Genomic DNA, 57,382 nt, shown 5'->3' with positions numbered 1-57,382 from the left:
TACGGCCCATGCCATTGATACCGACTTTCATTCAAACCTCCAATCATTCAAGTTATATCGCAGCATTTGCCGCACGCAGTCGCTGTCATACAGTGCCCAGCCTGGTCGACCAGCAACGATAAGGCGCTTACCGTCGGCCGTTACTCAAGCACACTGCCGCAAGCCTCTACGCCTGCCCGCCCCCGTCCGGTGCGGCGTCAGTCAGCTTGCCGATCTCATCCATTCTTGCCTTCAAGCTGAGCCGGTCGAGACTCTTGATCGGCAGGTTGATGAAAATGTTGATCCGGTTTCTCAGCATCCTGTAGCTGTCGGCAAACGCCAGATAGCGCTCACTCTCGGATCCCTCAACCACCACCGGGTCCGGCACCCCCCAGTGCGCCGTCATCGGCTGACCAGGCCAGGCGGGACACACCTCACCCGCTGCGGTGTCACAGACGGTGATGACGAAGTCCAGCACTGGCGCCCCCTCTGCGGCGAACTCGTCCCAACTCTTGGAGCGCAGACCATCGACCGGGTAGTTCATCTTGCCAAGCATATCGAGCGTGATCGGATGCACCTGCCCACGCGGCATGCTGCCCGCCGACCAGGCACGAAAGCGCCCCAGCCCATCCTGATTGAGAATGGCCTCGGCAAAGATGGAACGTGCGGAGTTTCCCGAGCACAAGAACAACACGTTGTAGACCTTTTCTGAAATCATGCTGACCGCTCCTCATTCCGTGGATACTGCCACAAAATAATTTAACAATTCAAATAATATTGAAATATTGACTAAATACGAGGAGGGTAAACCCCTCCTCCCAGGCTCAACCAAACCGGCCGGTAATGTAGTCTTCTGTCCGTTTGTCCTTGGGGCTGGTAAAGATGTGTGTGGTGTCATCCACTTCCACCAAATCCCCGAGATGGAAGAAGGCAGTCCGGTTCGACACCCGTGCGGCCTGCTGCATGTTGTGGGTGACGATGACGATGGTGAAGTTCTCCGCGAGCTCGGTGATCAACTGCTCCACCTTTGCCGTTGCGATCGGATCGAGGGCCGAACACGGCTCGTCCATCAGGATGACCTCGGGACTCACCGCCACCGCGCGGGCAATACAAAGACGCTGCTGCTGACCACCCGACAGTCCGGTACCCGGCTGATCGAGACGATCCTTGACTTCGTCCCACAGACCGGCGCGAATCAGACTGCGCTCGACCACCTCGTCAAGCTCGGCGCGAGTCGATGCCAGACCATGCAACTTCGGTCCATAGGCAATGTTGTCGTAGATCGATTTTGGAAACGGGTTCGGCTTCTGAAACACCATACCCACCCGGGCGCGCAGCAACACGACGTCAAGCGAACGGTCATAGATGTCTTCGCCATCGAGTTCGATCTTGCCGGTGACCCGGCAGCCGTCGATCGTGTCGTTCATCCGGTTCAGACAGCGCAGGAAAGTGGACTTTCCGCAGCCTGACGGGCCAATGAACGCCAGCACTTCATTCTCGCGAATATCCAGATTCACCCCATGCAGCGCCTCCTTCTCGCCGTAGAACACACGTGCATCACGGGCGGTCATCTTGATCTTTGCTGCGGCGCTCACGCCCACCGTACCTTCAGCAGCGGCCAGGCTTCGTTGCAGGTTGTTTTCCATTTTCATCCTTACCACCTTTTCTCGAATCGCTTGCGCAGCCAGATGGCAAACGCGTTGAGCGTAATCATGACCGACAGCAGCACGATGATGGCTGCAGATGTTCGGGCCTCGAAGAAGTTGCGCAACTCATTGCCTTGCCAGAGATAGATCTGTACCGGCAAGGCGGTCGATTGATCGAAGGGCGTCGCCGGTACCGCAGCGACGAAAGCACTCATGCCAATCAGCAGCAGTGGCGCTGTCTCGCCAATGGCCTGCGCCACGCCAATGATGGCCCCGGTGAGGATGCCAGGCAAAGCCAGCGGCAGCACATGATGGAAGATGGTCTGCATCTTCGATGCGCCGATGCCCAGTGCCGCCTGACGAATGGACGGCGGAATCGCCTGGAGTGCCGAGCGTGTAGCAATGATCACCGTGGGCAGCGTCATCAGCGACAACACCAGACCCCCGACGATCGGCGCCGACAGCGGCATCTTGAACCAGTTGATGAATACCGCAGCACCGAGCAAACCAAAGATGATCGACGGCACCGCGGCCAGGTTGTTGATGTTCACCTCAATCAGATCGGTGAATTTGTTACGCGGCGCGAACTCCTGCAGATAGATCGCACTCGCCACACCAACCGGGACAGCCAGCAGGATGACGATCAGCATCATGTACAGCGAGCCCGCCAACGCCCCTGCAAGCCCGGCCGAAGCCAACGAAGAACGCGAGTCCGTATTGGCAAAAAGTGCCGTGCTGAAACTCATGCGGATGACGTCACGGGCATACAGGTCGTCAGCCCATTGGCGCAACTTGGCCGACAACTGCTGCTGATTGTCAGGCAGATCACGATCAATATTGCCCTTGAGCCAGACATCGATATTGGCGTCGGCCAGCAAGTCCAGCCTGACCCGCTTGCCGATCAGTGATGGGTCGGCCACAACCATGTCACGCAGCCTGAACCGCTCACCGCTGGTCACCAGACGACGCAACTCGGCGCGCGAGTCTGCCGCCTCAGGCACGAACTCGAGCAGCGCGTTCTCGATCAGACGGTTCCAGTTCGACATCGTCAGCTGCGTCTGCCAAGCCATCTCCCGCTCGCGCAGTTGTGCTGCCGACTCACCGGGCAACAAACCTGGACGCTGCTCGACTTCGATGATCTGCGGATCAAAGTAGATTTCGACGGGAATCGTCGCCTGCCAGAAGGCGGGCAAGCCCTTGGCGAGAATGGTCACGAACAACAGTGCAACCATCGCCAGGCCAAAGATCACCCCCGACAATCCCAGTCCGCGAAAGCGCCGCTCAGCTGCGTGGCGTCGTGCAAGCGACTGCTCGACGACCCGGCGCTGCTTGGCCCAGGCCGCCTCTCTATCCTGCAAATTGGTTTGATTCGTCGTATTCACGGCTTACTCGTATTGTTCGCGATACTTACGGACGATGTACAGCGCAACCACGTTCAGACCGAGCGTGATCACGAACAGCGTCAAGCCCAGGGCAAATGCGACCAAGGACTGCGGACTGGCAAAGTCCGTATCACCGGTCAGCTGATTGACGATGGTGACGGTCACCGTCGACACTGCCTCGAAGGGGTTGGCGTGCAAGACCGGACTGTTGCCAGCGGCCAGCACTACGATCATCGTCTCGCCAATAGCGCGGCTGGCAGCAAGCAGAAAGGCGCCCACAATGCCCGGCAGGGCTGCTGGCAGCACCACGTTGCGGATCGTTTCAGACTTGGTCGCACCCAGACCCAGAGAGCCGTCACGCATGGCCTTCGGCACCTGCGTGATGATGTCGTCCGAAAGCGAGGACACGAAGGGGATGATCATGATGCCCATCACCACCCCTGCAGTCAGCGCACTGGTCGCCCGGATGTCGATTCCGATCATCTGACCCAGACCGTGGAAGAACGGCCCGACTGTCACCAGCGCGAAAAAGCCATAAACAATGGTTGGAATCCCCGCCAGCACCTCGATCACCGGCTTGGCCATCGAGCGCAACCAGCCCGGGGCGTACTCGGCCATGTAGATGGCGGTCATCAACCCCACCGGCACCGCAATCAGCATCGCGACGATACTGACCATGATCGTGCCCCACAGCAGCGGAATCAGGCCAAACTGGCCTTGATCACCGGTACCGACGGTGGAGAATCGCGGGTTCCATACGGTCCCGAAAAAGAAATCAAGCGGACTGACAAAGCTGAAGAACTTGGTTGCTTCACCGATCATCGACAACACGATGCCTACGGTGGTGAACACTGCGATGGCAGAGCATGCCACCAAAAGCGCCTTTACAACGCTTTCCACCTGATTGCGCGCCCTCAGGTTGGGCGTGATCCGGCGCAAGGTCAGCACCAGACCTGCCACGCCCAACACCGCCATCAAACCGTACATCGACAGCCGGCCGGTCTGCTGCACGGCGCTCATACGCTCTGCCGCACGCAACTCATACTCAGCTGGTTGATCCGAAACGCCAAAACCGGACGCGATATTCTCGATACGACGGAGCGCCACATTGAGCTGTGATCCATCAGCCGACACCACCTCCGCCGGCAAGTACTCCATCACCGAAGCACGGATGATATTCGGCTCAAATGCAGACCACAGCATGAAGACAGCCAAGGCCGGCACCCCACACCACAGGGCGACGAGCAAACCGTAGTAGCCCGGTCGGGAGTGCATCCGGCCAGGCCCACCCGCGGCGACCGATTTGCTGCGGGCAAGGCCGAACTGATAGGCAAAGCCCATCGTGATCAGCAGCACGCACACCAATAACCAGTTGTTCATTTCAACTCCGAAAGCAGCGCTCGCAAGAAACCCCGGGGAATGCGGGGCACCCCCGGGGCGTGTGCCTAGACACTCGGCGCCAGACGAGGCCCGATCCGGGCCTCAGCAGGACACAAGCCGCTTACTGGACAGCCTTGCCCGCGCGAACGTCAGCCACAACCTGCTTGCGCTCGGCATCCGGCAGCGGAATCAGACCGGCCTTTTCCAGCGGGCTGGCACTACCCGAAACCTGTGCGTTCAGGAAGAACTCGGCATATTCCTTGATACCGGGAATCACACCGATATGCTCGCCCTTCAGATAGAAGTACAGCGGGCGGGAGACCGGATACTCGCCCGTCGCAATGGTCTGCAGGCTGGGCGTGACGCCATTGACAGTCGCCACTTTCAGGCGATCGCGGTTCTGGTCATAGAAGCTCAGACCGAACACACCAACCGCATCCGCCTGCGCGGTCAGGCGAGCCAGGGTCTCGGTGTAATCACCCGCAATCTCGATCACCCGACCGTCGCCGCGGAAGCTGTTGCACACCTTCTTCTGCGCATCCTTCTCCAGCGCCTTCACCTCAGCCAGGGACTCGCAGCCCGGATGCACCACCTTCTCTTCAAACACTTCACGCGTGCCGTGATTGGAAGCCGGGATCACCAGCACGATTTCCTGGTCGGGCAGCGACTTGTCAATCTGCGACCAACGGGTATAGGGGTTCGCAACCATCTTGCCGCCCTGCGGCACCTCCGCGGCACCTGCCAGGAAGACGTGCTGCGGCTTGAGCGCGAAAGCCCCCTTGTCCGAGCGGGAGGCAAACACAATGCCGTCATAGCCAAACTTGACCTCGACGATCTTGTTCACACCGGCCTTCTTGCAGCTTTCGACTTCAGCCGGGCGAATCGGACGCGAAGAGTTGGCGATGTCGATGGTGTTGGCACCCACACCCTGGCAAAACTGACGCAGACCACCCGAGGAACCACCCGAACCGACCACCGGAGTCTTGAACTGGGGAAAGGCGTTGCCGAACTCTTCAGCGACGATACTGGCGAACGGCAGCACGGTCGAGGACCCTGCGATCTGGATGTTGTCACGCGCCAGCGCAGGCGCAGACATCGTGGCAACAAAGGCAGTAGCGAGCGTCACACCGAGTACATGCTTCTTGAGCTTCATTTCGGACTTCCTTTTGATGATGATCGTTTGAAACTTCCCGCATCTCATCACGGCAAAGCCGTGCTGCGAATCGTCAGCACGGAGTCTGAAGCCCCAACATTGCAGGCATGTGACAAGTCAAAATATCGACATGTAGCAACCCGGATTCCCGCCCACTCGTCCAAAGGGCATAAATGAAAAAACGGCAGGATGCGCATTCCGCACATCCTGCCGTCCTGGATGCACGTAGCACCGTAGGCCTATTCCAGCGCACGCTCCACAGCCGTAGCGATGTCCTTGGCCAGGCGATCGACCAGGCCGCCATCCTGGCCTTCGACCATGACCCGCAACAGGGGCTCGGTACCGGAGGGCCGCAGCAACACCCTGCCGCTGTTGGCCAGCGTTTCTTCCGCCGCAGCCTTGGCGCGTGCAATGCCGTCATCGCCCTGCCAGTCGAAACCCAATGGCAGACGTACATTGATCAGGCGCTGCGGATAGAACACCAGGTCTGCGCAGGCCTCGGCCAGGGTCAGGTCACCCTGCTTCAGCGCAGCCAACACTTGCAGCGCCGACACGATGCCATCGCCGGTGCTATGGCAATCCAGGCAGATAATGTGACCAGAGTTCTCCCCCCCGACTTTCCAGCCTTTCTCGTGCAGCAACTCGAGCACGTAACGGTCGCCCACCTTGGCACGGGCAAACGGCACGCCCAGACGCGCCACCGCATGCTCGAAGCCGAGGTTGCTCATCAGGGTACCGACGACTCCGTCCAGGCGCCCCGCGGCCTTACGCGCAGCAGCGATCACATACAACAACTTGTCGCCATCGTAGATCTCACCCTGACGGTCGACCATGATCAGGCGATCACCATCACCGTCCAGCGCAATGCCCAGGTCCGCACTGTTGGTCAACACACATTGACGCAGACTTTCAGGGCGAGTCGCGCCGACGCCGTCGTTGATGTTCAGCCCGTTGGGCTCGACGCCGACCGAGACAACCTCGGCCCCCAGCTCGTGAAACACGCTGGGGGCAATGTGATAGGCGGCACCATGCGCACAGTCGAGGGCAATGCGCATGCCGCGCAGGTCCAGTTCCGACGGAAAGGTGCTTTTGCAAAACTCGATGTAACGACCGGCCGCGTCATTGATGCGGCGGGCCCGACCAAGACGGGCCGAATCAACACACCCCATGGGCTCGTCGAGATGTGTTTCGATCTCGGCCTCCATCGCATCGGGCAGCTTGGTGCCGCCGGCCGAGAAGAACTTGATGCCGTTATCGTAGAACGGATTATGGGACGCAGAGATCACAACCCCTGCCTGCAAGCGGAGCGCACGGGTCAGGTAGGCCACGGCTGGCGTAGGGATCGGCCCGGCCAGCATCACATCAACGCCCGCCGCAGCAAAACCGGCCTCAAGCGCCGCCTCAAGCATATAACCGGACACTCGGGTGTCCTTGCCAATCAGGATGGTCGGGCGCTCACCTGCCGGAAGATGCTCACGCGCGACCAGGGACACCCCTGCCGCATAGCCAAGCCGCATGACGAACTCGGGCGTGATCGGCGCCTCACCCACACACCCCCGAACCCCGTCGGTACCGAAATACTTGCGTCCCATGCGTGCCCCACAGCGTGAAAGCCGCGATTATGACACCGCCTGCCACACCATGAGTGCGTCACGAGTCACGGCAACGTCATGCACACGCACGATGGCCACACCACGCTGCACGGCAACCAGCGCTGCAGCGATACTCGCACTGAGACGCTGATCCACCGGACGGCCCGTGATCGCCCCCAGCATCGACTTGCGCGACAGCCCGGCCAGCACCGGCAGACCGCTCCGGGTAAAGCGCTCAAGATGTCGCAACAGGGCACAGTTGTGCTCCAGGGTTTTGCCAAACCCGAACCCCGGATCCAGCACGATGCGCTCCCGTGCCACCCCTGCCGCCTGCAATTCACTCACCCGCTGGTCGAGAAAGGCGGCAACCTCATCCACAACGTCGTGATAGCTGGGCGCCTGCTGCATGGTGCGTGGCTCGCCCTGCATGTGCATCACGCATAGCCCGGCTCGCCCGTCAGCGACAGCCTCCACCGCACCGGGCGCACGAAAGCCGTTCACATCGTTGATCATGTCTGCCCCCGCCGCCAACGCCGCACGCATCACCCCCGGCTTCAGCGTGTCGATCGATAACGGCACCTTCCACCCGACAAGAGCCTCAAGAACTGGCATCAGCAGATCAAGCTCCTGCTGCTCCGGAACCGCGGCCGCCCCAGGGCGGGTGGATTCCGCACCGAGGTCAAGTATCTCGGCCCCCTCAGCCAAGGCCGCCTCGGCACGGCGCAGGGCCGCATCGCGGTCACCCAGCACGCCATCACCCGAAAACGAGGCATCAGTCAGGTTGATGATGGCCATGATGCGCGGACGGGACAGGTCGAGCTCAAAACGCCCGCAAACAAGTGTCGACATGGGGGAGCTTCCTTCATGAGAACGAACCCTCAAAGGCCCGCCAGAATGGGAAAGGGCCGGCTTGGCCGACCCTTCGGGTTTACTGCTGATGCGTCGAACGGATGTTCAGGCGGCAGGCGCAGCTGCCGTCGGCGCAGCCCCCGGACTGTCGTCACCCGAGCGCGAGGCCGGCGCCTGTGCAGGCTTGGGCGGACGCGGGCTACGGCCATCCATGATGTCATTGATCTGCTCGGCATCAATGGTTTCCCACTCGAGCAGCGCAGCGGTCATGGCCTCGACCTTGTCGCGGTTCTCTTCGAGAAGGCGACGAGCCAACGCATATTGCTGATCAACGATACGACGGATCTCGGCATCCACCTTCTGCATCGTGGCTTCAGACACATTGCGGTGGGTGGTCACCTGACGTCCCAGGAAGATCTCACCTTCTTCCTCGCCATAGACCATCGGCCCCAGCGTATCCGACATACCCCACTGCGTCACCATGCGACGCGCCAGGTCGGTGGCGCGCTGGAAGTCGTTCGAGGCTCCGGTGGTCATCTGCTTCATGAACACTTCTTCTGCAATCCGCCCACCAAACAGCACGGTAATGGTCTGCAGCAGACGCTCACGATCCTGACTGTAGCGGTCTTCGGTCGGCAGCTGCATGGTCACACCCAGCGCACGACCGCGTGGAATGATGGTGACCTTGTGCACCGGATCGGTCTTGTCGAGCAGCTTCGCAACCACTGCATGACCGGACTCGTGGTAAGCGGTGTTGCGACGCTCTTCTTCAGGCATGACCACCGAGCGGCGCTCGGCCCCCATCATGATCTTGTCCTTGGCCCGTTCGAAGTCGTCCATATCGACCAGACGCTTGTTGGCTCTGGCAGCGAACAGTGCGGCCTCATTGACCAGGTTGGCCAGATCGGCGCCAGCAAAACCAGGGCAGCCGCGGGCCAGCACCTGAGGATCGACATCGGGCGCGATCGGCACCTTGCGCATGTGCACCTTGAGGATCTGTTCGCGACCGCGAATATCCGGCAGCGACACGACCACCTGACGGTCGAAACGGCCCGGACGCAGCAGCGCGGGGTCGAGCACATCGGGTCGGTTGGTCGCCGCAATCACGATGACGCCGGTCTGCCCCTCGAAACCGTCCATCTCAACCAGCAACTGGTTGAGCGTCTGCTCACGTTCGTCGTTACCGCCGCCCATACCGGCGCCACGCTGGCGACCGACAGCGTCGATTTCGTCGATGAAGATGATGCAGGGCGCGTGCTTCTTGGCCTGCTCGAACATGTCGCGGACACGTGCTGCCCCAACACCAACGAACATCTCGACGAAATCCGACCCGGAGATCGAGAAGAAGGGAACCTTGGCCTCGCCCGCAATCGCCTTGGCCAGCAAGGTCTTGCCGGTACCGGGCGAACCCACCATCAGCACCCCCTTGGGAATCCGGCCACCCAGTTTCTGGAACTTGGACGGATCGCGCAGGAACTCGACCAGTTCGAACACTTCTTCCTTGGCTTCGTCACACCCCGCAACGTCGGCGAAGGTCACCGAGTTGGCGGATTCGTCGAGCATGCGTGCCTTGCTCTTGCCGAACGAGAACGCGCCCCCCTTTCCGCCGCCCTGCATCTGCCGCATGAAGAAGATCCACACGCCGATCAGCAGCAACATCGGGAACCACGATACGAAGATGCTCGCGAGGAAGGACTGCTCCTCCTCAGGCTTGGTGGCGTTCACCGAGACACCGTAGCGCATCAGGTCAGACACCATCCAGATATCCTGCACGCCAGGCGTGTAGACCGTAATGGTGCGACCTTCCTGGGTGACCGCACGCAACATGCGACCATCGACAGTAGCCTTGGCAATACGCCCCGCCCTGGCCTCCTCCAGAAACTGGGAGTACTCCATGGTGTTTGGCGCTGCCTGACGCGTATTGAACTGGTTGAACACGGTCATCAGCACCACACCGATGACCATCCAGATCGCGAGATTCTTGAAGAGATTGTTCAACGTCTTACCTCGAAAGCCCGGCATGGGCGTGCGTTCTTATTGACTCATTCTAGTGGTGATCGTTCCGGCCGGCAAACCAATGAGCCTGATTAACGCGAACTATCGCGCGAAAACCACGCTCAGGGAGTCCTTGTCACCGCTTGAAACAATATCACCTGTCATCGTAACCGGCTCGCAAGCAAATACACCTCGGCGCTGCGGTCACGCGATGCCTTGGGCTTGCGCACCTGCACCGAAGCGAAGTGGCGCTCCATCTCCTTGCGGAACGCCATGAAACCCTCGCCCTGGAATACCTTGACCAGAAAATGGCCGTGCGAATTCAGGTGTCTGACGGCAAAATCGAGCGCCAGTTCGCACAACATGATCGAACGAGCCTGGTCCACGGTGGCAACGCCCGACAGATTGGGTGCAATGTCCGACAACACGACGTCGACATGGGCGCCGCCAAGACGGTTTTCAAGCGCTTCGAGCACCGAATCTTCAGTAAAGTCTCCCTGCAGGAAGTCCACGCCATGGACTGCCTCCATCGGCAGGATGTCGAGCGCAAACACTTTTCCGGTCGGGCCGCAACGCTGCACTGCGACCTGGCACCATGAACCCGGTGCAGCGCCGAGGTCAACCACCACGCCACCGCGCCTGAGCAGATGTTCGCGATCATCGATCTCCATCAGCTTATATGCCGCGCGTGCGCGATAGCCCTCGGCATTGGCGCGTTGCACATAGGGATCGTTCAGGTGATCGTGCAGCCACGCCTTACTGGTCTTGTTTCGCTTCATCAGAGTAAAATCCGGGTCCTACTGAGGTAATCAAATGTCCATGATCGAGCTGACCCCGGCCCAACGCCGAGAACTCCGCGCCCGCGCGCACCACCTGAGCCCCGTCGTCACCATTGCGGGCAACGGCCTTGCGCCCAACGTCGTCGCCGAGATCGAGCGCTCGCTGCAGGCCCATGAGCTGATCAAGGTGCGCATCCAGGGCACCGAGCGCGACCAGCGCGACGCGCTGATGCTTGAGCTGTGCAACACCCTTGGGGCCGCGCCGGTACAACATATCGGCAACATCCTCGTGGTCTGGCGCGAACGCAAGACCGAAGAAAAGAAGGTTGCCCAGGCCGCACCGGCCAAACGCGCAGCCGGCGCAGCCACCGCAAAGTCCGCGGCGGCCTTTGCTGCAGCAGCCCGCCGTGCGGCACTGATGAAGGCCAGCGCCGAGAAGCGCCGCGCTGCAACGCCCCGCCCTGGCGGCCGTGGCAAACCCGCAGTCGGTCGCGGGCGCTGAGCGTACGCCAGATCGTGCCCCATGCGCTGCGGAGCACTCCGCACGCAGCGCAAATCAGCGTAATACCCGCCTGACACTGAGCACCAGCAACACCCCCAACATGCTTTGGATCAGGTACAGCACGCTGGAAACACCGTGCCAGGTTGCGAAACGGTCCCGGGTTACACTGTCCATCACCTCACGCGGCCAGGCAAGGGCCTTGAGTTCGGCCATCAATGGCTGAATACCGAAATGCCCCACGGCGGTGCACACCAGCAGCACCAGGACCAGCCAGAACACCCCGCTACGAAACGCTTGCCACCCCATCCGCACGCTCAGAAACAGCAACAAGTATGCGGATACTCCCAGGCCGATCCAGGCCACAAAAGTAAACAGACGCCCCGCCACTGCACCCGCCAGCGTTCGATCAGCCAGCATGGAAAACAATGTCGGGGCAACCAGATAACCGACCGCCCACATGGCTCCGACCCATAAGGTCAGCAGCAACAAGGTCAGATGGTCCGCGAGCCGGCTCATCGCGGGATCAGATGTAGGCGACCTCGATGATCTCGTACTCGCGCACGCCCCCCGGGGCCTGCACTTCAGCGATATCGCCAGCGTACTTGCCGATCAGCGCCCGGGCTATCGGCGAACTGACCGAGATCTTGTTGGCCTTGATGTCGGCCTCGTCCTCGCCGACGATCTGGTAGGTCACGGTATTACCGGAGTCCATGTCTTCGAGCGTCACTGTCGCACCAAACACGCAACGACCATCGGCGTCGAGCAACTTGGGGTCGATGATCTGGGCGTGTGACAGCTTGCCCTCGACTTCCATGATTCGACCTTCGATAAAGCCCTGCCGCTCTTTTGCTGCATCGTACTCGGCATTTTCCGACAGATCGCCATGCGAACGTGCTTCGGCAATCGCAGCAATCACATTGGGACGGTCGACGGTCTTCAACCGATGCAGTTCAGCGCGGAGGGCTTCCGCCCCCGCAATGGTCAAGGGAGTCTTGTTCATGCCTGCTTGCTCAACTCTTGGTGCAGTGCCTGCACGGAATAAACCTCGAGACCGGACAGGTGGCTCAAGCCCATGCACGCAGCACGCGCACCTTCAATGGTCGTGAATACGGTGACCTTGGCAGCCAGCGCACTCGTACGGATCGAACGCGAGTCGGTAATGGCCTGACGCTTCTCTTCGACCGTATTGATCACCAGCGCAATCTCCTGGTTCTTGATCATGTCGACGATATGCGGACGACCTTCATTGACCTTATTGACGATGCTGACCGGAATACCGGCGGCTTCGAGCACGCTGGCCGTGCCACGTGTGGCCACCAGCGAGAAACCCAGCGCGTGCAACTGCTTGGCCACCTCGAGCGCCGCTGCACGATCCGTCGGCTTGACGCTGATGAAGGCCGCACCCGAGGTCGGCAGCCAAACACCCGCACCAAGCTGACTCTTGATGAAGGCTTCGGCAAAACTGCGGCCCACGCCCATGACCTCGCCGGTGGACTTCATCTCCGGACCAAGAATGGTATCGACGCCCGGGAACTTGACGAAGGGGAACACCGCCTCCTTCACCGAGTAGTAAGGCGGCACAATCTCGCCCGTCACGCCCTGGCTGGCGAGACTCTGCCCCGCCATGCAGCGTGCTGCAATCTTGGCGAGCGGCAGCGAGCAGGCCTTGGACACGAAAGGCACGGTACGCGAGGCGCGCGGATTGACTTCAAGCACGTACACCACTGCATTGTCGCCCTCGCCCTGGATCGCGAACTGCACGTTCATCAGGCCAACCACATTGAGCGCACGAGCCATGGCTTCGGTCTGACGACGCAACTCATCCTGTAGCTTGGCAGACAAGGTGTACGGCGGCAGCGAGCAGGCGGAGTCGCCCGAATGCACACCAGCCTGCTCAATGTGCTCCATGATGCCACCGATGATGACCTGCTTGCCGTCGGAGAGCGCATCGACATCGACTTCGGTGGCGTCATTGAGGAAGCGGTCAAGCAATACCGGCGACTCGTTGGACACCTTGACCGCTTCCCGCATGTAGCGCTCAAGGTCTTTCTGCTCGTGCACGATTTCCATCGCGCGGCCACCCAGCACGTAGGAGGGGCGCACCACCAGCGGGTAGCCGATCTCTGCAGCCAGACGCACCGCCTCTTCCGGCGTACGTGCAGTACGGTTGGGCGGCTGCTTCAGACCGAGGTCAACCAGCAGCTTCTGGAAGCGCTCACGGTCTTCGGCTGCATCGATCATGTCCGGGCTGGTGCCGATGATGGGCACACCGTTGGCCTCCAGGGCACGGGCACGCTTGAGCGGCGTCTGGCCACCGAACTGGACGATGACGCCGACCGGTTTCTCGATGTGGACGATCTCGAGGATATCCTCGAGGGTGATCGGCTCGAAATACAGACGGTCGGAGGTATCGTAGTCGGTCGACACGGTCTCCGGGTTGCAGTTGACCATGATGGTCTCGTAGCCATCTTCGCGCAGCGCCAGTGCAGCATGCACGCAACAATAGTCGAACTCGATACCCTGACCGATACGGTTCGGCCCCCCCCCCAGCACCATGATCTTTTTCTTGTCGGTGGGACGGGCTTCGCACTCATCCTCGTAAGAGGAGTACATATAAGCCGTGGACGTGGCGAACTCGGCCGCGCAAGTGTCAACACGCTTGTACACCGGGCGCACCCCGAGGGTGTGGCGATGCAGACGTACTGCAGTTTCATCCACACCCAGCAGCTTGGCGATGCGGCGATCGGAGAATCCTTTCTTCTTCAGCTCGCGCATCTCGGGCGCCAGCAGCGCCTTCAAGGAACGGCCAACCAATGCCTTCTCGGTCAGCACGATGTCTTCGATCTGGGCCAGGAACCAGGGGTCGATCTTGGTCAGATTGAACACCTGCTCCTGCGTCATGCCTTCGCGGAAAGCCTGACCGACATACCAGATGCGCTGCGCACCCGGGCTGGCGAGCTCATGCTCGAGATCTTCACGATCAGCCTCGACCTCATCCAGGCCATAGACCCCGACTTCCAGGCCACGCAGGGCCTTCTGGAAGGACTCCTGGAAGGTACGCCCCATTGCCATCACCTCGCCCACCGACTTCATCTGGGTGGTCAGGCGATCATTGGCCTGAGGGAATTTCTCGAAGGCAAAGCGCGGGATCTTGGTGACGACATAGTCGATCGACGGCTCGAAGGACGCCGGCGTCGCCCCGCCGGTGATGTCGTTCTTGAGTTCGTCCAGCGTGTAGCCAACGGCCAGCTTGGCCGCAACCTTGGCAATCGGGAAACCGGTGGCCTTGGACGCCAGTGCCGACGAGCGCGACACCCGCGGATTCATCTCGATGACGATCATGCGACCGTCTTTCGGGTTGATCGCGAACTGCACGTTCGAACCGCCGGTATCAACGCCGATCTCGCGCAGCACCGCGATCGAGGCGTTACGCAGGATCTGGTATTCCTTGTCGGTCAGCGTCTGTGCCGGCGCGACGGTGATGGAATCACCGGTATGCACGCCCATCGGATCGAGGTTTTCAATGGAACACACGATGATGCAGTTGTCCGCCTTGTCGCGAACCACCTCCATCTCGTATTCCTTCCAGCCCAGCAAGGACTCTTCGATCAGCAATTCGTTGGTCGGGCTGGCCTCGAGACCGCGCTTGCAGATCTCATGGAACTCTTCCATGTTGTAGGCAATGCCGCCGCCGGTGCCGCCGAGCGTGAAGCTGGGACGGATGATCACCGGGAAGCCGATACCGCCCTGCACCTGAAGGGCCTCTTCCATGCTGTGAGCGATGCCGGAGCGCGCAGACCCCAGGCCGATCTTGGTCATCGCATCCTTGAACTTGAGGCGATCCTCAGCTTTGTCGATCGCCTCTTCGGATGCACCAATGAGTTCGACGCCGTACTTGGCCAGCACGCCATGACGGCCAAGGTCGAGCGCACAGTTGAGCGCGGTCTGCCCGCCCATGGTCGGCAGAATGGCGTCGGGACGCTCCTTCTCGATGATGCGCTCGACCACCTGCCAGGTGATGGGCTCGATATAGGTGACGTCGGCGGTACCGGGGTCGGTCATGATCGTCGCCGGATTGGAGTTCACCAGCACGACCTTGTAACCTTCCTCGCGCAGGGCCTTGCAGGCCTGTGCGCCGGAGTAGTCGAACTCACACGCCTGGCCGATGATGATCGGGCCTGCGCCGATGATCAGGATGGTCTGGATATCTGTACGCTTGGGCATTGCCTTGCCTCGGAAATTCTGGGACGGCGGGCCGGAGAGCCCGCCGGGGATGCTGGATTACTTGCCGGCTTCGATCAGCTTGATGAAACGATCGAACAGGTAGGACACGTCATGCGGCCCAGGACTGGCTTCGGGATGCCCCTGGAAAGAGAAAGCCGGCACATCGGTGCGGGCAATCCCCTGGTTGGTCCCGTCAAACAGCGACACATGGGTTGCGCGCAGATTGCCGGGCATGCTTGCCGGATCAACGGCAAAGCCGTGATTCTGGCTGGTGATCAGCACGTTACCCGTATCCAGATCCTTGACCGGGTGATTGGCACCGTGGTGACCAGTTGCCATCTTCATGGTCTTCGCACCCGAGGCCAGCGCCAGCAACTGATGCCCGAGGCAAATACCGAAAGTCGGCACACCAGCTGCAAGGATCTCGCGAATGGCGGCAATTGCATAGTCGCAAGGTTCGGGATCACCAGGGCCGTTGGACAGGAACACCCCGTCGGGCTTGAGCGCCAGCACCTCTTTGGCGGGCGTTTGCGCCGGAACTACCGTCAGGCGACAGCCGCGCGTGGCCAACATGCGAAGGATGTTGCGCTTGACACCAAAATCGTAGGCCACCACGTGGAAACGCGGCGCCGACTGATGAACATAGCCTTCGCCCAGCACCCATTCACCCTCGGTCCATTCGAAGGTTTCAGTGGCACTGACCACCTTGGCCAGATCCATGCCTGCGAGACCCGGAAACGCGCGTGCCTGGGCAATGGCATCTTCTGCATTCAAAACCTTACCCACCTCACCGGTCACGATGCAACCAGCCTGGGCGCCTTTTTCCCGCAGGATGCGGGTAAGCTTGCGGGTGTCAAGCCCGGCGATTGCCACCACATTCTCGTCGCGCAGATACGCATCCAGACGCTGACTCATGCGGAAATTGGACGGGAGGATGGGAAGATCCTTGATCACGAGGCCAGCGGCGTGCACGCGGCCCGCCTCCACATCCTCGCGATTGACACCGGTATTACCGATGTGCGGATAGGTCAGCGTCACGATCTGGCGGCAGTAGCTCGGATCCGTCAGGATTTCCTGATAGCCCGACATCGAGGTATTGAACACCACCTCGCCGACCGTACTGCCAACCGCACCGATACCCTTGCCATGAAACACCGTTCCGTCGGCAAGCGCTAGAAGGGCGGGCGGGAAAGCAGTCACGAAAAACTCCTGGATTCAGCCGAAAAGACAGAAGAGAACCGATTACGGCCTCTCTATATGCGAAAAAACGGGACGAGCCAAAAGGCCAATCCCGCTATCAGATCCATTGAATTCTATCGTTTTTCAGCGCACAAGGCAACGCACCATGTTTGTGCACAGCCCGATCATGTTCACTAGAACGCCACGCTAGCTCGCTGGGCGCTGCTGCTTGCGCAACTCGCTCGCAAGCATGTTCAACTCCCGTATCAGCGCTTCGAGCAGGCCCCCCGCAGCGGCGGGCTCACCCGCCTTCGCAGCAGCATCAAGCACGCGCGCGGCCTCGGTCGCTCGCTGAGCACCAAACAGCCCCACCGACCCTTTTACCGAATGCGCAATCTCGTGCAGTCGCGCGAGATCATTGCGCGCGCCCGCTCCGCGCAGATCCGCCAGCGTCGAGCCGAGATCGCGAAAGAATACCGCAAGCAATTGCTGAACCACTGCCTCATCACCATCAAACAGGGCCCGCGCTTCATCCAGATTGGCAATACCACCGTCCACACCTGCAGCCTGTGCATCGAGCAAACTGCTGTCCTCTGCGTCTTCGTCAGCGTCCGCCGGCGCACTCACTCTCCGAATGGCGGCAAGCAGGTCCGCAGGCCGGATGGGTTTGCTCACATAGTCATCCATGCCCGCCTCAAGGCAGCGCTCACGATCGCCCGCCATGGCATGCGCGGTCATCGCCACAATCGGGATCGGATGCCACCCCCCCTGCATTGCCCAGCTTCGCCTCGCTTCGCGGGCGCGGATGGCCTGGGTAGCCTCCAGTCCGCCCATCACCGGCATCTGCACGTCCATCAGGATGAGGTCGAAGTTGCCGGCATCGAAAGCCTCGACCGCCTCCTCACCGTTGTTGGCCACCGTGACACGATGCCCGACCTTTTCAAGCATGCGGGTTGCCACCGTCTGATTGACCGGATTATCTTCCGCCAACAGGATCGCAAGCGCCCGGACCGGCGCCTGCTGCTCACGCAACATCTCAGTCAGAGAGCGCTCCGGCTCAAATGCCACCATTGCATGCTCGTCGGCAGATTCACCGCTCAAAGCCACCTGCAAGGCATCGATGAGGTCAGCCGCAGAGAAGGGCTTGGACAAGCGCGAACGCAGGCCGAGCTGGTTACACCGAGCGATGTCGTTACGCTGGGAATGACTATCCAGCATCATCACGATGCGATCCAGCCAAGGAGCCGCCTCCTGGAAACGCATCGCCAGATCGAAACCACCTGGCGCGGCCATCGACGCATCCATCAGCACGAACGCAAAGGGATCATTACGCCGCTGCGCATCGGCAAACGCGAGAAGCGCTTCCTGCCCACCGGAGACACCGGATGCAGCCACACCGACACGCGCCAGCATGACACAGACGGCAGCAGCAAAGGCGGGATTGACTGCAGCCACCAACACCCGCTGCCCGGAAAGTGCGGGCGCCTTGAGCGGACGGGCTTCCGCCACGACAGGGAAGCGCCCGTCAAAGCGAAAACAACTCCCCACCCCGGGCTGACTATCGAGAGCAATGCGCCCACCCATCAGATCGACGAGATGCTGACAGATCGTCAGCCCCAGTCCAGTGCCACCGTACTTGCGGGTCGTTGACGTATCTGCCTGCGAGAAAGCACCAAAGATGGCCTTTTGCTTGTCGGCAGGTATGCCGATACCCGTATCACGAACAGACAACTCCACCCGGACATGTCCGCTGCGGCGCTCAAGCACCCGCACGGCCACCTCGATCTCGCCCCTTTCGGTAAATTTGATCGCATTGCCGACAAGATTCACCAAAACCTGGCGCAAGCGGGCAGGATCCCCCCGCATCACTGCAGGCACATCCGGTGCAATGGTGAAATAAGGTTCAATTCCCTTCTGATGGGCGCGCAAGGCAAGACTGCGCAAGGTTTCTGCAACGACGGCCCCCATCGAGAAGTCGATGCTCTCGAGCTCCATCCGGCCCGCTTCGATACGGGAAAAATCCAGGATGTCGTTGATGATGGTCAGCAGGGACTCGGCAGAGGACTTCACCGTCTGCAGGTAATCGCGCTGCTCAGGCGCCAACGCCGAATCGAGCAGCAACTCGGTCATGCCGAGAATGCCATTCATCGGCGTGCGGATCTCGTGGCTCATGTTGGCGAGAAAATCGCCTTTCGCCCGACTTGCCGCCTCAGCTTGCTCCTTGGCCTGAAGCAGCTCGAGTTCGCGCGCACGCTCCCGGCTGATGTCCGAATACACCCCGACCACCCGCCGCCAGCGACCATCCGCCAGACGCTCCCGGGCCTGACCGCGAACACTCAGCCAGCGACGCCCACCATCAGCCGCCTCAAGACTGAACTCGACCTGAAAGATCTCCGCAACGCCACGTAGATGATCCACCAGCCGATCGCGCAATAGCCGACGATCGTCTGCTGACACCAGAGACAACCAGTCATCCGGTCCCGCACCACCGGCCGGATAACCAAGCCAGTCGCGCCACTGCACGTCTACCTCAAGACGGTCATCCTGCAGGTCCAGATCCCAGAATCCGGCGTACACCCCAAGCTTGATCAACTCGAGACGGTCGCGCAGCGTCGCAAGTTCGCCTTGCGCCTCATCCCGCTGCGCGCGCACCTGCGCCAGAGACGGGACCTCTGGCTGCGGCACATCAGAAGATGAAGCCGGAGTCATGGCGCGCCCTCAGCGCAAACCGAGCACGTCCTGCATGTCGAACAAACCCGATCGACGTCCCGCGAGGAAACGCGCAGCACGCAGTGACCCCAGCGCGTAAGGCATGCGACTGCCGGACTTGTGAGTGATCTCGATGCGCTCGCCGATACCAGCGAACAGAACCGTATGATCGCCCACCACGTCCCCACCACGAATGGTTGAGAAGCCAATGGTTTCAGCCGCACGCTCCCCGGTAACCCCTTCGCGCCCGTAGATCGCGCAGGCCTCCAGATCACGTCCAAGCGCCTCGGCAACGACTTCACCCATGCGCAAGGCCGTACCGGACGGCGCATCGACCTTGAAGCGGTGATGCGCTTCGATCACTTCAACATCATAGCCTTGGTCGAGAATGCGGGCAGCCACCTCAAGCAAGCGAAACACGGCATTGACGCCAACCGCCATGTTTGGCGCAAAGACGACCGGAATGTCGGCAGCAGCGGCTGCAACGGCCGCCTTGCCTGCTGCATCGAAACCCGTTGTCCCGATGACGGCAGCCTTGCCCAACTCGCGAGCCAGTGCAAGATGATGCAAGGTGCCCTCCGGCCGGGTAAAGTCGATCAGACAATCCGCCGCAGCCAGTGCGGTTGCAGCATCATCAACAATCGATACACCACTGGCCACGCCAGCCATCTCGCCGGCGTCACGCCCAATGAAGGCCGACCCCGGTCGGTCGAATGCCGCCGCCAGCACGATTCCCTCATCCTTGAGCGCAGCCTCGATCAGCATGCGGCCCATACGGCCGGACGCACCGGCAATCGCAACGCGAACAGGCGTCATGATCCAGATCCTTGAAATTCGAAAAGACTCATTCAACAACAACGGCCAGCATACCTGCCGATCAGCACATCCACGGCTTTGATGGCTTGGCAATGCACTGGACACACACCACCAGCGACACCTGCCAAACGCAATCCTGCTCAGTTCGCGCCGGCAGGCGGCACCTCAATGACCCGCACACGATTCGACTGCTGCGCATCGAGGGCCGCCGCTGCATCCCCACCCGCCACGTCGCCCTCCAGGCGATCCAGCTTGTCCGCAACAAAAAACACCGAGATCACGCGTTGCTGAGCCTCTCCCTGCCCCGGCTTGAACCGGTAGACGTAGTCCCAGCGATCAGTGCGGAAAGCATCTGCAATCAGCGGCGACCCCAACAAGAAGCGGACCTGATCACGACTCATGCCGCGTTTGAGTTGCGCAACCATCTCCTGATCGACGTAATTGCCCTGCCTCACGTCAATGCGATAAGGATTGAGACGATCGGTGATCGTCCCGAAGGAACACCCTGCAAGCAGGCCGGCGGCGGCGAGTGCCGTAATGAGCGAAAGACGCATGGATGGATTCGCAGTGAGGCGCAAGACGCGCACATGGTTCTCAGTAAAGGGCAAAAAATATAACATAGCGGAACAGCACATCGCTGCCCTGCTCCTCAGCCACACCTTAGGCGATCATGTCCGAGAACTCACAGAACCTAAAAAGCATCGGCCTGAAGGCGACCTACCCCCGCCTCAAGATCCTCGACCTGTTCCAGCACTCCGACCTTCGGCACCTGACCGCCGAGGACGTCTACCGCCTGCTGATGAACGAAGGTATGGACATCGGACTGGCCACAGTCTACCGCGTACTGACGCAGTTCGAGCAGGCGGGTCTGCTCGAACGCCATTATTTCGAGTCAGGCAAAGCCGTTTTCGAACTCAACCAGGGCAACCACCACGACCATCTGGTCTGCCTGCAATGCGGCAAGGTGGAAGAGTTCTACGACCCGGAGATCGAGCGCCGGCAAAACAATATCGCGGAAGAGCGCGGGTTTGCCGTCAAGGAGCATGCGCTCTACCTGTACGCCGACTGCCTGCGCAAGGACTGCCCCAACCGGGACTGACCCCTGCACTGGCCTCGGGGCAGCACATTCCACGCTGGCGAATCAGCGCTGTCCACTTGCAGCACCGCCACCACCGGGCGGACGTCTCTTCCGCCATCCCCAACGGCAGCAGAGGCGTTCAACCCAACCCAAGCATTTCAGCCGCGTGACGCCGGGTGGTGTCGGTAATGCTGACACCACCGAGCATGCGTGCAATCTCTTCGATGCGGTCACGCGCAGCCAGCGCAGTGACCGCACTCAGGGTTTCACCACCACGATCGGTCTTCGCAATCTGCCACTGCCAGTCCGCGCAAGCGGCCACCTGAGGAAGATGAGTGACGCACAGGACCTGGCGATCGCTCCCCAGCTTCTTCAACAACTGCCCCACGATCTCGGCAACCCGACCACCAATTCCCACATCCACCTCATCAAAAATGAGTGTTGGCGTGGCCGAATCCCGGCTCGTCATGACCTGGACGGCCAGACCGATGCGCGACAGCTCCCCGCCCGACGCCACTTTTGCCAAGCCGCGTAGCGACTGCCCCTGATTGGCAGCCACCTGAAACTCCACGACTTCCAAGCCATGCACCGAGGGCTCGCTGGGCTGGAGGGCCACTTCGAAGCGCCCGCCAGCCATCGCAAGGGTCTGCATGGCTTCCGTAATCTCGGCCGACAAGCCGCGGGCGGCCGGCCGACGCAAGTCGGACAACCGTGCGGCAGCCGACATGTAAGCCTGCCGTGCAGCGACTTCGGCAGCCTCGAGGCGAGCCGGATCCGCACTGGCCTCGAGCGCGTCGAAACGCTGCGCCCACTCTGTCTCGAGTGCAGGCAGACCTTCTGGCGGCACACGGTATTTTCTGGACAGCTCCATCACGGCCGCGATGCGGCGCTCGATCTCGGCCAGACGACCGGGATCCAGATCCAGGCGATCACGATAGCGGCGTAAGGCATGCAGCGCCTCATCCGACTGGATCGCCGCCGACATCAGCAAATCCCGAACTTCGCCAAGTGCTGCATCGATTCCCGCCATTTCCTCAAGCCGTGCGCTCAGACGACGAAGCACCGCATTTACCGCGTAATCGCCTTCACCAAGTGCATCGACCGCTTCATCCGCACCTTCGATCAAGCCCGCCGCGTGCGCCAGCCGGCCATGCTCTGCATTGAGTTCCACCCAATCATCTGGCACGAATCCAAGATCGCGCAGTTCCTTCAGCTGCCAACTGAGCAACTCACGCTCACGCGCCGAAGCAGCAGAATCCTGCTCTGCGCTACGACGCAGCGACGCAATACGCTGCCATTCACGCCAGGCGTCAGCCACCTCGATAGCGATTCCGCCGGCACCGGCATGCGTGTCGAGCAAGGTGCGCTGCGCGTCAGACCGCAGCAGGGCATGATGTGCATGCTGACCATGAATGTCCGCCAGGCTATCTCCAGCGACACGCAACTGCGCCTGAGTCACCGGCGTGCCATTGATCCAGGCCTTGCTGCGCCCATTGGCGTCCACCACCCTGCGCAGGATCACCACCTCTTCGTCAACTGGCAACTCCTGATCCTCAAGCCACGCCAGCAAACCACCCGCCGACGGCAAGTCGAACTCCGCCACGATGTCGGCCTTGTCACGCCCCGCCCGGACGGCGGCACTGTCAGCGCGCCCTCCCAATGCCAATCCGAGCGCATCGAGGAGGATGGACTTGCCCGCACCGGTTTCACCGGTCAAAGCACCAAAACCGCCCTCGAACTCCAGTTCAAGACGATCGACGATGACGAAATCACGAATGGTCAGACGGCGCAGCATGGTCTCGGAATCAAAAATGGCGGCGTTCGGAGGTGGAGGCAACAAGCATCGCCATCAGCTTAGTTGTGTCGCGGCACGGCACTCCAGTGGAGCTTCTCTCGCAACATGGCGAAATAACTGTAGGCGAGCGGGTGAAGCAGACGAACCGCGAGCGGCGAACGGACGATGCGCACCCGGTCGCCAGCTCGCGCATCAAAATGCACCTGCCCATCGAAATGCACCCGCGCGTCGTGCGGCGGCAACAACTCGATCTCGATGCAACAACTGTCCGGCAAGGTCACAGGCCGGGCCGTCAAGGCATGCGGGCACAGCGGCACCAGGGCGATCCCGCCGACCGATGGATGCAGAATGGGGCCATTGGAAGACAGCGCATAGGCTGTCGATCCTGTCGGGGTGGACACGATCATGCCGTCCGAACGTTGGGTATAGACGAACTCGCCATCGATCATCAGATCGAACTCGATCATCCGGCCCAGATCGCCCTTATTGACCACGACATCGTTAAGCGCGAGGGTATGGAACACCCGCTGCCCACCACGCAAGACTTCAGCATCAAGCATGAAGCGGGATTCTTCGGTGTAGCGTCCATCCAGAATTTCAGCCAGACGCTCCAGCGCATCCTTGCGGGCAATATCGGTCAGAAAACCCAACCGCCCCAGATTGACGCCCGCCAGGGGCACCGCATGATCAGCGAGCCGCCGGGCGGTGGTCAGCATGGTGCCATCGCCGCCTACCACCACCGCGAGATCCGCCTTTTCGCCGATCTCTTCATACGTGGCAACGGGAAAACCATCCGCCTTGCCGATGGAACTCGCCGTGCCCTGCTCCATCCATACGTGCACGCCCCGCTCACGCAGGAAACGGGCAATCAGCAGCACCGATTCAGCGACATCAGGACTCTGGTATTTGCCGACGAGGGCAATGTGGGTAAAGCGCTTGGTCATGGCTGAGGATTAAACCACAATCGGATTGGCTCATGCTTGCAGCCGCGTGACGCTTTGCAGCAGGGCGCGCTTTCCCTAGAATCAGGCTTATAGTTCAGGCAGACCATGAAACCGCTCGACACCCGCTCCCAGATCCTGCTGAAGACCCTGATCGAACGCTACATTGCCGAGGGGCAACCTGTCGGCTCTAGAGCGCTGTCGCGTTATTCCGGCCTCGAGCTCTCACCTGCAACCGTACGCAACGTGATGAGCGATCTCGAGGAAATGGGCTTCATCTCGAGCCCCCACACCTCGGCCGGCCGCATTCCCACATCGCTTGGCTATCGCTTCTTTGTCGACGCCTTGCTGACAGTTCAACCCATGGACAGCAACCGGCTCCAAGCCTTGCAAGGCCAGTTGCAGCCTGACCAACCGCAACGATTGATCAGTTCCGCCTCGCACCTGTTGTCGGATCTGACCCAGTTTGCCGGCGTGGTGGTCGCCCCGCGCAAGGAGGCCGTACGCATCCGCCAGATCGAGTTCATCAGCTTGTCCGAGAACCGCATCCTGCTGATCATCGTCACCACTGCCGGCGACGTGCAGAACCGTATTCTCATGACCCGGCGCGCCTACTCCAGCAACGAACTGAGCAGCGCCGCCAGCTACCTCAACGAGCATTTTGCCGGACTCTCGTTCGACGACATCCGCAAGCGTGTCCAGGCCGAGTTGCAACAACTACGCAGCGATATGACCGAGCTGATGACAGCCACTGTTGAGGCGGGTTCGGAAGCCGCAGAGGAGACCGCGACGAACTACGTCATCTCGGGCGAGACCAACCTCCTTGAGGTCGAAGAACTCTCTTCCAACATGTCGCGCCTGCGCGAACTGTTCAAACTGTTCGATCAGCGCACAGGCCTGATGCAGCTGCTCGACCTGTCCAACCGCGCCCAGGGTGTACAGATCTTCATCGGCGACGAGTCAGGCCTGGCTCAACTGGACGGCTGCAGCGTGGTCACCGCCCCTTACGAGGTTGACGGCCGTATTGTCGGCTCTGTCGGCGTAATTGGCCCCACCCGCATGGCCTACGACCGAGTGATTCCCATTGTGGACATCACCGCCCGCCTGCTCTCGAACGCACTGTCGTCCAATCACTGAACGCCCGCACTGCTGTGTGGCCCAGCCCGCAGTTGCAACACCTTCAAAAGGATCGATATGGCCCGCTACCGGCCCGAACCCGCTCACGTCCACGGCACGGCGTCCCGCACCGCTGTCCTGCTGGTCAATCTCGGCACACCTGCTGCGCCAACCGCGGCTGCCTTGCGCCCCTACCTGAAGCAGTTTCTGTCCGACCCTCGAGTCGTGGAGATTCCCCGTCTGCTGTGGTGGCCGATCCTCAATGGCATCATCCTCAACACCCGACCCGCCAAGTCCGCAGCGAAATACGCGAGCGTCTGGATGGACGAAGGCTCGCCACTTAAAGTGCATACCGAACGCCAGGCCAAACTGGTCAAGGGTTATCTGCACGACGCCCTGAGTGCCGATCTTGAGATTGCCTGGGCGATGCGTTATGGCGCCCCATCGATACCCGATCAACTCGACGCCTTGCGGGCCAAAGGCTGTACCCGCATCCTGATCGTCCCGCTGTACCCGCAATTTGCCGGCAGCACGACAGCCAGCGTCATGGATGAAGTTACACGCAGCATGCAGTGCTGGCGCAATCTGCCGGAGATTCGCTACGTTCGCAGCTTTCAGGATCATCCGGGCTACATCGATGCGCTGGCACAGAGTGTCCGCGAACACTGGATGCGCGAAGGCCAGCCCGACCGTCTGGTGATGAGTTTTCACGGTGTTCCGCGACGCACACTGGAACTGGGCGACCCCTACCACTGCGAGTGCCACAAGACCGCGCGCCTGGTCGCCGAGCGCCTGGACTTTCCCGCCGAACGCATCCTGGTCACTTTTCAGTCGCGTTTTGGCAAAGCGGAATGGCTGCAGCCCTATACCCAACCCACGCTGGAGGCACTGGCACGCGAAGGTGTCGGACGGGTCGATGTGATGTGCCCTGGCTTCGTCAGCGACTGCCTGGAAACACTGGAAGAGATCGCCATGGAGTGCCGTGAGGCCTTCATTCACCACGGTGGCAAGCACTTTCATTACATCCCGTGTCTCAATGAGCGCCACGACTGGATCGTCGCGCTCACCACCATCATCCGCGATCATCTCGGCAACTGGCTGACCCTGCCCACTGAAACGCCAGAGCAGACAGCGCTTGCACGCTCCAGAGCACTCGCGCTTGGCGCCAGGCAGTAACCGTCGACATCCAGGTTATTCAAGTTTTTTGTGTGCGTGCCGTTAATAAGCTCGGGTAGTCGTCCCGGGAGCGCGCACCATGAAGATCGTATCGTCTGCCATCGAAATGCAGTCCACCCATGTGTCGATGCAGCAATTCGACATGCGCGAACGCCTGGATATGTGGCGCAGCGGCAACCAGCAGGCACCCGTGCCGACTCAGCAGGTACGCCTCTCCACTGAGGGGCTGGCTGCCCAGCAAGCTGAAGCGACGCAGGGCATCGACGCGGCCGAGGATACCGACCCCCGGCTTTCCGTGTTGATCCGGATGATCGAGTTTCTGACCGGCCGCCCGGTCAAGGTGATGAAGCTGGGGGATCTGCAAAATCCGTCGCCGACGGAGCAGCCGCAAGGTGTCGGCAGCGGCGGCACCAATACGCCACAGGCCGGCTTTGGAATCGAGTATGACTTCGAAGCCCGTTACAGCGAGTTCGAACAGGTCAGCTTCGCTGCATCGGGCATCGTACGAACCGCGGATGGCGCCGAGATTCGCTTCGACCTTGGCTTCAGCATGCAACGCCGCTACAGCGAGTCCGTGTCGATGCAGTTTCGTGCTGGCGACGTCCGGGTCAAGGATCCTCTTGTACTCGATTTTGGCGGTCCGAACGCAGCGCTCTCGGACGCCCGTTTTGAGTTCGACCTGGACGGCGACGGTAACAAGGAACGCATCCCGTTTGCTGGCGGCAGCGGCTTCCTGGCGTTCGACCGCAACCACAATGGCCGCATCGACGATGGCCGCGAACTGTTCGGCCCGACCAGCGGAAATGGCTTTGCGGAGCTGTCCAGACTGGACAGCGACGGCAACAACTGGATTGATGAGAACGACGCCGCATTCACACAGCTACGCATCTGGCAGCCTGCTGCCGACGGCGGCGGCACCTTGAAGACCTTGGCCGAAGCGGGTGTCGGCGCACTCTACCTGGGACGGGTGGATACGGCATTCAGTTTGCGCAACGCCGCCAACGAGACCTTGGGACTGATGCGCGCAAGCAGCATCTACCTGCGGGAGGACGGTAGCACAGGCACCGTCAGCCAGATCGATCTCAGTGTATAGCGCCAGTTCAGCTCTCGACCAGTTGCAGATCCAGCCCACCTGTCGCGGTATAGTCCCCGCGGGTGGCGGGTTCACAATGCGCCGACAAAGCCCTTGCCACGTCTGCAAGCCGGCGCACGATGCGGGTCGACACCTCGCGTCGCACACGCTCCTGCACCTCTTCGGTCGCCAACGACAAGGCAGCAGGGTTGATTTCGAGATAGGTCAGTGGCTCAAGCGTGACCACTGTCATCATGTGGCGATGCTCCAGGTGATCCAGCCAGGCCTGCTCGCCGAACACCTCCCCCACACCCAACTCGAGAATACGCCGGCCTTCAATCGAAAGTTCGACACGCCCTGACAGCACGATTCCAAACCGCTGATCTGCATCCCGCTCCCGCATCAAGGTAATGTGCTCGCCAACCGACCGCCACGAACAGATCCGCAAGATCTCCCAGATCTCGATATCGTCAAATTCGGTAAAGAATGCCTGTTTTCGTAGTTGCGAAAAGCGATGCGTATCGTCGGGCACTTCCTTGTCGTCGACAATCTTGTAGCGCACCGCGGCCAGATCCTTGGCGAACTCGGCGCCGTTCTTGTAGCGCGAGTAAAGATCCTTTTCCAGTGCCTTTCGAATCACCCCATCGATCTGAGCCGGCAACCCGGGGTTCAGCTGCGACACCGATGGCGGATCAGCGTTGATGATCTTGTACACCAACTGAGCCGGATTCGCCGCACGAAAAGGCAGACGACCGGTCAGCAAATGAAACAACACCACGCCCAGGGAATACAGGTCGGTCTTCTGATTCAGCGGGTAGTTCTTGATCTGCTCGGGACTCATGTAGGCCGGTGACCCCACCCCCATGATGAACGTGGAGTCGGTGTCCACCTTCTTGCTGATGTTGAGCGCCAGGCCGAAGTCAGTGATCTTCACGTTGTCCTGATCGTCGATCAGGATATTGGCCGGCTTGATGTCACGATGCACGATGCCTTGACGGAAGGCATGATCCAGCGCCATGCAGCACTTGAACACAATACCGATGACGCGATGTACCGGCAGGAGATTCTGAAAACTGCAGTATCGCTCAAGCGTATAGCCCGGAAAGTACTCCATGACGACATACGCCTGGTCGCGTTCGACGACAGCCTCGAAGATACGGATGATATTCGGATGATCCAAACGTTTTGACACCGCCTCCTCCGCTTTCAACAGCTTGAGCAGACGACGGTTCCACTTGGCCTCGTCACGCGCCTTGTCGTCAAAGCGTACGTGCTTGAGGGCGACCGGCTCGGGGTAGTGCGGATTCTCGGCAAGGTAGACGACAGCCGTCGCGCCACGTCCAAGTTCGCGTACGAGACGGTACTTGCCGATTTTTTCGGGCATGAGTCCCATGAGGATCCGGGCGAGGACGATGTCAACCCGCCATTACTTTCAATAGCGTGAATTGTGTCACGATCCGGCGCACGGGAGAACGACATCCGCTCGACAATACGCGACACATGACAAGTCCTGGCCCGAACCAGCGCAGCCAAGTATGCTTCGCGGAAACTCTTGCCGCCCACCACCACAGCACCGTCACCCGGAGTTCAGGCCTTTGAGCGCAACCGTCGACCTCATCATTCAGCCTCGCTGGATCGTTCCAGTCGAACCTGCCACTACCGTACTCGAACACCATTGCGTCGTCGTGGATCAGGGCCGCATCCTGGACGTCCTGCCGCAAGGCGAGGCCAGCGTGCGATATCAGGCACGGCGCACCGAACACCTCGGCGATCACGTACTCATTCCTGGCCTGGTCAATCTTCACACCCATGCGGCCATGAACCTGATGCGAGGCATCGCCGACGATCTACCCCTGATGCGCTGGCTGCAGGAAGCCATCTGGCCAATCGAGGGCAAGCACGTGTCACCTGCTTTCGTCGCCGATGGCACGCTGCTCGCTGCGGCCGAAATGCTGCGAGGCGGGATCACCACCTGCAACGACATGTACTTCTATCCCGACTCGGCGGCAAGCGCGTTTCACCGGGTCGGCATGCGCGCCGTCATCGGTATCGTCATGCTGGACTTCCCGAGCCCCTACGCCAGCGATGCAGACGACTACCTGCGCAAGGGACTCGCGGCCCGTGACCAGTGGCGGGGAAGCCCTCGCATCGGCTTCTCGATCGCACCCCATGCCCCCTACACGGTGTCTGACGCCGGCCTGGAGCGGGCAGCCAGCCTCGCCGCCGAACTGGATCTCCCGATTCACATCCATGTGCACGAGGTCGAGAGCGAAATTGACACATCGATCGCCCGCTATGGCGCCCGGCCGCTAACCCGCCTTGCCAGGCTTGGACTACTCGGGCCAGGCCTGATCGGTGTCCACGCCGTCCACCTTGACGAGACCGACCTCGCCCTGCTTTCGCATCATGGTTGCAATATCGCTCACTGCCCCACATCGAACATGAAGCTCGGTAGCGGTATCGCCCCCCTGTCCGCACTACTCGAACGCGGCATCAATGTCGGCCTGGGCACGGACGGCGCAGCCAGCAACAACCGCCTGGACCTATTCCAGGAAATGCGCCACGCCGCACTACTGGCCAAAGCAGCGACTCGGGACGCTGCCACGGTGCCCGCTCATGCTGCCCTTCACATGGCCACGCTCGGGGGCGCACGCGCGCTCGGTCTCGACACACAGATCGGCTCGATCACCGTCGGCAAACAGGCTGACCTCTGCGCAATCCGCCTTATTGACCCGCTGATGCAACCCTGTTTCGACCCGATTTCCCACCTCGCATATGTTGCGGGGCGCGAACAAGTCAGCCATGTCTGGATCGACGGCGAACTGCGTGTTCAAAATGGTGCGTTACTGTTGCAAATTGCCCACAAAGAATTGCTCGGCATCAGTACGCTATGGCAAACTAGGTTCGCTAATTAAAGTGTATATCTCAAATAAACACGTACAGGGCGGCGATACGAAGCGTCTCCGCCAGTCACAGCGGCACACCAAGTCACTTGCCCTTCACAAGAGGAAACCATGATCAAACAGACCAAGAAACACATGTTCGTGCTGGCCGCCATTGCATCCCTCGGCTTCTCGGCCCCCAGCGCCTTTGCGCAGGCCAAGGACGTCGTGGTGGATGGCAAGGGTGAAATCCCCTACGTGATCGACGGCCGTAACGTCGTCGCACGTAGCGGCACCGGGCTGTGCTGGCGCACCGGTTACTGGACCCCGGCCGCAGCTTCCACCGCACTGGCCGGTCAGTTCCCGGTCGGCTGCGAGTGCGACAGCGACATCGTCCCGAAGGAAAAGTGCACGGCGCCTGTAGCTGCTGCTCCGGCACCTGCCGCTGCCCCGGCACCGAAGCCCACTGCTGACAAGATCAAGCTGTCGGCTGACGCCCTGTTCGACTTCGACAAGGCTGTCCTGAAGCCCGAAGGCATGGCCAAGCTCGACGACCTGGCTGCCAAGTCCAAGCAGATCAAGCTGGAAGTCATCCTCGCCGTCGGTCACACCGACCGTCTGGGTTCCGACGCCTACAACCAAAAGCTGTCCGAGCGCCGCGCTGCCGCGGTCAAGACCTACCTGGTTTCGAAGGGTGTTGAAGCCAACCGCGTCTACACCGAAGGCAAGGGCAAGAAGCAGCCGGTCACCGGCACCTCCTGCAACAACGTGAAGGGCCGCACCGCACTGATCTCGTGCCTGCAGCCGGACCGTCGCGTCGAAGTGGAAGTCATCGGCTCCAAGTAATCACTTGGGCCGGGAGAAAAGCCCTGCTTCGGCAGGGCTTTTTGCTTTATGCGGACAGGGAACAAAAACCGCCCCCCCCGCCTCCTACCGACGTCCTTTCTCACGCCTGACCAAGATGACGACACTCAACGCCGATCCAGCAGAGCTGCAAAAATTCAGCGAACTCGCCCATCGTTGGTGGGATCCCGCCTCGGAGTTCAAGCCGTTGCACGAGATCAACCCCATGCGCCTCGACTGGATCGATCGCACAGCCTCTCTGGCGGGCAAAGTCGTGCTTGATGTCGGCTGCGGCGGCGGAATCCTGTCAGAAGGCATGGCATCCCGTGGCGCAAAGGTAACCGGCATCGACCTGTCGGAAAAAGCACTCGGTGTTGCCCGACTTCATCTGTACGAAAGCGGTCTTGAGGTGGATTACACGCTGATCAGCGCAGAAGCCTGCGCTGCAGAGCGCCCCGCACAGTTCGACGTTGTGACCTGCATGGAGATGCTCGAACACGTTCCTGACCCCGCCAGCACCATCGCGGCCTGTGCCCGTCTGGTCAAACCGGGCGGCCATGTCTTTTTCTCGACGCTTAACCGTAACCTCAAGTCCTACGCACTGGCCATCATCGGTGCAGAGTACCTGCTCAAGCTCCTGCCCAAAGGCACGCACGACTACGCCAAGTTCATTAAACCCTCCGAACTGTCCCGCCACTGCCGGAACGCAGGACTGAACCCGACCGAGCTCATCGGCATGAGCTACAACCCACTGACCAAGGTGTACTCGCTGGGTCGCGACACCGACGTCAATTACCTGATACACACCACGCGCAACTGATGAAAGCAGTCCTGACCTGAAGACATGCTAGAATTGCCACTTGTTTTACGGATCAGCACCCCCATCTGATTCCTGCAACACTGATTTTCCGGGGCCGACCTGGTTTCGACGTGGGTTGCGAAGCAGCGCAGTGCATACCGAGGACCAGTCACCTCGTAAATCCATCTGGAAAACTACAAACGCCAACGACGAGCGTTTCGCTCTCGCCGCTTAATCCCGGCGGGCGCTGCACCGGCATGTCTCTGGGCCGGGTGGTTCCAGCGTAAGCTGGGCCGCTGCAGTGTCATTTACAGAGAATCGCGAGCAAGGCCGGGTTACTTGGCCTCGCAGCTAAAAGTAAGGTAACTCGCCTCTTGCCGGCCTGCCAGGCGGCTAAGCCGGGGGTTAAATCCAAATAGCCAGGCTAAGTATGTAGATCTGTCTGTAGAGGACTTGCGGACGCGGGTTCGATTCCCGCCGGCTCCACCATCACCCAAAATCCCCGGCCTTACCCGCCGGGGATTTTTTATTCCTGTTGTACAAAAAGTCCCTAAATATCAAGCCGATACAACCTCGTTCTTTTTGTATCCGCCCGCCACACCTGACCTCTGGGTTCGCCCTAGCCCGCCCTTCAGCCCCTTACACTCCGTGGTATCAAACGTGGCCCAACACTCGGGGCGCAGCTCGCCGGGCGGATTCAACGGGTCCCCGCAGCACTGGAATGGATATCCTTGTTTCAGCATTACGGACTGCTTGAATCCATCTGCCATACTCCGCGGCAGAGAGAAACTATTACAGGCAACTCGTCAACCAAGCCACTGTCATCGCCAGATGCAAATCAGTCGGCCGCCGAGGCGTTTCGGAGCCATTCGGCCCCTTAACGGCGAGGCTCGTACCGATAAAAGAGATTCGGTTCAGATACGACATAGAGTGCGCGGTCCGGACCAAGCGCGACGCCCTCGGCCTGAGGTACGGCGTGCGCCAGGCCGTGCCATCCCTGGCGCAGGGGGAGCACACCGACCGGATCGCGGTCCCGGTTGTACTCCACCGCCATACGGGACTCGTCGCTGAGCAGCAACAGGTGGCCACTGGCGACGTCGTAGCTTACCGACGACAGGTCACGCAGGTAGGGCTCCTCGAAACGCCCGGGTTTCCACTCACGCACCTGAAGGTCGAGTCCCGCTCCATGCATGGCGGCTAGAAGCCCCGTGATCTCAAGGACGCGCACCGGCGACTTTTCCTGGACGACAAACAGCCGCTGCCCCTCCGGATCCCAGGCCAACCCTTCAAACCCCTTGTTTCCATTCAGACCGATTCCCAGGCCCAGCCGAGGTGCAACACCGAGATCGAGCTCAGTGCGCTCGGCATTGATGCGCGCCAGGATCAGTTGGCGATCACGCTCGGCGGCAATGAGGAAGTGATCACCCGCGACGTGGGTGATTCCCTCCGGATCACGGATACCGCGCAAGGGGATGATGCGCAGAAGGCGTCCGTCCGTCGACAACTCGGCAACCTGCGCCGGATCATTGATGACCGCGAAAAGCGTCCCGGTTGCGCTACTGTAAGTCAGACCGGAGACATTTGCTGGAATGCCTTCTATCTCCCGCGCATCAATTGCAACGGCGTAGTCAGACAACCCCAAGCCGGGCGCGCCCGAATGGGCCTGCTGCATGCGGACCCAATAGTAGGCCAGGGTCGGAAGTTGCTGGTGCCAGACAAATGCGATCAGGGAGAGGCTCACCACAACCGCTACAAACACTCCACTCTGGGGCGGGAGGCTGCGGCGCAAGAACGGAATGGGTGCCGGAAGCGTTCTTGTGACCATGAAAGTCTCGCAACCCCTGCGTCGCTGTAGATGACACATAACCATAAGGGGCGATTGCTGCAGGCGTATTGCGGTGGCCCGTCATCCAGCCAGGGCACTCCAGCATGAAATAGGCGATGACGATGGGCACCACCAACACATCCCCTGCCTCACCAGGCAATGCTCTCCTTGTCATTCTCACAAGCATTCCTTTCCATCAACTCGATGAGCCAACACATTGATGGAACACGTCCGAGCCTGCCGCCCGTCAATACGGCGCCTGCCTTCCCAAGCCCCTTGGTATCAGACGTGAGATCAGGCAAGTACGCCCAACCTGGAAGTTCGAGCCATCCAGCCGAACTCAAACAAGCCGTTCCGGTTAGGGTTTTCCGCGGTTTTCCGGGCTTTGCCAATCCCTATAATCGCTGCAGCAAGTCTATAGAACGCACAATCAAAGGAGAGATCGTGGAACGTCGTTCATTTCTGAAGAAAGCGGGTGCAGGTATTGCTGCAGGCGCAGCGGTCGGTCTGGCTGCCTGCGGCAAAAAAGAAGAAGTCGCCGCACCGGCAGCACCGACCGCCGCACCTGCAGCACCCGCAGTACAGACTGGCGGGCAGGAAATCCGCTGGCGCCTGGCCTCGAGCTTCCCGAAGTCGCTCGACACCATCCATGGTGCAGCTGATGTCTTCGCCAAGATGGTTTCCGACGCCACCGGCGGCAAGTTCCAGATCACGGTGCACGCACCGGGCGAGTTGGTGCCGGCTTTCGGCGTCGTGGATGCCGTGCAGCAAGGCACCATCGATTGCTGCCACACCTGCGGCTACTATTTCTTTGGCAAGGACGAAACCTTCGCCATTGATACCGCCATTCCTTTCGGCATGAACTCGCGTTCAATCACCGCCTGGATGTACCAAGGCAACGGCATGAAGTTGATGCGCGAATTCTTCGCCGGGTACAACATGGTGAATTTGCCCATGGGAAATACCGGCGCACAGATGGGCGGCTGGTACCGCAAGGAGATCAACTCACCAGCAGACCTCGCCGGTCTGAAGATGCGAATCGGCGGTTTCGCCGGACGTGTGGTCAGCAAGCTCGGTGGCGTTCCGCAGAACATCCCCGGCGGCGAAATCTACCAGTCGCTGGAGCGTGGCACCATCGATGCAACCGAGTGGATCGGTCCCTACGACGACCTGAAGCTGGGCTTCCATAAGGTCGCACCGCACTATTACTACCCGGGCTGGTGGGAGGGCGGTGCGCAGATTTCGTTGTACATCAACGACAAGCAATGGAACAGCCTGCCGGATGAATACAAGGTCATTGTCACCGCTGCCGCCTCACATGCACACGTCAACATGCAGGCAATGTATGACGCGCGCAACCCGAACGCACTGAAGCAGCTGATCGCCGAAGGCGCCAAGGTCAAGCGTTTCCCGCGCGACGTGATGGATGCAGCCATGAAGGCTCGCAACGAAGTCTACACTGAGCTCAACGACACCAACGCAAACTGGAAGAAGGTGTTCGGCGACTATTCCAATTTCATGGCCGAGCAGTACCAGTGGCTGCCGCTGGCTGAAGGCAGCTACGACCAGTACATGGCTGCACAGAAGCTGTAATGCCCCTCCGTTTGCCATGCCAGCCATGGCAAACGCGGCATCCCGGGAGGGCGCCACAGTCTGGCGCCCTTCATTCACGCCTGAGCCAGGCGTCAATGTCCTAGAACGAAAAGCCCGCCATGGGAATGCTGCTTAAATTTTCCGGCCTGATCGACGGCCTGACCCGCTTGATCGGCCGCTCGGTAATCTGGCTGATCCTGCTTGCCACCTTGATCAGCGCAGCCAACGCCGTCGCCCGCAAGGCGTTCAACATCGGCTCGAATGCCTTCCTAGAAATCCAGTGGTACCTGTTCGCTGCGGTCTTCATGCTCGGCGCCGGATATGCTTTCCTGCAGAATGCTCACGTCCGCATCGATGTACTGGCCAACAAGCTCTCCAAACGCACCCGCATGATGGTCGATATCGGCGGCATTCTGCTGTTCCTGTTTCCGATGTGCTATCTCATCGGCCAGTTTGCCTGGCCCAGCCTGATTGCCGCGTACAACAGCGGCGAGATGTCGTCGAACGCAGGAGGCCTGATTCGCTGGCCGCTTTATGCGCTCGTACCGGCAGGCTTCTTTCTTCTTGCACTTCAGGGCATTTCAGAGCTCATCAAGCGACTGGCCTTCCTGACCGGTAGCGGGCCAGATCCCACCTTGCACGAATCCGGGTCGCACGGCGCCCCCGCACCTGACGTCGCGGTACATGACAACGCCTCGGGCGAGGCCCACAAATGATTGAATTCGTCACTTCGAACCTCGCACCGATCATGTTCGGTGCCGTCGTATTCTTCCTGCTGTCCGGCTTTCCGGTGGCCTTCTCGCTTGCAGCCTGCGGCTTGCTGTTTGGCTTTATCGGCATGGAGCTTGGCCTGCTGCCAGGCAGCTTGTTCCAGGCGCTGCCGCTGCGGGTGTTCGGCATCATGCAGAACGACATCCTGCTGGCCATCCCCTTCTTTACACTGATGGGCCTGGTGCTTGAACGAAGTGGTATGGCAGAGGATCTGCTCGACACGGCTGGGCAGGTCTTCGGGCCGATCCGTGGCGGACTCGCGCTGTCGGTGATCTTCGTCGGTGCGCTGCTGGCAGCCACCACCGGCGTGGTCGCCGCATCGGTGATCTCGATGGGCCTGATCTCGCTACCCATCATGCTGCGCTACGGCTACAGCCGCCCGATTGCATGCGGCGCCATCACCGCATCCGGCACCCTCGCCCAGGCCATCCCGCCATCACTGGTACTCATCGTCATGGCCGACCAGCTCGGCCGCAGCGTCGGCGACATGTATAAAGGCGCCTTCATCCCGGCCTTCATGCTGGTGGGACTATACGCACTGTTCATCATCGGCCTGGCCATCTTCAAGCCCAAGCTGGTACCTGCGCTACCGCCAGAGGCACTGCGCTTCCGGGAGCCCGACGGTGGTTCCGGCCTGCGCTCCTTGTGCGTCCTCTTATTAGTGGTCACCGGCATCTCGGTTGTATTTGGACTGCAGTACGACGCTCTGATGACAGCCTGGCAAGGTCGTACAGTCAATGCCAGCACAGAAGAAGTTGCCGTCGTTGCACTCACCTTTGGCACACTGGTTGCGCTGGTGCTTGCGGGCCTGAACAAGCTGCTTAAAGCCGGCTTGCTCTCGCGCATCGCAGAGCGTGTGACCTTCGTGCTGATCCCGCCCCTGGCCCTGATCTTTCTGGTTCTGGGCACCATCTTCCTGGGTGTGGCCACCCCGACCGAAGGGGGTGCAATGGGTGCGGTCGGCGCATTGATCATGGCGGTGGCGCGCCGCCGTCTTGACTTCGTCAAACTGCGTGACGCACTAGAGTCGACGACACGCCTGTCAGTCTTCGTGATGTTCATTCTGATCGGCGCAACCGTCTTCAGCTTCACCTTCACTGCAATCGACGGCAAGGAGTGGGTGGAACATCTATTTGACCAACTACCGGGGGGGCAAATTGGCTTCCTGATCTTTGTCAATGCGATGATCTTCTTCCTGGGCTTCTTCCTAGACTTCTTCGAAATTGCCTTCATCCTGATTCCGCTGCTGGCGCCTGTTGCAGACAAGCTCGGGATCGACCTGATCTGGTTCGGCGTCCTGATTGCCATCAACCTGCAGACCTCCTTCCTGACGCCACCCTTTGGCTTCGCGCTGTTCTACCTGCGCAGTGTGGCACCTGTCGGTGCCTATCTCGATCGCGTGACCGGACAGCGCATCGAGGGCATCAGGACGACGCAGATCTATCGGGGCTCCGTGGCCTTCGTGCTGATCCAGATCCTGATGATTGCCATGTTGATTGTCTTCCCCGAACTCGTCACGGGCAGTCTGGACGCCAAGGTCGAGGTAGACCTTGACACCATCCGGATCGAAGCCCCGCCCTCGGGCGGAGACAGTTGGGGTAGCGGCGGCGACGCTGGCGGCAACCAGGACCGAGGCGGCTGGTGAGCACCACCCACCTGTGCCTCGTCCGCCACGGCGAAACGGCCTGGAACGCCGAGCGCCGCCTGCAGGGACACCTGGACATTCCCCTGAACGAGACGGGGAATATCCAGGCGCAGGCAACCGCCTCACGACTCGCGACACATGCTTTCGATGCGGTGTATTGCAGCGACCTGCTTCGTGCCCGCCAGACGGCTGAGGCGGCCAGTGCAGTATTGGGCCTGACAGTCGGGTTCGAACGTGGTTTGCGCGAACGCCACTATGGCGCATTCCAGGGAATGACCTACGACGAGGCGGCACAGACCTACCCAGAAGCCTACCAACGATTTCACTCACGGGAACTGGACTTCTCCTTTCCCGGCGAAGGCGAAAGCCTGCGCCTATTTGCCAAACGGATTGCTGCCACACTGGACACCATTGTGGCGCGTCATGCAGGACGACAGATCCTCATCGTCACCCACGGCGGCGTGCTCGACATCGCTCACCGCCTGGCCACTGGCATGGCACTGGACGCACACCGTAATTTTGGCATCCCCAACGCCGCACTGAACTGGATCGCCCACGACGCCACTGGATGGCGCATGCTGCGCTGGGCCGATCAGGACCATCTGAGCGACGACGCCCGCGACGAACTCTCAAACGCATAGCCCCCTCGTTGCAGCGATCGCGCAGAGCACCATTGGCACTTAGAACACTGTCGGACGACCGCGCGACGCGTGTTAATATCCGCTTTTAAAACCATCACCTTCGAGTTCGTTCCATGTTCTCTTCGCAAGACACCCTCGCCAAGGTCGATCCCGAGCTGTGGGCCGCCGTGCAGGCGGAAAACCGCCGCCAGGAAGACCACATCGAATTGATCGCTTCCGAGAACTACGTTTCGCATGCGGTCATGGAAGCCCAGGGCTCCCAACTGACCAACAAGTATGCGGAAGGCTATCCCGGCAAGCGCTACTACGGTGGCTGCGAGCATGTTGACGTTGCCGAGCAACTGGCCATCGATCGCCTGAAGAAGCTGTTCGGCGCAGAAGCAGCCAACGTGCAACCGAACTCGGGTTCACAGGCAAACCAGGCCGTGCTGATGGCCTTCGCCAAGCCGGGCGACACCATCATGGGCATGAGTCTGGCCGAAGGTGGGCACCTCACGCACGGCATGCCGTTGAACATGTCGGGCAAGTGGTTCAATGTCGTCGCCTACGGCCTCGATGCCAAGGAAGAAATCGACTACGACAAGATGGAAGCGCTGGCCCGCGAGCACAAGCCGCGCATCATCATCGCCGGCGCGTCGGCCTACTCGCTGCGCATCGACTTCGAGCGTTTTGCCAAGGTCGCCAAGGAAATCGGCGCGATCTTCTGGGTGGACATGGCGCACTACGCCGGGCTGATTGCCGCCGGTTACTATCCCAACCCCGTGCCGCACGCCGACGTCGTGACCTCCACGACGCACAAGACGCTGCGTGGCCCACGTGGCGGCATCATCCTGATGAAGGCAGAGCACGAGAAGGCCATCAACTCGGCAATTTTCCCTGGCCTGCAAGGCGGTCCGCTGATGCATGTCATCGCTGCCAAAGCAGTGGCATTCAAGGAAGCGGCATCGCCCGAGTTCCGCAACTACCAGGAGCAGGTGATCGCCAACGCCCGCGTCATGGCGCGTGTATTGGGCGAGGAGCGCGGTCTGCGCATCATCTCCGGACGCACCGAAAGTCACGTTTTCCTTGTCGACCTGCGCAACAAGAAGATCACTGGCAAGGCTGCCGAAGCCGCACTGGGCAGCGCCCATATCACCGTCAACAAGAACTCGATCCCGAACGACCCGGAAAAACCGTTTGTGACTTCCGGCATCCGGATCGGCTCCCCGGCAATGACAACCCGTGGCTTCACCGAGATCGAAGCGGAAAAAATCGCCCACCTGATCGCTGACGTACTCGATGCGCCCGAAGACATGGCAGTCATCGAGCGCGTACGTGCCCAGGCAGCCGAGTTGTGCGCACGCTTCCCGGTGTACGGTAAGTAATCGGTCCGTGCGGCGGGCAGCTTCAAGCCTGCTTGCCGCACCTGCCTTGAAATCATGAAATGCCCTTTCTGTGGTGATCCCAACACCCAGGTAACCGACACCCGCGAAAACGACGACGGCGACGTGGTCCGTCGTCGGCGTCGCTGTGCCGCCTGCGACAAGCGCTTTACGACCTATGAGCGCATTGATCTCAAGATGCCGCACATCGTCAAGCGCAACGGCAGCCGCAGCGACTTCGATCACACTAAGCTGCTGGGCAGCATGAAGCTGGCCTTGCGCAAGCGTCCTGTGACGACCGAAGCACTCGAAGCCGCGGTCGACCGCATTGAGGCTCGCCTGCTCTCTCTGGGGGAAAACGAAGTCTCAACAGAGCGGATCGGCGAACTGGTGATGAAGGAGCTCAAGCAACTCGACAAAGTGGCTTACATCCGTTTTGCATCGGTGTATCGCAACTTTGCCGATGTCGACGAATTTGCCGACGTCATCCGCGAAGTCCAGACTCGCCCCAGACGTGGCAAGGGCAGCAGCAAAACAGCTCCGCCCGATTCCGAACATGACCTTTTCGGCAGCTGATCACGCGGCCATGGCCAGGGCGCTGACCCTGGCCCGGCGCGGCCTCGAGACCACGACCCCCAACCCTCGGGTCGGCTGCGTCATCGTCAAGAATGGCCAGATCATTGGAGAAGGCTGGCATCAGCGTGCAGGGGAAGCGCATGCCGAAGTTCTGGCATTACGCCAGGCTGGCGATGCGGCAAGCGGCGCTACAGCGTTCGTCACTCTTGAACCCTGCTCGCACCATGGTCGCACCCCCCCCTGTGCCGATGCGCTGATTACGGCCGGCATCAGCCGCGTCGTAGCGGCCATGAGCGATCCCAACCCTGTTGTCGCAGGACGTGGCCTGGAGCGCCTGCGCGCAAACGGCATCGAAACCGCTTGCGGCCTGCTCGAGGCTGAAGCACGTGAACTGAATATCGGGTTCATTTCACGGATGACCCGGGGGCGCCCGTGGGTCAGGCTCAAGGCAGCCAGTTCGATCGACGGCAAGACCGCACTGCACAACGGCGTCAGCCAATGGATTACCGGCGCTGCCGCGCGCCAGGATGGCCATCGTTGGCGTGCACGTGCATGCGCCATCCTGACTGGCATCGGCACCGTCAAGGCGGATGACCCTCAACTGACCGTACGAGACGTCCCCTGCACCCGCCAGCCTCAGCGGGTCCTGATCGATGCGAAACTTGAGATTGCGCCGGAAGCCCGTATCCTGCAAGGCGCCCCTCTGTTGATTGCAACCGCTGAAGTCGATCCGGTGAAATCGGCCTGGCTCAGGGATGCAGGGCACCGACTGCTGGTCCTGCCCAATGCCAGCGGCAAGGTTGATCTGCCGCGTCTGATGACCGAACTCGGCCAGCTTGGCTTCAACGAGATCCATGTTGAAGCCGGTCTCAAGCTGAATGGATCACTGCTGCGCGAAGGCTGCGTGGACGAGTTGCTGCTCTATCTTGCCCCAATGCTTATTGGCGACAACGCTCAAGGCATCTTCAACCTTGCTGAGTTAACCCAGCTCGATAAGGCCATACGGCTGGACATTCAGGACATCCGCCGCATCGGCGACGATTTTCGCGTCCTTGCGCGAACCCGCCAGACCTGACCCGTCTGCTCAACGCGAGCCACACACCGGACATCCCGGATCACGCCCAAGCGAGACACTGCGCCACTCCATCTCCAGCCCGTCCAGCAGCAGCAGACGACCATCAAGCGACGTCCCGCAACCAACGATCAACTTGAGCGCCTCTGCTGCCTGGGTGGCCCCGATAATGCCAACCAGTGGTGCAAACACACCCATCACCGCGCAGCGGACCTCTTCCAGGTCCTCCCCCTCAGGAAACAGGCAGTGGTAGCAGGCACTGTCATCTTTGCGCAGGTCAAAGACCGACACCTGTCCGTCAAAGCGGATACCGGCACCTGAGACCAGCGGCTTGCGAAACTTCACACAAGCCCGATTGACCGCATGGCGGGTCGCAAAGTTGTCGCAGCAATCGAGCACCACATCGGCTGCTGCGACCTCATCCTCAAGCGCCTGCCCCTCCAGCCGCGTTGCGCGCAACTCGACATGGGCAAGCGGATTGAGGCGATGCAGGGTATCCCGACCAGACTCGACCTTCAGCCTGCCAACCCCATCTGCGCTGTGCAGGATCTGCCGCTGGAGATTGGTCAGATCGACCGTATCGCCATCCGCGAGCACCAAGGTACCAACCCCCGCGGCAGCAAGATACATTGCAGCCGGCGAACCGAGCCCACCGGCACCGATCACCAGCACCCGGGCCGCCAGTATGGCCTCCTGTCCCTCGACACCAATCTCGGGCAGCAGGATATGTCGGCTGTAACGCAGCAATTGATCATCATTCATGTGCATGAACTCGAGACAAAAAAGGCTGCGCCGGGCAGCCCATACTTGAAAAGCGGTGAAAACCGGGGGGCCGGACCGCCCGACCCCAACTACTTGTATTCGCGCAGATCAAGCGGCGTATCGTCGTGATCACCATGTTCGTGGTGAGACCAAGCCTGAACGTAAACTTCGTTCGATTGCTTGATCAGACGCTCTGGAGAAATCAGATTATGGCGCTGGGTTTCCTCACAGAAATACACCAGCGCCCGGACCAGCTTTGAATACAAGGTGTTATCCAGCGTAAAGCCTGCGTCGCGCAATCCATCCTCGATTGCTTCCAGACTGTAATCAAGCACCGAATAGCGAAGCGTCAGCGCGTACTCTCCGGTGCGCTCCACCTTCAACCCCTTCAGCATGGCCAGCGCGCGCAAAGCCTGATTCACCTGTCCCGGCGGCAACTTCTTGAATCGGATTTCGCGCTGTTTATCGATGCCTGCACCGGCAACCGGGTGGTCGTGACGTCGTCCAGCAAGCTTGTAAGCGGTTTCACGTCGCATCACGACCCTCCTCATAGCATGGATTATTTTTTATTCTGGACGATCTGCAGCCCCTTGAGAAGGTTGAGCGCCTGACCCAGTTGGTAGTCGTCCTTTCCTGCCAGTTCGAAACGGGGCGACGGCTCATCATCTTCACCCCCTGCAGCCTTTGCCTTACTCTCGGCCTCCGGGTCCTTGTCATTACCCAGATGCCCCTGAAGATCAGCCTCTCGGACACGGCGGGCTGATCCGTTCGCCGACTCCTCAACGACGATGTCAGGCTCAATCCCCTTGGCCTGAATCGAGCGTCCGCTGGGCGTATAGTACCGCGCAGTCGTCAGCTTGATGGCAGTCGTATTGTTCAGCGGCAGGATGGTCTGCACCGACCCTTTGCCAAAGGTCTGAGTCCCCATCACGACCGCCCGCTTATGGTCTTGCAAGGCCCCCGCAACAATCTCGGATGCTGACGCAGAACCTGCATTCACCAGCACCACCATCGGTACCTCACGCGCCCACTCCGGCAGACCCTTCAGGAAATCGTCACGGGATCCACGCAGGTAATCCTCCGGTACAGCCCGATACTCACGCTTGGCATCCTCGGCCCGACCGTCAGTGGACACCACCACCGTGTTCGCTGGCAGGAAAGCCGCCGATACCCCTACCGCACCGTGCAACAGGCCACCCGGATCATTGCGCAGATCAAGCACCAGCCCCTGCAAGGGGCCTTCCTTGGCAAGCTTGCCAAGATGCTGCACCACCGAACTGGCGGTGTTCTCCTGGAACTGGGCTACACGCAGGTAGCCGTAGCCAGGTTCGACCACCTTGGACTTGACGCTCTGAACCTTGATGACCTCACGCGTCAGGGTGAGCACAATGGGACGCGCCTCCCCCTTGCGCATGATGGTCAGCGTGATGTCGGTCTTGGGCTTGCCACGCATGCGCTTGACCGCGTCGTTCAGGTTCATGCCCTTGACCGGGGTGTCATCGAGCTTGACGATCAGGTCGCCGGCCATGACCCCGGCACGAAAGGCCGGCGTATCCTCGATGGGCGACACCACCTTGACGAAACCGTCCTCCATGCCAACCTCGATTCCCAGACCACCGAATTCACCCTGAGTCCCGACCTGCAGGTCCTTGAATGCCTCGGCATCCAGGTAAGCGGAATGAGGATCAAGCCCGCTCAACATCCCACTGATCGCATGAGTGACCAGCTTCTTGTCCTCAACCGGCTCGACATACCCCTGCTTGATGGCGTTGAAGACATCGGCAAAGGCACGCAGCTCTTCGACGGGCAGCGGCGCAGGCGTCACCTTGTCCGCGTTGGCAGAGAAATTCAGACTGATCATGACCCCGGCAAAGACACCGGTCATCACGAGCCCAAGCTGTTTCAGTTTGCTGCTGGCCATGCGCACTCCATCGGAGAAACCCGCGGCATGGTCATACAGACCACACCGCCATATTTAATTGAGCCTGACCCACTGCATCGGGTCCAGCGCCCGCCCCTGGTGGCGGATCTCGAAGTATAAACCCGATTCCGGGCCCCCTCCGCTTGCCCCGACACTGGCAATCGGGTCGCCACCCAGCACCGCATCGCCCACCTCGCGCAGCAAGGCATCGTTATTGCCGTAAATGGACAGATAATCGCCACCATGATCGACGATCAGCAAATTGCCATAACCGCGCAACCAATCCGAGAACACCACCTCGCCGGCCGCAACCGCCCGCACCTCGGTCCCTCCGGCTGCGCGGATGAACACCCCTTTCCAGGTGGTGCCGCCTTCAGCTCTTTGAGCACCGAAACGTCCCACGAGTTCGCCGCGTACTGGAAATCGCAACTGCCCACGCATCTGCGCAAAGCTGACGCCCGTCGGTGTCGGTCCGGCAAGCTGTCTGACTTCGCCAACGACGGGCTCCGAGCGCCGACTGCCCGCACCGCCTTGCGCCGGCGCTCGGACCTGCCCCTGAGCCTGCGCCTGAGCAGCCTGCGCTGCCTGACGCTCCGCTGCAGCACGCGCAGCAGCCTGCCGCGCTGCCTGCTCCCGGGCCCGCCGTGCCAAGGTCTCGATCAGCCTGCCCAGGCGCTGCTCATCTGCACGCAGTGCTGACACCTCACGCTGCTGAGCCTTCAGTTGCTCGCCAATTTTGGCAAGTGCCTGGCGTCGCTGATCGTGAGTTGCCTTCAACGCATCCTGCTGGGCCCGCTGCGACTGCTCAAGCGCTGCCAACCGCTCGCTGCGGCTGGCGATCTCGCCTGCTCGATCAGCTTTACTGCGCAGATCACTGCGCAGCCCCTCGATCAGCGCAAGGCGAGCACGTCCGAGATGCTCGAGATAGTGCGCATCCCGAGCCAGTTGATTCGGATCACGCGCCGACAGCAGTGAGGCGACCCCATCGGTCCCCCCATGCAGATAGTAGCGGCGCAGCCACTCTGCGAGTTCGCCGTGGCGTGCGGCAATGCGCGCCTCCACCTCACGCTGCTCCGCCTCGAGCAACGCAAGCTTGCGCGCAGCATCGGCACGCTCATTGCGCAACCTGCGAAGCTCACGTTCCACCCGCGACACCTCTCGCTCTGCCTGGGCCAGCGCGGTGGCCGCATCAGAACGCGTAGACTCGGTTTCCGACAACTCCTTCTGCAGATCGCGGATCCGCCGCTTGAGGTCATCAAGATCCGCCTTGCGCTCATCAATCTCACCACTGGCGGCCTGCGCGTGAACCTGCGCCACTCCAACTGCACCTCCGAGGCAGACCAGTCCTGCAAGCACAAAAGCGAGGCGTCGAACTCCCCTCATGAATGACGCCCGCCTCTGGGCAGAGGCTCCCGCTTCACCCGACACACTCGTTCGGCGCACGCACAACAGACCTCAAGCCTGCCGGCTGGGATACAAGGAAACAGAGCGTACGGGCACATGAGACGTCGACATCAGTCAGAAGGTGGAAAAGCGCACATTGGCAGCCTGCTGGCGACAGCTCAACTGGCGCACAGGAGGACGACGCGGTATTTTATACTATTGGTTTTGCCCTACCGGCCCTTACGTGAATAATCAAGACATCTTCGAGCTGATCGACAAGCACGAGCACATCGAAACCGCAGCACGTGCGCTGAAAGCGATCGCCCACCCCCTGCGTCTCAAGATTCTCTGCGTTCTTGGCAGCGAGGAAGTCTGCGTGCAGGATATCGTCGAGGCGGTCGGCACATCACAGAGCAATATCTCCCAGCATCTCGCGATCCTGCGTGACAAGGGCGTCCTGCAGACCCGGAAAGACGCCAACCGCGTCTATTATCGGGTGGGCGATCAACGCACCCTGCAGTTGATCGTCCTGATGCGGGAAGTCTTCTGCGGCATTCCCCCGACCCATACCTCTTAACCTTCCGGAGCACCTTTTTCGTGGATTTCCTGCAAGACAATCTGATCTGGGCGGCCCTGGCCGCGGTCTCTGGCGGCTGGTTGCTGTTCGACTTCATCCGTAATCAGGGCAACAAGAGCCTGCTCAGCCCGATCGAGGCAACATTACTGATCAACCGGGAAGAAGCGGTGGTCGTGGACGTCCGTGACCAGGGTGAGTACAGCCAGGGGCACATCCCCAACGCACGCCACCTCCCACTATCGGAACTCGCCCGTCGCAGCAATGAACTTGAGAAGTTCAAGGAGCGTCCCATCATCCTGTGCTGTGCCAGCGGCGCACGTTCTGCCTCTGCAATCGGCACCCTGAAGAAAGCCGGCTTCGAAAAGCTCTACAACCTGCGTGGCGGCCTGTTCGAGTGGGAAAAGGCCGGCCAGCCCATCAGCCGCAAGAGGAAGTGACCATGCAACCCGTCGTCCGCATGTACACCAGCAACTTCTGCCCCTATTGCGCGCGTGCCGAGCAGTTGCTGCGCGCGCGCGGCGTCACCGAGATCGACAAGATCCGCATCGACCTCGATCCCGAGCAAAGAGACGAAATGATGCAGATCACCGGGCGCCGTACGGTTCCGCAAATCTTCATCGGCGATTACCATGTCGGCGGCTGCGATGATCTGTACGCACTCGACCAACGCGGGGAACTTGTCCCGCTGCTGGGCGGCCCTGCCGCCTGATACCCGACCCACCTACCTGACCAGGCAATTCACATGACCGAAAACGCGCAACCCGTCTTCTCCATCGAAAAGATCTACGTCAAGGACCTCTCGCTGGAAGTCCCCAACGCCCCCAAGATCTTCCTTGAGCGCGAAAATCCCCAGATCAACGTGCAACTGCGCACCGACGGCGCGAGCGTGGACGACGGCCTGTTCGAAGTCACGCTGACCGTTACCGTTTCCGCCAAGCTGGGCGAAGACCGTGCCGTCTTCCTCGTCGAAGTTGCCCAGGCTGGCGTATTCCAGATCCGCAACATCCCCGAGGGTGATCTCGAGCCGGTGATGATGATCGGTTGCCCGAACATTCTCTTCCCCTATGCCCGCGAGGCCGTCTCGGACGCGATCACCCGCGCCGGCTTCCAGCCTGTGCTGCTGGCACCGGTCAACTTCGAAGCCCTCTACCAGGCACGCCAGCAGCAGGCGCCCGGCGGCGAGGTGCCGGTTCAATAACAGACCCCTCACGCCATGAAATCACGCACACTCGGCCTCATTGCCGCACTCGCGCTGACCCTTGTCAGCGGCGTCGCCTCGGCGATCGAATTTCGTTCGGTCACCGAGCCTTCCATCCTGTACGACACCCCGTCGGACAAGGGCAGGAAGCTGTCCATCATCCTGACCGGCACCCCGGTCGAGGTCGTGGTCGAGCTCGACAAATGGCTGAAGGTGCGTGACCCGGCGGGCGCACTGAGCTGGATAGACCGGCGCGCGGTCAGCACCGAACGCACCGTGCTGGTCACCTCAGCAAGTGCCACCGTCCGCCAGCAAGCCTCGGATACATCCCCAGCTGTGTTCACTACGGTACGTGACGCAGTACTGCAACTCAACGGCAGCGCAGAAAACGGCTGGGTACGGATCCGCCATGCCGATGGCACGCAGGGCTTCCTGCGCGTCAGCGACGTCTGGGGCCTGTAAGCGGGATGCGGATATCCGTTTTCGGCGCTGGGGCATGGGGCACTGCGCTCGCCCAAGCCTACACCCAACACCATGACGTGACCCTATGGGCACGTAGCCCAAGTCATGTTGAGGATCTGCAAAGGGACGGTTGCAACCAGCGCTACCTGCCTGGCGTCACGCTGTCTCCCTCGCTGAGATTTACTGCCGATCTTGCCGCTGCAGCCATCGGCGCCGACTTGCACCTGGTCGTCACGCCACTGTCCGGCCTGCGCGACACCGCGCGTGCGCTTCAGCAGCTGCAGCCCGGCACGCCGCTGATCTGGGCCTGCAAAGGTCTCGAGGCCGGCTCAGGCCGCCTCCCGCATGAAATCATCCAGGAAGAACTCGGCGTCGACGCGGCCTGTGGCGTACTCACCGGCCCCAGTTTTGCTGCCGAGGTGGCACAAGGCCTGCCTGCTGCGATCTCGCTGGCGGCTGCCGACGCCGCCTTTGCCCAACAATGGGTTCAGCACCTGCATCAACCCCGGTTGCGGCTTTATGCCAATACCGATCTGGTGGGCTGCGAGATTGGCGGCGCCATCAAGAACGTCATGGCGATCGCCGCAGGCGTGTCCGACGGCATGGGTTTTGGGCTGAATGCCCGCGCCGCACTCATCACCCGCGGCCTGGCCGAGATCGCCCGACTTGGCGAAGCCTTGGGCGGACGCCCGGAAACCCTGATGGGGCTATCTGGCATGGGCGACCTGATCCTAACCTGCACCGGTGATCTGTCACGCAACCGCCGGGTCGGTCTTGCGCTGGCCCAAGGCAAGACCCTGCAGGACATCCTGCGCGAACTCGGCCACGTCGCCGAGGGCGTCTCGACCGCGCGTGAAGTCGTTGGCCTGGCCGGCCGCATCGGCGTGGAGATGCCCATCTGTGAAGCCGTCAATGCGCTTTTGCACGACGGCCGGAACGCCCGCGATGTGGTGGAGCAACTCCTGTCGCGCGACCCCCGGATGGAGTAACGGGCGGCACCGCCCCCCCAGCGACTGCACCGCAGCCTATGCCGAGACCGTCGCAACTATTCGTTGCGCGGTCAGCTAGCCCACTGCGCCGTCAAACCCACGCTGTCGCCAACCCTCGTACACGACAACGGCAACCGCATTCGACAAATTGATGCTGCGATTGGCAGGCCGCATCGGAATTCGCAAACGTTGCCCTGGTGGAATCTGATCCAGCACGGTCTGTGGCAGCCCCCGGCTTTCCGGCCCGAAGAGCAGCACATCGTCGTCGCGGTAATCCACATGATCATGGCGCACCGTTCCGCGCGTACTCAAGGCCCAGATCCGTCGCCCGGCAAAAAAATTCAGGCAGGCCGCCCAATCCCGGTGTACCGCAACATGCGCCAGGTCATGGTAATCCAGCCCCGCACGTGCGAGCTGCTTGTCACTCAGATCAAAACCCAGAGGTTCGACCAGATGCAGACGCGTTCCGGTATTCGCAGTCAGACGAATGATATTGCCGGTATTAGGTGGAATTTCGGGCTCGAACAGGACGATATCGAACATAAGAAAATGACTGCCAGGAAATCACAGGGCGCAGACCCTATCACAAGGGCGTCGGAGTGCGTGCAACAACCAGATTCTCGACCCGCGCCGCGCCATTGGCCTTGAGCACCGCAGCAACAGCAGCAAGGGATGCGCCTGTCGTCATGACATCATCGACCACCAGCACCCGTGCGCCATCCAGACGACGGGCACCGACGAAGGCCCCTCGCAGATTGCGCTCGCGCTCGTCTCTCCCCAACTGCGCCTGAGAAGGCGTGTGCCGGACCCGCGACACGGCCTCAAGCATCAGCTCAACACCGGCACGTCTTGCCAGGGGACGCGCAATTTCCACCGCCTGATTGAACCCGCGTTCAGCAAGACGTCGCGGATGCAGGGGCATTGGAACGATCAGATCGACCCCATCGGGCACCACTAGCACGTCAGCAAAGAGCCCTGCCAGCGCAAACCGGTGTTGATACTTGAGCGCTTTCACCATCACATCGACCGGAAAGGCGTAATCGAATGCCACCCACGTCGCATCGAACCCAGGCGGCCGGCGCAAGCACGCGCCACACACCCCCCCATCGGCAGTCGGCAACGCACACACCGGGCACACACTTTCGGCATGCCAGGGGAGTTCAGCCCGACAGTCATCGCAGATCGGCCGACGCCCCGCAGGAGCGCCACACAGGAAACAATCCTGCGACAGCACTGTCGCAGCGGCAACATGCAGCAAGCGCGATAGCACGACCATCGAATTTGACAAGGTTTACTGCCTTGGATGAAGATGCACGGTTGCCGAATTACAGCCTGGATTTCGAACCATGACAACTACTGCCACCCTTTCGTTTGCCCGCAAGTCCGTCAGCACCGTGCCAGCCGATGCGGAGTGGAGTGTCGACGCCGTCCAGGCACTATTCGACCTGCCCTTCTTGGACTTGCTGTTTCGCGCCCAGCAGGTCCACCGCGAGCACTTCACTGCGGGCGAGGTTCAACGTTCTACACTGCTGTCGATCAAGACCGGAGGCTGCTCGGAAGACTGCGGTTACTGCTCGCAATCCGCCCGCTACGACACCGGGCTTGAGCGCGAACGCCTGATGCCGGTAGAAGAAGTCCTTGAACACGCCCGCGCGGCCAAGGCCAAGGGCTCGTCGCGCTTCTGCATGGGCGCTGCCTGGCGTGGCCCCAAGGACAAGGATCTCGAGCCGGTGCTGGAGATGGTCCGTGAAGTCAAGAAGCTCGGGCTCGAAACCTGCGTCACCCTCGGCATGCTCGGTGACGGGCAAGCTGAGAAGCTCGCAGAAGCCGGCCTCGACTACTACAACCACAACGTTGACACGGCGCCCGAAAACTACGCCAAGGTCATCACCACCCACACCTTGCAGGATCGCCTCGAAACCATCGGCAAGGTCCGGGAGGCCGGCATCCATGTCTGCTCCGGCGGCATCCTGGGCCTGGGCGAGACACAGCAGGGGCGTGCGGCACTGATCGCCCAACTGGCTAACATGAATCCGGCACCTGATTCTGTTCCGATCAACAACCTGGTGCAGATTCCAGGCACCCCGCTCGCTGATGGCACCGAAGTTGACCCCTTTGATTTCGTCCGTACCATCGCCGCTGCGCGCATCACCATGCCGAAGAGCTTCGTGCGCCTCTCTGCGGGCCGTCAGCAGATGAGTGACGAGTTGCAGGCCCTGTGCTTCATGGCAGGCGCAAACTCCATCTTTTACGGCGAGCGCTTGCTGACGACCGACAACCCGGACGCTGGCCATGACGAGCAACTGTTTGCTCGACTCGGCCTGACTGCGATCTGAAAAACCTTTATTGCTGACGGGGCAGCCGCTGTGCGTGCCCCTCGCCAACCGTGGCAATAGATCCCGACTTCCGCCTTGACGCTCCACGCCTGAGACAGCGCTTCAGCCGCGCTGCGGAGACCTACGACAATGCAGACATGCTGGCAAGGGAAATCTCGCGGCGCATGGAAGAGCGCCTTGACTACATCAGGCTGACACCCAGGCGCATTCTTGATGTGGGCTGCGGCACGGGTAGCGACCTGATGCGGCTGAGCCAACGCTACCCGGACGCAAGTTGTTTTGGTGCTGACATCTCGCGCGCCATGCTGATGCAGGCGCGTCGCCGGAGCACCCCCAAATCCAGCCTGCTGCAACGCCTGACAGGCCGGATTGCGAACGGACTCCCACTGTTGACGGCTGACGGCAATGCGCTGCCGGTACGCCACGCCAGCATCTCGCTGGTGTGGTCCAACCTGATGCTACCCGCCCTGCACGACCCGCTGCCCGCACTTCAGGAAGCCCATCGTGTGCTGGAAACGGGGGGGCTGCTGATGTTCTCGAGCTTCGGCCCCGACACCTTACGCGAGTTGCGCAGTGTACTGCCCACCCATGCCGGCGAGCGTGTGCATCGCTTCATCGACATGCACGACATCGGTGACGCCCTGGTCAAGGCCGGCTTTTCGGACCCAGTGATGGACATGGAAATGCTCACTCTCACCTACGCCGACCTCGACACCCTTTTTGAGGACCTGCGTGCGACGGGCGGCAACAATGCGGCCTGCTCCCGCCCACGCGGCCTCTCCGGTCGACACGGCTGGCTGCAAGCACGAGAGGCTTATGAAAAACTGCGCCGGGACGGTCGCCTGCCTGTCAGCGTCGAAGTGATTCAAGGCCACGCCTGGAAGGCCACTGCCAAAACAGTAGCGGACGGTCGAGCCATCATGCAGTTTCACCCGCGCTCGGGCAGCACGCCTGGCAAGGACTGACCCTCGGAATCGGAACCCACATGAGCAATGCGCCGGTCTGGCTGTTCGACCTCGACAACACGCTGCACAACGCCAGCCCGCACATCTTCCCGCACATCAACCGCAGCATGACTGCCTATCTGGAACGTCATCTGAGCTTGAGCCGTGATGAGGCCAACGCGCTGCGCATGCACTACTGGCAACGATACGGCGCCACATTGCTAGGGCTGATGCGCCACCACGACACCGACCCTCATCACTTTCTGCGCGAGACGCATCGCTTCGACCGACTGCACGAATTGATGGTATTCGAACGTGCCCTGAAGAGCCTGCTCGTGCGTCTGCCCGGTCGCAAGATTGTTTTCTCCAATGGCCCCCAGGCCTATGCCGAAGCCGTCCTGGACCTGATGGGCATCCGCCGCCTGTTCGATGATGTCGTTGGCATCGAAGCGCTTGATCTTAAGCCCAAGCCAAGCATGGCAGCTTACCGCCAGATCCTGCGACGCTATCGCCTGAACCCTCACCGTTGCATCATGGTGGAAGATACCGCAGCGAACCTTCGTACTGCCAAGCAACTGGGCATGCGCACGGTGCTGGTCGGCCGGAGCAGTCGCCACCCTGCCCATGTCGACATCAAGATCAGCTCCATCATCAAGTTGCGCCGCGCCACCTCGCACCTGATCGCCTGACCGGGGCGCCCCGCCAGCCCCGCTGCGCGGGGTGGAGCGTCATTGACGCATCAACGGCAAGACAGGGCGCTCGCCCACGACAGGACGAGCGAAGATTCAGGCCGACCTCAACCAGCGCGCCGCATCCAGCGCGAAATAGGTCAGAATGCCATCGGCTCCGGCGCGCTTGAACGCCAGCAAGGCTTCCATTGCACAGGCTTTCTCATCCAGCCAGCCGTTTGCCGCGGCGGCCTTCAGCATCGCATACTCGCCACTGACCTGATAAACATAGGTCGGCACCTGAAGCTCGGTCTTCACCCTGCGAACGATGTCGAGATAAGGCATGCCGGGCTTGACCATGAACATGTCAGCACCTTCGGCAATATCGAGCGCCACCTCCCTGATCGCCTCATCGCTGTTGGCCGGATCCATCTGGTAGGTGTACTTGTTGCCCTTACCAAGATTACCTGCCGAACCCACCGCATCCCGGAATGGGCCATAGAAGCTCGAAGCGTATTTCGCCGAATAAGCCAGGATACGCGTATGGATCTGCTGATTGCGATCAAGCTCGGCGCGAATACGCGCCACCCGACCATCCATCATGTCTGAAGGCGCGACCACATCGGCACCGGCCTGAGCATGACACAGCGCCTGCCTGGCCAGCGCCTCAAGCGTTTCATCGTTCATCACGTAGCCACGCGGATCCCTCGGATCAATCAGACCATCCTGACCGTGACTGGTATAGGGATCAAGTGCAATGTCAGTGATGATGCCAAGCTCGGGAAAACGCTTCTTGAGCTCGCCAACCACGCGCGGAACCAGCCCTTGCGGGTTCCACGCCTCCTCCGCGCCTTCGCTCTTGTGATCCGCATCGATCACCGGGAACAGCGCCAGCGCCGGCACGCCAAGGGCGAGCGCCTCTTCGGCAACAGGCAGCAGGCGATCAAGCGAGACACGGGTCACGCCCGGCATCGAGGACACGGTCTCGACCCGATTCTGCCCCTCCAGCACAAAAACCGGGTAAATCAGGTCGTCAGACGTCAGCACGTTCTCGCGCATCAAGCGACGGGAAAAGTCATCGCGACGCATGCGACGCATGCGCGTCGCGGGAAAAGCGGGGTTTGCAGACTTTGAGTTGGCGAACATATGGGATTCCGGTTTCACGATCGAATCAAAAATACAGCGGGACATCCGAACAGAGCGAGTGCCTGCCAAAAACGTTCCGAAATATTTCAACCCGGAACCAAACGGCACCTGCCCGCTCTCACACCTCGGATGGCAACTCGCCATCCCCCGCTTCACCTCCCTGAGCGGGGCCCTGACAACCTCGGGGCTTTTTGCCCCCGGCACTCCCTTAGCCGGGGGTTTTTATTTCTGCCCCGGACGCCCCTTCCGCGCCCGGCTTGCCATCACCGTCCAAGCCCAGCCAGCCGGCAACGACACGCTCGCACTCCTCGACACCGGTCTTTTTCAGGCTGGAGAACAACTGCACGGTAACATGCGGCCCGAACTCGGCCACTGCCTTGCGGACCTCAAGCAGCGTGGCATTGGCAGGACCACGGGACAACTTGTCACTTTTGGTCAGCAATACATGAATCGGCCGCCCTGAAGGCGCAAACCAACCAATCATCTGACGGTCGAGTGCAGTCATCGGATGCCGTGAATCCATCATCAGCACCAGACCGACCAGACTCTCGCGCTCGCGCAGATACGTCTCGATCAGGCCCTGCCAGTCGCGCCGGACCTTCTCCGGAACCGCGGCATAGCCATAGCCCGGCAGATCCACCAGCAAAGCGCCACTATTGAGGCGGAAGAAGTTGATCAGTTGCGTTCGCCCCGGCGTCTTCGAGACGTACGCCAGCCGTACATGCCCCGCCAGGGTATTGATTGCACTCGATTTGCCAGCATTGGAACGCCCGGCAAAGGCGATCTCCGGGCCATTGGGGGGCGGCAGCCCGGACGGCTTGGCAATTGAGATTTCAAATTGTGCGTTGCGAAAAATAGGCATCTAGAATGGGCGCAAAGGCCGTTATGCGGGGTAAAAAACCCTCATCGCGTCGCGCAACAAGCGTTTCGTGATATAGAATACCGCGTTTTGAGACAACCACTCACGGCTTTCCGAGGACATCATGATCAAGCGTTCCCTGCTGCTCTCGCTGCTGCTGGTCACAGGCAGCCTCCAGGCCCAGGATCAGGCACCCGACCTGGCCAAGGCAAAACAGACTGCAGAGACCATCTGCGCAGCCTGTCATGCGGCAGACGGCAACAGCCAGCTCTCGGCCAATCCCAAGATCGCCGGCCAGCATGCCGACTATCTTTTCAAGCAGTTGCGTGAATTCAAGAGCTGGGATGGCAAGCCGGCGGTTCGCGACAACGCGGTCATGGGTGCCATGGTCGCCGGCCTCGACGAAGCCGACATGAAGGGGCTGGCAGTCTACTTTGCTGGTCAGAAGCTGGTTCCGGAAGCGGCCAAGAACCTCGACACCGTCGAACGCGGCCAGAAGATCTGGCGTGCCGGCATCCCGTCCAAGGGTGTGCCCGCCTGTGCAGCCTGCCACGGCCCTGCCGGCGCCGGCCTGCCGGCACAGTACCCCGCACTGGCGGGTCAGTTTGCCGAGTACACCGAAGCCCAGCTCAAGGCCTTCCGCGACGAGGTCCGTGCCAACGATCCGAACAAGATGATGCGCATGATCGCCATCAAGATGACCGACCCGGAAATCAAGGCGGTCGCCGACTACGCAGCCGGCCTGCGCTGATCGACGCCCGAGCTTGGCAAAGGGGTGGCGTGGCCACCCCTTTTTTCATTGCAGGCGCGGCGCGGCACGGACTGCACCAGGCAGTGCCCGATATGTAAAAATGCCGTAATTCGATAACGGCAGCCTTCTGCTGCGGGAAGACGACATGACCCAGCCAGCCAGCAGCGGCGATCCAAGCCGCAACTTTCTCAGCGTAACCCAGGCGCGCTGCAGCATCCTTGAAGCGATCGAACCCATCAAGGGTTGGGAGCGCGTTCCGGTGCGCAGTGCACTTGGCCGCGTGCTCGCGCAGGATGTGGTCGCACCCTGCAATGTGCCTGCGCACGACAACTCGGCGATGGACGGCTATGCGGTTCGTGCCGCAGACCTGAACGCCGTTGGAGACACCGTTCTCCACGTCGTCGGCACCGCCTTTGCCGGACGCCCCTTCTCCGGCATTGTCGGTCCTGCGCAGGCCGTCCGTATCATGACCGGCGCCGCCATCCCTGAAGGCGCGGACACCATCGTGGTACAGGAAGTCACCCGCCGCGAGGGTGACCAGGTCACCGTACCTCCGGGACAGCGCCGCGGCCAGAACCTGCGCCGTGCTGGTGAAGACCTGGCTTTGGGCGGGGTGGCGCTGGCCGCCGGCACCCGCTGCGGCCCCGCCGAGCTCGGGCTCATTGCCTCTCTGGGCTGCGCGGAAGTATCAGTCTACAGAAAGTTGCGCGTAGCCTTCTTCTCCACTGGCGACGAGATCGCATCCATCGGGCGACCGCTGGGGCCAGGCGAGGTCTACGACAGCAATCGCTATACCCTGTTCGGCGCGCTCAGCCGTCTCGGCTGCGAACTGATCGACATGGGCGTCATCGCCGACAATCCGGCTGCGCTCGAAGCGGCCTTCTGCGACGCGTCGCAGGCAGCCGACGTGATCATCACCAGCGGCGGCGTGTCGGTCGGTGAGGCAGATTTCATTCGTGAGATGATGAGTCGCATGGGTGAGGTGGCGTTCTGGAAACTGGCGATCAAACCAGGACGGCCAATGGCATTTGGCCGCATCGGCAATGCCCGCCTGTTTGGGCTGCCAGGCAACCCAGTCGCGGTGCTGGTCACGTTCTACCAGTTCGTGCAGGACGCCTTGCTCAAGCTGATGGGGGTCAGCCCTCTTCCCCAAGCCAATCTGTTCGATGCAGTCTGCACCGAGAGCCTCCGCAAGCAGGCCGGACGCGTCGAGTACCTGCGCGGCCGTCTGGACCGCAGCGAAGGGCAGATCCGTGTTGCCACCGCCGGTGCGCAGGGCTCCGGCGTGCTTCGCTCGATGTCCGAGGCAGATTGCTTCATTGTCCTGCCGGAAGACTGCACCGGCGTCCAGGCAGGTGATCTCGTCAAGGTGCAAGCCTTCGACGGCCTGATCTGACTTTGTTTCCCTATTCCGCCCGAAGGCCACCATGAATCAGGATGAACTCAAGAAAGCGGCAGCCCTTGCTGCCCTCGCCGAAATCGAGGAAGGCAGCATTGTCGGCGTCGGCACTGGCTCCACGGTCAACCATTTCATCGACGGACTGGCAGGCATGCGCGATCGCATCCGCGGTGCGGTATCCAGCTCTGAAGCCAGCTCCCGCCGCCTTGCCGACCATGGCATTCCGCTGGTGACACTCGATGACATCGACCACATCCCGGTGTATGTCGATGGTGCAGACGAAATCGACCACGGTTTCTGCATGATCAAGGGAGGAGGCGGTGCGCTGACACGCGAAAAGATCGTTGCGGCTGTCGCACGTCGTTTCGTGTGCATCTGCGATGCCAGCAAGCTGGTCGACACCCTGGGGCGCTTTCCCCTACCGGTCGAGGTCATCCCCATGGCCCGCGCCCAGGTCATGCGCGAGCTGACAGCTTTCGGCGGCACACCCAAGCTGCGGGAAGGCTTCGTCACCGATAACGGCAACCTGATCATCGATGTGCATGGCTTGGCAATCGATGATCCGAAGGGGCTCGAAACCCGGCTCAACCAGATCGTCGGCATCGTGACCAACGGT

56 protein-coding genes, 1 other RNA gene and 1 pseudogene (2 of these 58 cut by a window edge) are annotated in these 57,382 nt (G+C 60.9%); 28 read left to right on the top strand and 30 right to left on the bottom strand.

Features of this window, described 5'->3' with window-relative positions; all coding sequences use genetic code 11:
* From DNK49_RS09580 to DNK49_RS09535, 10 genes are all read right to left on the bottom strand, one after another.
* Nucleotides 1-31, bottom strand: partial view of an ArsJ-associated glyceraldehyde-3-phosphate dehydrogenase gene (locus DNK49_RS09580; protein WP_110524114.1) — the beginning only. Its footprint begins 1,013 nt before the window's first position; only the first 31 of its 1,044 coding nucleotides appear in the window; the start codon lies at nt 29-31; its stop codon lies beyond the left edge, outside the window.
* Between the two features lie 135 nt (nt 32-166).
* Nucleotides 167-697: an arsenate reductase ArsC gene (locus DNK49_RS09575; protein ID WP_110524113.1), complete on the bottom strand. Its 531-nt coding sequence runs from the start codon at nt 695-697 to the stop codon at nt 167-169.
* Nucleotides 698-803: 106 nt separating this feature from the next.
* Nucleotides 804-1,631 (bottom strand): phosphate ABC transporter ATP-binding protein PstB, encoded by an 828-nt coding sequence (gene pstB / locus DNK49_RS09570; protein ID WP_438616899.1) that lies wholly within the window; start codon nt 1,629-1,631, stop codon nt 804-806.
* A 2-nt stretch (nt 1,632-1,633) separates the two neighbouring features.
* A complete protein-coding gene (gene pstA / locus DNK49_RS09565) occupies nt 1,634-3,007 on the bottom strand; it encodes a phosphate ABC transporter permease PstA (RefSeq protein ID WP_110524112.1) in 1,374 nt (457 codons plus the stop codon).
* A gap of 3 nt (nt 3,008-3,010) precedes the next feature.
* Nucleotides 3,011-4,387: a phosphate ABC transporter permease subunit PstC gene (gene pstC, locus DNK49_RS09560; protein ID WP_110524111.1), complete on the bottom strand. Its 1,377-nt coding sequence runs from the start codon at nt 4,385-4,387 to the stop codon at nt 3,011-3,013.
* A gap of 121 nt (nt 4,388-4,508) precedes the next feature.
* Nucleotides 4,509-5,540, bottom strand: a complete 1,032-nt coding sequence (locus DNK49_RS09555) for a substrate-binding domain-containing protein (protein ID WP_110524110.1) — start codon at nt 5,538-5,540, stop codon at nt 4,509-4,511.
* A 239-nt stretch (nt 5,541-5,779) separates the two neighbouring features.
* Nucleotides 5,780-7,132, bottom strand: a complete 1,353-nt coding sequence (glmM, locus tag DNK49_RS09550) for a phosphoglucosamine mutase (protein ID WP_110524109.1) — start codon at nt 7,130-7,132, stop codon at nt 5,780-5,782.
* A 27-nt stretch (nt 7,133-7,159) separates the two neighbouring features.
* Entirely contained in the window at nt 7,160-7,981 is an 822-nt protein-coding gene (folP, locus tag DNK49_RS09545) for a dihydropteroate synthase (protein WP_110524108.1), read from the bottom strand.
* 105 nt (nt 7,982-8,086) lie between these two features.
* On the bottom strand, nt 8,087-9,979 hold the full coding sequence (gene ftsH / locus DNK49_RS09540) for an ATP-dependent zinc metalloprotease FtsH (RefSeq protein WP_110524222.1): 1,893 nt from the start codon (nt 9,977-9,979) through the stop codon (nt 8,087-8,089).
* 158 nt (nt 9,980-10,137) lie between these two features.
* The gene (locus tag DNK49_RS09535) at nt 10,138-10,755 is read right to left on the bottom strand and encodes an RlmE family RNA methyltransferase (protein ID WP_110524107.1); all 618 of its coding nucleotides are present in this window, start codon (nt 10,753-10,755) and stop codon (nt 10,138-10,140) included.
* Nucleotides 10,756-10,795: 40 nt separating this feature from the next.
* On the opposite strand from DNK49_RS09535, the gene DNK49_RS09530 reads away from it, so the two are divergent.
* A complete protein-coding gene (locus DNK49_RS09530; RefSeq protein WP_110524221.1) occupies nt 10,796-11,257 on the top strand; it encodes a YhbY family RNA-binding protein in 462 nt (153 codons plus the stop codon).
* Between the two features lie 54 nt (nt 11,258-11,311).
* Here DNK49_RS09530 and DNK49_RS09525 read toward each other — a convergent pair whose 3' ends face one another.
* The 7 genes from DNK49_RS09525 to DNK49_RS09495 all read right to left on the bottom strand — a co-directional run bounded on the left by DNK49_RS09525 (nt 11,312) and on the right by DNK49_RS09495 (nt 20,739).
* Complete coding sequence (locus DNK49_RS09525) at nt 11,312-11,773, bottom strand: DUF4149 domain-containing protein (protein WP_110524106.1); 462 nt, start codon at nt 11,771-11,773, stop codon at nt 11,312-11,314.
* 7 nt (nt 11,774-11,780) lie between these two features.
* Nucleotides 11,781-12,257 (bottom strand): transcription elongation factor GreA, encoded by a 477-nt coding sequence (gene greA / locus DNK49_RS09520; RefSeq protein ID WP_110524105.1) that lies wholly within the window; start codon nt 12,255-12,257, stop codon nt 11,781-11,783.
* Nucleotides 12,254-15,481, bottom strand: coding sequence for a carbamoyl-phosphate synthase large subunit (gene carB, locus DNK49_RS09515; protein ID WP_110524104.1), 3,228 nt, complete (start codon nt 15,479-15,481; stop codon nt 12,254-12,256). Before carB ends, greA begins: the two co-directional genes overlap by 4 nt.
* A 57-nt stretch (nt 15,482-15,538) precedes the next feature.
* Entirely contained in the window at nt 15,539-16,681 is a 1,143-nt protein-coding gene (gene carA, locus DNK49_RS09510) for a glutamine-hydrolyzing carbamoyl-phosphate synthase small subunit (protein ID WP_110524103.1), read from the bottom strand.
* A 186-nt stretch (nt 16,682-16,867) separates the two neighbouring features.
* Complete coding sequence (locus DNK49_RS09505) at nt 16,868-19,369, bottom strand: hybrid sensor histidine kinase/response regulator (protein WP_110524102.1); 2,502 nt, start codon at nt 19,367-19,369, stop codon at nt 16,868-16,870.
* A gap of 9 nt (nt 19,370-19,378) precedes the next feature.
* Nucleotides 19,379-20,185, bottom strand: coding sequence for a 4-hydroxy-tetrahydrodipicolinate reductase (dapB, locus tag DNK49_RS09500; RefSeq protein ID WP_110524101.1), 807 nt, complete (start codon nt 20,183-20,185; stop codon nt 19,379-19,381).
* A gap of 140 nt (nt 20,186-20,325) precedes the next feature.
* A complete protein-coding gene (locus DNK49_RS09495; protein WP_110524220.1) occupies nt 20,326-20,739 on the bottom strand; it encodes an outer membrane protein assembly factor BamE in 414 nt (137 codons plus the stop codon).
* Nucleotides 20,740-20,855: 116 nt separating this feature from the next.
* Between DNK49_RS09495 and fur the strand changes: the two genes are divergently transcribed.
* Nucleotides 20,856-21,284 carry a ferric iron uptake transcriptional regulator gene (fur, locus tag DNK49_RS09490; RefSeq protein WP_110524100.1) on the top strand — a complete coding sequence of 143 codons (429 nt, stop codon included), beginning with the start codon at nt 20,856-20,858 and terminating at the stop codon, nt 21,282-21,284.
* A gap of 118 nt (nt 21,285-21,402) precedes the next feature.
* Here fur and recN read toward each other — a convergent pair whose 3' ends face one another.
* The gene (recN, locus tag DNK49_RS09485; RefSeq protein WP_110524099.1) at nt 21,403-23,058 is read right to left on the bottom strand and encodes a DNA repair protein RecN; all 1,656 of its coding nucleotides are present in this window, start codon (nt 23,056-23,058) and stop codon (nt 21,403-21,405) included.
* Between the two features lie 59 nt (nt 23,059-23,117).
* A complete protein-coding gene (locus tag DNK49_RS09480; RefSeq protein ID WP_110524098.1) occupies nt 23,118-24,002 on the bottom strand; it encodes an NAD kinase in 885 nt (294 codons plus the stop codon).
* A 105-nt stretch (nt 24,003-24,107) separates the two neighbouring features.
* On the opposite strand from DNK49_RS09480, the gene hrcA reads away from it, so the two are divergent.
* The 3 genes from hrcA to DNK49_RS09465 all read left to right on the top strand — a co-directional run bounded on the left by hrcA (nt 24,108) and on the right by DNK49_RS09465 (nt 27,384).
* The gene (gene hrcA, locus DNK49_RS09475) at nt 24,108-25,136 is read left to right on the top strand and encodes a heat-inducible transcriptional repressor HrcA (protein ID WP_110524097.1); all 1,029 of its coding nucleotides are present in this window, start codon (nt 24,108-24,110) and stop codon (nt 25,134-25,136) included.
* Nucleotides 25,137-25,193: 57 nt separating this feature from the next.
* Nucleotides 25,194-26,291: a ferrochelatase gene (hemH, locus tag DNK49_RS09470; RefSeq protein WP_110524096.1), complete on the top strand. Its 1,098-nt coding sequence runs from the start codon at nt 25,194-25,196 to the stop codon at nt 26,289-26,291.
* A gap of 79 nt (nt 26,292-26,370) precedes the next feature.
* Nucleotides 26,371-27,384, top strand: coding sequence for a hypothetical protein (locus DNK49_RS09465; RefSeq protein ID WP_110524095.1), 1,014 nt, complete (start codon nt 26,371-26,373; stop codon nt 27,382-27,384).
* A 7-nt stretch (nt 27,385-27,391) separates the two neighbouring features.
* Here DNK49_RS09465 and DNK49_RS09460 read toward each other — a convergent pair whose 3' ends face one another.
* Entirely contained in the window at nt 27,392-28,756 is a 1,365-nt protein-coding gene (locus DNK49_RS09460) for a serine/threonine-protein kinase (protein WP_110524094.1), read from the bottom strand.
* A 202-nt stretch (nt 28,757-28,958) separates the two neighbouring features.
* Between DNK49_RS09460 and DNK49_RS09455 the strand changes: the two genes are divergently transcribed.
* The 4 genes from DNK49_RS09455 (at nt 28,959) to ssrA (ending at nt 32,376) form a co-directional block, all read left to right on the top strand.
* Nucleotides 28,959-30,278 carry a TRZ/ATZ family hydrolase gene (locus DNK49_RS09455; protein ID WP_110524093.1) on the top strand — a complete coding sequence of 440 codons (1,320 nt, stop codon included), beginning with the start codon at nt 28,959-28,961 and terminating at the stop codon, nt 30,276-30,278.
* 99 nt (nt 30,279-30,377) lie between these two features.
* Entirely contained in the window at nt 30,378-31,091 is a 714-nt protein-coding gene (locus DNK49_RS09450; RefSeq protein WP_110524092.1) for an OmpA family protein, read from the top strand.
* A 115-nt stretch (nt 31,092-31,206) separates the two neighbouring features.
* On the top strand, nt 31,207-31,908 hold the full coding sequence (gene ubiG, locus DNK49_RS09445; protein ID WP_110524091.1) for a bifunctional 2-polyprenyl-6-hydroxyphenol methylase/3-demethylubiquinol 3-O-methyltransferase UbiG: 702 nt from the start codon (nt 31,207-31,209) through the stop codon (nt 31,906-31,908).
* Nucleotides 31,909-31,998: 90 nt separating this feature from the next.
* Nucleotides 31,999-32,376, top strand: a transfer-messenger RNA (tmRNA) gene (gene ssrA, locus DNK49_RS09440).
* A 388-nt stretch (nt 32,377-32,764) separates the two neighbouring features.
* Here the strand turns inward: ssrA and DNK49_RS09435 are convergent.
* Entirely contained in the window at nt 32,765-33,628 is an 864-nt protein-coding gene (locus DNK49_RS09435; protein WP_165843298.1) for an SdiA-regulated domain-containing protein, read from the bottom strand.
* A 528-nt stretch (nt 33,629-34,156) separates the two neighbouring features.
* Here DNK49_RS09435 and DNK49_RS09430 point away from each other — a divergent pair.
* The 7 genes from DNK49_RS09430 (at nt 34,157) to ribD (ending at nt 41,374) form a co-directional block, all read left to right on the top strand.
* Nucleotides 34,157-35,305: a TRAP transporter substrate-binding protein gene (locus DNK49_RS09430; protein WP_110524089.1), complete on the top strand. Its 1,149-nt coding sequence runs from the start codon at nt 34,157-34,159 to the stop codon at nt 35,303-35,305.
* 119 nt (nt 35,306-35,424) lie between these two features.
* Nucleotides 35,425-36,021 (top strand): TRAP transporter small permease subunit, encoded by a 597-nt coding sequence (locus DNK49_RS09425; protein WP_110524088.1) that lies wholly within the window; start codon nt 35,425-35,427, stop codon nt 36,019-36,021.
* Complete coding sequence (locus DNK49_RS09420; protein WP_110524087.1) at nt 36,018-37,721, top strand: TRAP transporter large permease; 1,704 nt, start codon at nt 36,018-36,020, stop codon at nt 37,719-37,721. Before DNK49_RS09425 ends, DNK49_RS09420 begins: the two co-directional genes overlap by 4 nt.
* Nucleotides 37,718-38,362: a histidine phosphatase family protein gene (locus DNK49_RS09415; protein ID WP_243632296.1), complete on the top strand. Its 645-nt coding sequence runs from the start codon at nt 37,718-37,720 to the stop codon at nt 38,360-38,362. Before DNK49_RS09420 ends, DNK49_RS09415 begins: the two co-directional genes overlap by 4 nt.
* A gap of 113 nt (nt 38,363-38,475) precedes the next feature.
* Nucleotides 38,476-39,726, top strand: coding sequence for a serine hydroxymethyltransferase (gene glyA, locus DNK49_RS09410; RefSeq protein ID WP_110524086.1), 1,251 nt, complete (start codon nt 38,476-38,478; stop codon nt 39,724-39,726).
* A gap of 54 nt (nt 39,727-39,780) precedes the next feature.
* Entirely contained in the window at nt 39,781-40,299 is a 519-nt protein-coding gene (nrdR, locus tag DNK49_RS09405; protein ID WP_110524085.1) for a transcriptional regulator NrdR, read from the top strand.
* Nucleotides 40,280-41,374: a bifunctional diaminohydroxyphosphoribosylaminopyrimidine deaminase/5-amino-6-(5-phosphoribosylamino)uracil reductase RibD gene (gene ribD / locus DNK49_RS09400; RefSeq protein ID WP_110524084.1), complete on the top strand. Its 1,095-nt coding sequence runs from the start codon at nt 40,280-40,282 to the stop codon at nt 41,372-41,374. Before nrdR ends, ribD begins: the two co-directional genes overlap by 20 nt.
* A gap of 9 nt (nt 41,375-41,383) precedes the next feature.
* On the opposite strand, the gene DNK49_RS09395 is transcribed toward ribD, so the two are convergent.
* From DNK49_RS09395 to DNK49_RS09380, 4 genes are all read right to left on the bottom strand, one after another.
* Nucleotides 41,384-42,133, bottom strand: a complete 750-nt coding sequence (locus tag DNK49_RS09395; protein WP_110524083.1) for a HesA/MoeB/ThiF family protein — start codon at nt 42,131-42,133, stop codon at nt 41,384-41,386.
* An 89-nt stretch (nt 42,134-42,222) separates the two neighbouring features.
* On the bottom strand, nt 42,223-42,669 hold the full coding sequence (locus DNK49_RS09390) for a hypothetical protein (protein WP_110524082.1): 447 nt from the start codon (nt 42,667-42,669) through the stop codon (nt 42,223-42,225).
* Between the two features lie 23 nt (nt 42,670-42,692).
* Nucleotides 42,693-44,054, bottom strand: coding sequence for a S41 family peptidase (locus DNK49_RS09385; RefSeq protein ID WP_110524081.1), 1,362 nt, complete (start codon nt 44,052-44,054; stop codon nt 42,693-42,695).
* Between the two features lie 54 nt (nt 44,055-44,108).
* Entirely contained in the window at nt 44,109-45,371 is a 1,263-nt protein-coding gene (locus tag DNK49_RS09380) for a murein hydrolase activator EnvC family protein (protein ID WP_243632295.1), read from the bottom strand.
* Nucleotides 45,372-45,681: 310 nt separating this feature from the next.
* Between DNK49_RS09380 and DNK49_RS09375 the strand changes: the two genes are divergently transcribed.
* Genes DNK49_RS09375 through DNK49_RS09350 form a run of 6 tightly spaced genes read left to right on the top strand, consistent with a single transcriptional unit; the run spans nt 45,682 to nt 48,663 of the window.
* On the top strand, nt 45,682-46,014 hold the full coding sequence (locus DNK49_RS09375; RefSeq protein ID WP_110524079.1) for an ArsR/SmtB family transcription factor: 333 nt from the start codon (nt 45,682-45,684) through the stop codon (nt 46,012-46,014).
* Between the two features lie 20 nt (nt 46,015-46,034).
* Nucleotides 46,035-46,451: a rhodanese-like domain-containing protein gene (locus DNK49_RS09370; protein ID WP_110524078.1), complete on the top strand. Its 417-nt coding sequence runs from the start codon at nt 46,035-46,037 to the stop codon at nt 46,449-46,451.
* A gap of 2 nt (nt 46,452-46,453) precedes the next feature.
* Nucleotides 46,454-46,723 carry a glutaredoxin 3 gene (gene grxC / locus DNK49_RS09365; RefSeq protein WP_110524077.1) on the top strand — a complete coding sequence of 90 codons (270 nt, stop codon included), beginning with the start codon at nt 46,454-46,456 and terminating at the stop codon, nt 46,721-46,723.
* A 33-nt stretch (nt 46,724-46,756) separates the two neighbouring features.
* The gene (gene secB / locus DNK49_RS09360) at nt 46,757-47,212 is read left to right on the top strand and encodes a protein-export chaperone SecB (RefSeq protein ID WP_110524076.1); all 456 of its coding nucleotides are present in this window, start codon (nt 46,757-46,759) and stop codon (nt 47,210-47,212) included.
* A gap of 15 nt (nt 47,213-47,227) precedes the next feature.
* Complete coding sequence (locus DNK49_RS09355) at nt 47,228-47,674, top strand: SH3 domain-containing protein (RefSeq protein WP_110524075.1); 447 nt, start codon at nt 47,228-47,230, stop codon at nt 47,672-47,674.
* A 5-nt stretch (nt 47,675-47,679) separates the two neighbouring features.
* The gene (locus DNK49_RS09350; protein WP_110524074.1) at nt 47,680-48,663 is read left to right on the top strand and encodes an NAD(P)H-dependent glycerol-3-phosphate dehydrogenase; all 984 of its coding nucleotides are present in this window, start codon (nt 47,680-47,682) and stop codon (nt 48,661-48,663) included.
* A gap of 75 nt (nt 48,664-48,738) precedes the next feature.
* On the opposite strand, the gene trmL is transcribed toward DNK49_RS09350, so the two are convergent.
* The 3 genes and pseudogenes from trmL to DNK49_RS24965 form a co-directional block, all read right to left on the bottom strand.
* Nucleotides 48,739-49,206, bottom strand: coding sequence for a tRNA (uridine(34)/cytosine(34)/5-carboxymethylaminomethyluridine(34)-2'-O)-methyltransferase TrmL (gene trmL / locus DNK49_RS09345; RefSeq protein WP_110524073.1), 468 nt, complete (start codon nt 49,204-49,206; stop codon nt 48,739-48,741).
* A 40-nt stretch (nt 49,207-49,246) separates the two neighbouring features.
* The gene (locus DNK49_RS09340; RefSeq protein WP_279386414.1) at nt 49,247-49,714 is read right to left on the bottom strand and encodes a ComF family protein; all 468 of its coding nucleotides are present in this window, start codon (nt 49,712-49,714) and stop codon (nt 49,247-49,249) included.
* A gap of 42 nt (nt 49,715-49,756) precedes the next feature.
* Nucleotides 49,757-49,939 (bottom strand): annotated as a pseudogene (locus DNK49_RS24965) (double zinc ribbon domain-containing protein); the annotation flags it as partial.
* Nucleotides 49,940-50,009: 70 nt separating this feature from the next.
* On the opposite strand from DNK49_RS24965, the gene bioB reads away from it, so the two are divergent.
* Genes bioB through DNK49_RS09325 form a run of 3 tightly spaced genes read left to right on the top strand, consistent with a single transcriptional unit; the run spans nt 50,010 to nt 52,632 of the window.
* A complete protein-coding gene (gene bioB / locus DNK49_RS09335) occupies nt 50,010-50,999 on the top strand; it encodes a biotin synthase BioB (RefSeq protein WP_110524071.1) in 990 nt (329 codons plus the stop codon).
* A gap of 50 nt (nt 51,000-51,049) precedes the next feature.
* Nucleotides 51,050-51,964: a methyltransferase domain-containing protein gene (locus tag DNK49_RS09330; RefSeq protein ID WP_110524070.1), complete on the top strand. Its 915-nt coding sequence runs from the start codon at nt 51,050-51,052 to the stop codon at nt 51,962-51,964.
* A gap of 20 nt (nt 51,965-51,984) precedes the next feature.
* Nucleotides 51,985-52,632: a pyrimidine 5'-nucleotidase gene (locus tag DNK49_RS09325; RefSeq protein WP_110524069.1), complete on the top strand. Its 648-nt coding sequence runs from the start codon at nt 51,985-51,987 to the stop codon at nt 52,630-52,632.
* 96 nt (nt 52,633-52,728) lie between these two features.
* On the opposite strand, the gene hemB is transcribed toward DNK49_RS09325, so the two are convergent.
* On the bottom strand, nt 52,729-53,757 hold the full coding sequence (hemB, locus tag DNK49_RS09320; protein WP_207806931.1) for a porphobilinogen synthase: 1,029 nt from the start codon (nt 53,755-53,757) through the stop codon (nt 52,729-52,731).
* A 208-nt stretch (nt 53,758-53,965) separates the two neighbouring features.
* Nucleotides 53,966-54,619 carry a ribosome biogenesis GTP-binding protein YihA/YsxC gene (gene yihA / locus DNK49_RS09315; RefSeq protein ID WP_110524068.1) on the bottom strand — a complete coding sequence of 218 codons (654 nt, stop codon included), beginning with the start codon at nt 54,617-54,619 and terminating at the stop codon, nt 53,966-53,968.
* Between the two features lie 121 nt (nt 54,620-54,740).
* Between yihA and DNK49_RS09310 the strand changes: the two genes are divergently transcribed.
* From DNK49_RS09310 to rpiA, 3 genes are all read left to right on the top strand, one after another.
* A complete protein-coding gene (locus tag DNK49_RS09310) occupies nt 54,741-55,367 on the top strand; it encodes a c-type cytochrome (protein WP_110524067.1) in 627 nt (208 codons plus the stop codon).
* Between the two features lie 145 nt (nt 55,368-55,512).
* Nucleotides 55,513-56,763 carry a molybdopterin molybdotransferase MoeA gene (gene moeA / locus DNK49_RS09305; RefSeq protein ID WP_110524066.1) on the top strand — a complete coding sequence of 417 codons (1,251 nt, stop codon included), beginning with the start codon at nt 55,513-55,515 and terminating at the stop codon, nt 56,761-56,763.
* 31 nt (nt 56,764-56,794) lie between these two features.
* Nucleotides 56,795-57,382: the 5' portion of a ribose-5-phosphate isomerase RpiA gene (rpiA, locus tag DNK49_RS09300; RefSeq protein WP_110524065.1), read on the top strand. Its footprint extends 75 nt past the window's final position; 588 of the gene's 663 nt are visible here — the first part of the coding sequence; it begins with the start codon at nt 56,795-56,797; the stop codon falls past the right edge of the window.

This window comes from Parazoarcus communis SWub3 = DSM 12120, from assembly GCF_003226565.1.
GTDB lineage: Bacteria > Pseudomonadota > Gammaproteobacteria > Burkholderiales > Rhodocyclaceae > Parazoarcus > Parazoarcus communis.
Note: the sequence above shows the minus strand (reverse complement) of the source record. Positions and strands in the feature narration are given on the sequence as shown.

Bases quoted from the DNA above. Each gene is read 5' to 3' on its own strand.
- DNK49_RS09575 (WP_110524113.1), bottom strand. From the start codon at position 697: ATGATTTCAGAAAAGGTCTACAACGTGTTGTTCTTGTGCTCGGGAAAC.
- pstB (WP_438616899.1), bottom strand. From the start codon at position 1,631: ATGAAAATGGAAAACAACCTGCAACGAAGCCTGGCCGCTGCTGAAGGT.
- pstC (WP_110524111.1), bottom strand. From the start codon at position 4,387: ATGAACAACTGGTTATTGGTGTGCGTGCTGCTGATCACGATGGGCTTT.
- DNK49_RS09555 (WP_110524110.1), bottom strand. From the start codon at position 5,540: ATGAAGCTCAAGAAGCATGTACTCGGTGTGACGCTCGCTACTGCCTTT.
- glmM (WP_110524109.1), bottom strand. From the start codon at position 7,132: ATGGGACGCAAGTATTTCGGTACCGACGGGGTTCGGGGGTGTGTGGGT.
- folP (WP_110524108.1), bottom strand. From the start codon at position 7,981: ATGTCGACACTTGTTTGCGGGCGTTTTGAGCTCGACCTGTCCCGTCCG.
- DNK49_RS09535 (WP_110524107.1), bottom strand. From the start codon at position 10,755: ATGAAGCGAAACAAGACCAGTAAGGCGTGGCTGCACGATCACCTGAAC.
- DNK49_RS09530 (WP_110524221.1), top strand. From the start codon at position 10,796: ATGATCGAGCTGACCCCGGCCCAACGCCGAGAACTCCGCGCCCGCGCG.
- DNK49_RS09525 (WP_110524106.1), bottom strand. From the start codon at position 11,773: ATGAGCCGGCTCGCGGACCATCTGACCTTGTTGCTGCTGACCTTATGG.
- greA (WP_110524105.1), bottom strand. From the start codon at position 12,257: ATGAACAAGACTCCCTTGACCATTGCGGGGGCGGAAGCCCTCCGCGCT.
- carB (WP_110524104.1), bottom strand. From the start codon at position 15,481: ATGCCCAAGCGTACAGATATCCAGACCATCCTGATCATCGGCGCAGGC.
- DNK49_RS09505 (WP_110524102.1), bottom strand. From the start codon at position 19,369: ATGACTCCGGCTTCATCTTCTGATGTGCCGCAGCCAGAGGTCCCGTCT.
- dapB (WP_110524101.1), bottom strand. From the start codon at position 20,185: ATGACGCCTGTTCGCGTTGCGATTGCCGGTGCGTCCGGCCGTATGGGC.
- DNK49_RS09495 (WP_110524220.1), bottom strand. From the start codon at position 20,739: ATGCGTCTTTCGCTCATTACGGCACTCGCCGCCGCCGGCCTGCTTGCA.
- fur (WP_110524100.1), top strand. From the start codon at position 20,856: ATGTCCGAGAACTCACAGAACCTAAAAAGCATCGGCCTGAAGGCGACC.
- recN (WP_110524099.1), bottom strand. From the start codon at position 23,058: ATGCTGCGCCGTCTGACCATTCGTGATTTCGTCATCGTCGATCGTCTT.
- DNK49_RS09480 (WP_110524098.1), bottom strand. From the start codon at position 24,002: ATGACCAAGCGCTTTACCCACATTGCCCTCGTCGGCAAATACCAGAGT.
- hrcA (WP_110524097.1), top strand. From the start codon at position 24,108: ATGAAACCGCTCGACACCCGCTCCCAGATCCTGCTGAAGACCCTGATC.
- hemH (WP_110524096.1), top strand. From the start codon at position 25,194: ATGGCCCGCTACCGGCCCGAACCCGCTCACGTCCACGGCACGGCGTCC.
- DNK49_RS09465 (WP_110524095.1), top strand. From the start codon at position 26,371: ATGAAGATCGTATCGTCTGCCATCGAAATGCAGTCCACCCATGTGTCG.
- DNK49_RS09460 (WP_110524094.1), bottom strand. From the start codon at position 28,756: ATGGGACTCATGCCCGAAAAAATCGGCAAGTACCGTCTCGTACGCGAA.
- DNK49_RS09450 (WP_110524092.1), top strand. From the start codon at position 30,378: ATGATCAAACAGACCAAGAAACACATGTTCGTGCTGGCCGCCATTGCA.
- ubiG (WP_110524091.1), top strand. From the start codon at position 31,207: ATGACGACACTCAACGCCGATCCAGCAGAGCTGCAAAAATTCAGCGAA.
- DNK49_RS09425 (WP_110524088.1), top strand. From the start codon at position 35,425: ATGGGAATGCTGCTTAAATTTTCCGGCCTGATCGACGGCCTGACCCGC.
- DNK49_RS09420 (WP_110524087.1), top strand. From the start codon at position 36,018: ATGATTGAATTCGTCACTTCGAACCTCGCACCGATCATGTTCGGTGCC.
- glyA (WP_110524086.1), top strand. From the start codon at position 38,476: ATGTTCTCTTCGCAAGACACCCTCGCCAAGGTCGATCCCGAGCTGTGG.
- nrdR (WP_110524085.1), top strand. From the start codon at position 39,781: ATGAAATGCCCTTTCTGTGGTGATCCCAACACCCAGGTAACCGACACC.
- ribD (WP_110524084.1), top strand. From the start codon at position 40,280: ATGACCTTTTCGGCAGCTGATCACGCGGCCATGGCCAGGGCGCTGACC.
- DNK49_RS09395 (WP_110524083.1), bottom strand. From the start codon at position 42,133: ATGAATGATGATCAATTGCTGCGTTACAGCCGACATATCCTGCTGCCC.
- DNK49_RS09390 (WP_110524082.1), bottom strand. From the start codon at position 42,669: ATGCGACGTGAAACCGCTTACAAGCTTGCTGGACGACGTCACGACCAC.
- DNK49_RS09385 (WP_110524081.1), bottom strand. From the start codon at position 44,054: ATGGCCAGCAGCAAACTGAAACAGCTTGGGCTCGTGATGACCGGTGTC.
- grxC (WP_110524077.1), top strand. From the start codon at position 46,454: ATGCAACCCGTCGTCCGCATGTACACCAGCAACTTCTGCCCCTATTGC.
- secB (WP_110524076.1), top strand. From the start codon at position 46,757: ATGACCGAAAACGCGCAACCCGTCTTCTCCATCGAAAAGATCTACGTC.
- DNK49_RS09355 (WP_110524075.1), top strand. From the start codon at position 47,228: ATGAAATCACGCACACTCGGCCTCATTGCCGCACTCGCGCTGACCCTT.
- DNK49_RS09350 (WP_110524074.1), top strand. From the start codon at position 47,680: ATGCGGATATCCGTTTTCGGCGCTGGGGCATGGGGCACTGCGCTCGCC.
- trmL (WP_110524073.1), bottom strand. From the start codon at position 49,206: ATGTTCGATATCGTCCTGTTCGAGCCCGAAATTCCACCTAATACCGGC.
- bioB (WP_110524071.1), top strand. From the start codon at position 50,010: ATGACAACTACTGCCACCCTTTCGTTTGCCCGCAAGTCCGTCAGCACC.
- DNK49_RS09325 (WP_110524069.1), top strand. From the start codon at position 51,985: ATGAGCAATGCGCCGGTCTGGCTGTTCGACCTCGACAACACGCTGCAC.
- hemB (WP_207806931.1), bottom strand. From the start codon at position 53,757: ATGTTCGCCAACTCAAAGTCTGCAAACCCCGCTTTTCCCGCGACGCGC.
- yihA (WP_110524068.1), bottom strand. From the start codon at position 54,619: ATGCCTATTTTTCGCAACGCACAATTTGAAATCTCAATTGCCAAGCCG.
- DNK49_RS09310 (WP_110524067.1), top strand. From the start codon at position 54,741: ATGATCAAGCGTTCCCTGCTGCTCTCGCTGCTGCTGGTCACAGGCAGC.
- moeA (WP_110524066.1), top strand. From the start codon at position 55,513: ATGACCCAGCCAGCCAGCAGCGGCGATCCAAGCCGCAACTTTCTCAGC.